The organism is Lentzea kristufekii, assembly GCF_033949925.1.
Lineage (GTDB): Bacteria > Actinomycetota > Actinomycetes > Mycobacteriales > Pseudonocardiaceae > Lentzea > Lentzea kristufekii.
This window is the reverse complement of the sequence record NZ_JAXAVV010000015.1, coordinates 1-55,898: the sequence shown is the minus strand read 5'-3', so window position 1 is coordinate 55,898 and position 55,898 is coordinate 1. Positions and strand designations below refer to the sequence as shown.

General features: G+C 69.1%; 56 protein-coding genes, 5 tRNA genes and 1 pseudogene (1 of these 62 running past the window's edge). 36 read left to right on the top strand and 26 right to left on the bottom strand.

The window, feature by feature from the left end; translation table 11 throughout:
* The 3 genes in view from SK571_RS28390 to tkt are tightly spaced (at most 25 nt apart) and all read right to left on the bottom strand, a layout consistent with a single transcriptional unit that may run on beyond the window.
* Positions 1-907, bottom strand: partial view of a glucose-6-phosphate isomerase gene (locus SK571_RS28390; protein ID WP_319987137.1) — the 5' portion only. It extends 680 nt beyond the left edge of the window; the window shows 907 of its 1,587 coding nt (coding positions 1-907); the start codon lies at positions 905-907; the stop codon falls past the left edge of the window.
* A gap of 25 nt (positions 908-932) precedes the next feature.
* On the bottom strand, positions 933-2,060 hold the full coding sequence (gene tal / locus SK571_RS28385; RefSeq protein WP_319987136.1) for a transaldolase: 1,128 nt from the start codon (positions 2,058-2,060) through the stop codon (positions 933-935).
* 5 nt (positions 2,061-2,065) lie between these two features.
* Positions 2,066-4,147: a transketolase gene (gene tkt, locus SK571_RS28380; RefSeq protein ID WP_319987135.1), complete on the bottom strand. Its 2,082-nt coding sequence runs from the start codon at positions 4,145-4,147 to the stop codon at positions 2,066-2,068.
* A gap of 252 nt (positions 4,148-4,399) precedes the next feature.
* On the opposite strand from tkt, the gene SK571_RS28375 reads away from it, so the two are divergent.
* The 3 genes from SK571_RS28375 to SK571_RS28365 are packed head-to-tail and all read left to right on the top strand — an operon-like array spanning position 4,400 to position 7,603.
* Positions 4,400-5,320: a heme o synthase gene (locus SK571_RS28375; protein ID WP_319987134.1), complete on the top strand. Its 921-nt coding sequence runs from the start codon at positions 4,400-4,402 to the stop codon at positions 5,318-5,320.
* A 22-nt stretch (positions 5,321-5,342) separates the two neighbouring features.
* Positions 5,343-7,322: a hypothetical protein gene (locus SK571_RS28370; RefSeq protein WP_319987133.1), complete on the top strand. Its 1,980-nt coding sequence runs from the start codon at positions 5,343-5,345 to the stop codon at positions 7,320-7,322.
* Positions 7,323-7,354: 32 nt separating this feature from the next.
* Positions 7,355-7,603, top strand: coding sequence for a three-helix bundle dimerization domain-containing protein (locus tag SK571_RS28365; RefSeq protein WP_319987132.1), 249 nt, complete (start codon positions 7,355-7,357; stop codon positions 7,601-7,603).
* 15 nt (positions 7,604-7,618) lie between these two features.
* Here the strand turns inward: SK571_RS28365 and SK571_RS28360 are convergent, their stop codons facing one another.
* From SK571_RS28360 to SK571_RS28350, 3 genes are all read right to left on the bottom strand, one after another.
* Entirely contained in the window at positions 7,619-8,269 is a 651-nt protein-coding gene (locus tag SK571_RS28360; protein WP_406602049.1) for an HD domain-containing protein, read from the bottom strand.
* 61 nt (positions 8,270-8,330) lie between these two features.
* On the bottom strand, positions 8,331-8,978 hold the full coding sequence (locus tag SK571_RS28355; protein ID WP_319987130.1) for a hypothetical protein: 648 nt from the start codon (positions 8,976-8,978) through the stop codon (positions 8,331-8,333).
* 6 nt (positions 8,979-8,984) lie between these two features.
* The gene (locus SK571_RS28350; RefSeq protein ID WP_319987129.1) at positions 8,985-9,989 is read right to left on the bottom strand and encodes a hypothetical protein; all 1,005 of its coding nucleotides are present in this window, start codon (positions 9,987-9,989) and stop codon (positions 8,985-8,987) included.
* 330 nt (positions 9,990-10,319) lie between these two features.
* Between SK571_RS28350 and SK571_RS28345 the strand changes: the two genes are divergently transcribed.
* On the top strand, positions 10,320-10,850 hold the full coding sequence (locus SK571_RS28345; protein WP_319987128.1) for an FKBP-type peptidyl-prolyl cis-trans isomerase: 531 nt from the start codon (positions 10,320-10,322) through the stop codon (positions 10,848-10,850).
* Positions 10,851-10,954: 104 nt separating this feature from the next.
* Here SK571_RS28345 and SK571_RS28340 read toward each other — a convergent pair whose 3' ends face one another.
* Entirely contained in the window at positions 10,955-11,194 is a 240-nt protein-coding gene (locus SK571_RS28340) for a cold-shock protein (protein ID WP_319987127.1), read from the bottom strand.
* Positions 11,195-11,241: 47 nt separating this feature from the next.
* Entirely contained in the window at positions 11,242-12,183 is a 942-nt protein-coding gene (locus SK571_RS28335) for a quinone oxidoreductase family protein (protein WP_319987126.1), read from the bottom strand.
* Between the two features lie 177 nt (positions 12,184-12,360).
* Between SK571_RS28335 and SK571_RS28330 the strand changes: the two genes are divergently transcribed.
* Positions 12,361-13,149: a glycoside hydrolase family protein gene (locus SK571_RS28330; RefSeq protein ID WP_319987125.1), complete on the top strand. Its 789-nt coding sequence runs from the start codon at positions 12,361-12,363 to the stop codon at positions 13,147-13,149.
* Here SK571_RS28330 and SK571_RS28325 read toward each other — a convergent pair.
* Positions 13,146-14,732, bottom strand: a complete 1,587-nt coding sequence (locus SK571_RS28325; RefSeq protein ID WP_319987124.1) for a DUF885 domain-containing protein — start codon at positions 14,730-14,732, stop codon at positions 13,146-13,148. The two genes, SK571_RS28330 and SK571_RS28325, sit on opposite strands and share 4 nt — an antisense overlap.
* Before the next feature lie 36 nt (positions 14,733-14,768).
* Here SK571_RS28325 and SK571_RS28320 point away from each other — a divergent pair, with 36 nt between their 5' ends.
* Genes SK571_RS28320 through SK571_RS28310 form a run of 3 tightly spaced genes read left to right on the top strand, consistent with a single transcriptional unit; the run spans position 14,769 to position 16,709 of the window.
* Positions 14,769-15,059, top strand: coding sequence for a hypothetical protein (locus SK571_RS28320; RefSeq protein ID WP_319987123.1), 291 nt, complete (start codon positions 14,769-14,771; stop codon positions 15,057-15,059).
* Positions 15,056-15,904: an ATP-grasp domain-containing protein gene (locus tag SK571_RS28315; RefSeq protein ID WP_319987122.1), complete on the top strand. Its 849-nt coding sequence runs from the start codon at positions 15,056-15,058 to the stop codon at positions 15,902-15,904. Before SK571_RS28320 ends, SK571_RS28315 begins: the two co-directional genes overlap by 4 nt.
* Positions 15,905-15,923: 19 nt before the next feature.
* Positions 15,924-16,709: an alpha/beta fold hydrolase gene (locus SK571_RS28310; protein WP_319987121.1), complete on the top strand. Its 786-nt coding sequence runs from the start codon at positions 15,924-15,926 to the stop codon at positions 16,707-16,709.
* Here SK571_RS28310 and SK571_RS28305 read toward each other — a convergent pair.
* Positions 16,695-18,272 carry a solute symporter family protein gene (locus SK571_RS28305; RefSeq protein ID WP_319987120.1) on the bottom strand — a complete coding sequence of 526 codons (1,578 nt, stop codon included), beginning with the start codon at positions 18,270-18,272 and terminating at the stop codon, positions 16,695-16,697. The two genes, SK571_RS28310 and SK571_RS28305, sit on opposite strands and share 15 nt — an antisense overlap.
* Positions 18,269-18,679, bottom strand: coding sequence for a DUF485 domain-containing protein (locus SK571_RS28300; protein WP_319987119.1), 411 nt, complete (start codon positions 18,677-18,679; stop codon positions 18,269-18,271). The genes SK571_RS28305 and SK571_RS28300 overlap by 4 nt, the downstream gene beginning before the upstream one ends.
* A gap of 334 nt (positions 18,680-19,013) precedes the next feature.
* On the opposite strand from SK571_RS28300, the gene SK571_RS28295 reads away from it, so the two are divergent.
* From SK571_RS28295 to SK571_RS28275, 5 genes are read left to right on the top strand one after another with little or no spacing between them, the layout of a single operon-like run.
* Positions 19,014-21,635, top strand: coding sequence for a sensor histidine kinase (locus tag SK571_RS28295; protein ID WP_319987118.1), 2,622 nt, complete (start codon positions 19,014-19,016; stop codon positions 21,633-21,635).
* Entirely contained in the window at positions 21,632-22,051 is a 420-nt protein-coding gene (locus SK571_RS28290) for a roadblock/LC7 domain-containing protein (RefSeq protein WP_319987117.1), read from the top strand. Before SK571_RS28295 ends, SK571_RS28290 begins: the two co-directional genes overlap by 4 nt.
* Before the next feature lie 3 nt (positions 22,052-22,054).
* On the top strand, positions 22,055-22,600 hold the full coding sequence (locus SK571_RS28285; protein ID WP_319987116.1) for a DUF742 domain-containing protein: 546 nt from the start codon (positions 22,055-22,057) through the stop codon (positions 22,598-22,600).
* A complete protein-coding gene (locus SK571_RS28280) occupies positions 22,581-23,198 on the top strand; it encodes a GTP-binding protein (protein WP_170176395.1) in 618 nt (205 codons plus the stop codon). The genes SK571_RS28285 and SK571_RS28280 overlap by 20 nt, the downstream gene beginning before the upstream one ends.
* A 44-nt stretch (positions 23,199-23,242) precedes the next feature.
* Positions 23,243-23,881 (top strand): Uma2 family endonuclease, encoded by a 639-nt coding sequence (locus tag SK571_RS28275; RefSeq protein ID WP_319987115.1) that lies wholly within the window; start codon positions 23,243-23,245, stop codon positions 23,879-23,881.
* Here SK571_RS28275 and SK571_RS28270 read toward each other — a convergent pair.
* Positions 23,862-24,353: a hypothetical protein gene (locus SK571_RS28270; protein WP_319987114.1), complete on the bottom strand. Its 492-nt coding sequence runs from the start codon at positions 24,351-24,353 to the stop codon at positions 23,862-23,864. The genes SK571_RS28275 and SK571_RS28270 overlap by 20 nt on opposite strands.
* A gap of 141 nt (positions 24,354-24,494) precedes the next feature.
* Here SK571_RS28270 and SK571_RS28265 point away from each other — a divergent pair, with 141 nt between their 5' ends.
* The gene (locus SK571_RS28265) at positions 24,495-24,959 is read left to right on the top strand and encodes a GbsR/MarR family transcriptional regulator (RefSeq protein WP_319987113.1); all 465 of its coding nucleotides are present in this window, start codon (positions 24,495-24,497) and stop codon (positions 24,957-24,959) included.
* 9 nt (positions 24,960-24,968) lie between these two features.
* On the top strand, positions 24,969-26,072 hold the full coding sequence (locus SK571_RS28260; protein WP_319987112.1) for an ankyrin repeat domain-containing protein: 1,104 nt from the start codon (positions 24,969-24,971) through the stop codon (positions 26,070-26,072).
* Here the strand turns inward: SK571_RS28260 and SK571_RS28255 are convergent.
* The 3 genes from SK571_RS28255 to SK571_RS28245 are packed head-to-tail and all read right to left on the bottom strand — an operon-like array spanning position 26,051 to position 28,649.
* Positions 26,051-26,968 (bottom strand): COX15/CtaA family protein, encoded by a 918-nt coding sequence (locus SK571_RS28255; RefSeq protein ID WP_319987111.1) that lies wholly within the window; start codon positions 26,966-26,968, stop codon positions 26,051-26,053. The genes SK571_RS28260 and SK571_RS28255 overlap by 22 nt on opposite strands.
* A gap of 20 nt (positions 26,969-26,988) precedes the next feature.
* Positions 26,989-27,747 (bottom strand): ABC transporter permease, encoded by a 759-nt coding sequence (locus SK571_RS28250; RefSeq protein ID WP_319987110.1) that lies wholly within the window; start codon positions 27,745-27,747, stop codon positions 26,989-26,991.
* Positions 27,744-28,649 carry an ABC transporter ATP-binding protein gene (locus SK571_RS28245; RefSeq protein WP_319987287.1) on the bottom strand — a complete coding sequence of 302 codons (906 nt, stop codon included), beginning with the start codon at positions 28,647-28,649 and terminating at the stop codon, positions 27,744-27,746. The genes SK571_RS28250 and SK571_RS28245 overlap by 4 nt, the downstream gene beginning before the upstream one ends.
* Positions 28,650-28,851: 202 nt before the next feature.
* Here SK571_RS28245 and SK571_RS28240 point away from each other — a divergent pair, with 202 nt between their 5' ends.
* Together SK571_RS28240 and SK571_RS28235 are read left to right on the top strand one after the other, a co-directional pair.
* On the top strand, positions 28,852-29,427 hold the full coding sequence (locus SK571_RS28240; RefSeq protein WP_319987109.1) for a DUF998 domain-containing protein: 576 nt from the start codon (positions 28,852-28,854) through the stop codon (positions 29,425-29,427).
* Positions 29,424-31,409, top strand: coding sequence for a glycosyltransferase (locus SK571_RS28235; RefSeq protein ID WP_319987108.1), 1,986 nt, complete (start codon positions 29,424-29,426; stop codon positions 31,407-31,409). Before SK571_RS28240 ends, SK571_RS28235 begins: the two co-directional genes overlap by 4 nt.
* Here SK571_RS28235 and SK571_RS28230 read toward each other — a convergent pair.
* From SK571_RS28230 to mptB, 5 genes and pseudogenes are all read right to left on the bottom strand, one after another.
* A complete protein-coding gene (locus tag SK571_RS28230; protein WP_319987107.1) occupies positions 31,376-31,750 on the bottom strand; it encodes a Rossmann-fold NAD(P)-binding domain-containing protein in 375 nt (124 codons plus the stop codon). The genes SK571_RS28235 and SK571_RS28230 overlap by 34 nt on opposite strands.
* The gene (locus SK571_RS46425; protein ID WP_406602043.1) at positions 31,636-32,037 is read right to left on the bottom strand and encodes an SDR family NAD(P)-dependent oxidoreductase; all 402 of its coding nucleotides are present in this window, start codon (positions 32,035-32,037) and stop codon (positions 31,636-31,638) included. Before SK571_RS46425 ends, SK571_RS28230 begins: the two co-directional genes overlap by 115 nt.
* A gap of 287 nt (positions 32,038-32,324) precedes the next feature.
* Positions 32,325-32,462, bottom strand: a pseudogene (locus SK571_RS28225) (TetR family transcriptional regulator); the annotation flags it as partial.
* On the bottom strand, positions 32,459-36,106 hold the full coding sequence (locus tag SK571_RS28220; RefSeq protein WP_319987106.1) for a patatin-like protein: 3,648 nt from the start codon (positions 36,104-36,106) through the stop codon (positions 32,459-32,461). The pseudogene SK571_RS28225 and the gene SK571_RS28220, both read right to left, overlap by 4 nt.
* Positions 36,107-36,188: 82 nt before the next feature.
* Positions 36,189-37,736 (bottom strand): polyprenol phosphomannose-dependent alpha 1,6 mannosyltransferase MptB, encoded by a 1,548-nt coding sequence (mptB, locus tag SK571_RS28215; protein ID WP_319987105.1) that lies wholly within the window; start codon positions 37,734-37,736, stop codon positions 36,189-36,191.
* Between the two features lie 76 nt (positions 37,737-37,812).
* Here mptB and SK571_RS28210 point away from each other — a divergent pair, with 76 nt between their 5' ends.
* The 8 genes from SK571_RS28210 to SK571_RS28175 are packed head-to-tail and all read left to right on the top strand — an operon-like array spanning position 37,813 to position 44,431.
* Positions 37,813-38,532: a helix-turn-helix transcriptional regulator gene (locus SK571_RS28210; RefSeq protein ID WP_406602048.1), complete on the top strand. Its 720-nt coding sequence runs from the start codon at positions 37,813-37,815 to the stop codon at positions 38,530-38,532.
* Entirely contained in the window at positions 38,529-39,983 is a 1,455-nt protein-coding gene (sufB, locus tag SK571_RS28205) for a Fe-S cluster assembly protein SufB (RefSeq protein ID WP_319987103.1), read from the top strand. The genes SK571_RS28210 and sufB overlap by 4 nt, the downstream gene beginning before the upstream one ends.
* A 1-nt stretch (position 39,984) precedes the next feature.
* The gene (gene sufD, locus SK571_RS28200) at positions 39,985-41,166 is read left to right on the top strand and encodes a Fe-S cluster assembly protein SufD (protein ID WP_319987102.1); all 1,182 of its coding nucleotides are present in this window, start codon (positions 39,985-39,987) and stop codon (positions 41,164-41,166) included.
* Positions 41,163-41,477, top strand: a complete 315-nt coding sequence (locus SK571_RS28195; protein ID WP_319987101.1) for a non-heme iron oxygenase ferredoxin subunit — start codon at positions 41,163-41,165, stop codon at positions 41,475-41,477. Before sufD ends, SK571_RS28195 begins: the two co-directional genes overlap by 4 nt.
* A gap of 37 nt (positions 41,478-41,514) precedes the next feature.
* Positions 41,515-42,288, top strand: coding sequence for a Fe-S cluster assembly ATPase SufC (gene sufC / locus SK571_RS28190; protein WP_065917622.1), 774 nt, complete (start codon positions 41,515-41,517; stop codon positions 42,286-42,288).
* A gap of 42 nt (positions 42,289-42,330) precedes the next feature.
* Positions 42,331-43,608 (top strand): cysteine desulfurase, encoded by a 1,278-nt coding sequence (locus SK571_RS28185; protein ID WP_319987100.1) that lies wholly within the window; start codon positions 42,331-42,333, stop codon positions 43,606-43,608.
* Entirely contained in the window at positions 43,608-44,048 is a 441-nt protein-coding gene (gene sufU / locus SK571_RS28180) for a Fe-S cluster assembly sulfur transfer protein SufU (RefSeq protein ID WP_319987099.1), read from the top strand. Before SK571_RS28185 ends, sufU begins: the two co-directional genes overlap by 1 nt.
* Positions 44,045-44,431: a metal-sulfur cluster assembly factor gene (locus SK571_RS28175; RefSeq protein WP_266041285.1), complete on the top strand. Its 387-nt coding sequence runs from the start codon at positions 44,045-44,047 to the stop codon at positions 44,429-44,431. The genes sufU and SK571_RS28175 overlap by 4 nt, the downstream gene beginning before the upstream one ends.
* A gap of 83 nt (positions 44,432-44,514) precedes the next feature.
* On the opposite strand, the gene SK571_RS28170 is transcribed toward SK571_RS28175, so the two are convergent.
* Complete coding sequence (locus tag SK571_RS28170) at positions 44,515-45,033, bottom strand: hypothetical protein (protein ID WP_319987098.1); 519 nt, start codon at positions 45,031-45,033, stop codon at positions 44,515-44,517.
* A gap of 518 nt (positions 45,034-45,551) precedes the next feature.
* Between SK571_RS28170 and SK571_RS28165 the strand changes: the two genes are divergently transcribed.
* From SK571_RS28165 to SK571_RS28140, 6 genes are all read left to right on the top strand, one after another.
* Positions 45,552-45,624: transfer RNA gene (locus tag SK571_RS28165), tRNA-Gly, on the top strand.
* Positions 45,625-45,634: 10 nt separating this feature from the next.
* Positions 45,635-45,708 (top strand) — tRNA-Leu (locus tag SK571_RS28160).
* A 1-nt stretch (position 45,709) separates the two neighbouring features.
* Positions 45,710-45,782, top strand: a tRNA-Leu gene (locus SK571_RS28155).
* An 86-nt stretch (positions 45,783-45,868) separates the two neighbouring features.
* Positions 45,869-45,946: transfer RNA gene (locus SK571_RS28150), tRNA-Ile, on the top strand.
* A gap of 1 nt (position 45,947) precedes the next feature.
* A tRNA-Val gene (locus tag SK571_RS28145) sits at positions 45,948-46,022 on the top strand.
* A gap of 15 nt (positions 46,023-46,037) precedes the next feature.
* Positions 46,038-46,487 (top strand): NUDIX hydrolase, encoded by a 450-nt coding sequence (locus tag SK571_RS28140; RefSeq protein WP_319987097.1) that lies wholly within the window; start codon positions 46,038-46,040, stop codon positions 46,485-46,487.
* On the opposite strand, the gene SK571_RS28135 is transcribed toward SK571_RS28140, so the two are convergent.
* Positions 46,478-46,888 (bottom strand): CBS domain-containing protein, encoded by a 411-nt coding sequence (locus tag SK571_RS28135; RefSeq protein ID WP_319987096.1) that lies wholly within the window; start codon positions 46,886-46,888, stop codon positions 46,478-46,480. The two genes, SK571_RS28140 and SK571_RS28135, sit on opposite strands and share 10 nt — an antisense overlap.
* Before the next feature lie 155 nt (positions 46,889-47,043).
* On the opposite strand from SK571_RS28135, the gene SK571_RS28130 reads away from it, so the two are divergent.
* Genes SK571_RS28130 through SK571_RS28120 form a run of 3 tightly spaced genes read left to right on the top strand, consistent with a single transcriptional unit; the run spans position 47,044 to position 50,227 of the window.
* Entirely contained in the window at positions 47,044-48,321 is a 1,278-nt protein-coding gene (locus tag SK571_RS28130; RefSeq protein ID WP_319987095.1) for a prenyltransferase/squalene oxidase repeat-containing protein, read from the top strand.
* Positions 48,318-49,409, top strand: a complete 1,092-nt coding sequence (locus tag SK571_RS28125) for a cytochrome P450 (RefSeq protein ID WP_319987094.1) — start codon at positions 48,318-48,320, stop codon at positions 49,407-49,409. Before SK571_RS28130 ends, SK571_RS28125 begins: the two co-directional genes overlap by 4 nt.
* Entirely contained in the window at positions 49,397-50,227 is an 831-nt protein-coding gene (locus SK571_RS28120) for a UbiA prenyltransferase family protein (RefSeq protein ID WP_319987093.1), read from the top strand. Before SK571_RS28125 ends, SK571_RS28120 begins: the two co-directional genes overlap by 13 nt.
* Before the next feature lie 152 nt (positions 50,228-50,379).
* On the opposite strand, the gene SK571_RS28115 is transcribed toward SK571_RS28120, so the two are convergent.
* Positions 50,380-51,180: an SAM-dependent methyltransferase gene (locus SK571_RS28115; RefSeq protein ID WP_319987092.1), complete on the bottom strand. Its 801-nt coding sequence runs from the start codon at positions 51,178-51,180 to the stop codon at positions 50,380-50,382.
* A gap of 75 nt (positions 51,181-51,255) precedes the next feature.
* Positions 51,256-52,278, bottom strand: a complete 1,023-nt coding sequence (locus SK571_RS28110) for a carboxylate-amine ligase (RefSeq protein ID WP_319987091.1) — start codon at positions 52,276-52,278, stop codon at positions 51,256-51,258.
* On the opposite strand from SK571_RS28110, the gene SK571_RS28105 reads away from it, so the two are divergent.
* On the top strand, positions 52,279-52,413 hold the full coding sequence (locus SK571_RS28105; RefSeq protein WP_319987090.1) for a hypothetical protein: 135 nt from the start codon (positions 52,279-52,281) through the stop codon (positions 52,411-52,413).
* Between the two features lie 61 nt (positions 52,414-52,474).
* Here SK571_RS28105 and SK571_RS28100 read toward each other — a convergent pair whose 3' ends face one another.
* Positions 52,475-54,151 carry a GGDEF domain-containing protein gene (locus SK571_RS28100; protein ID WP_319987089.1) on the bottom strand — a complete coding sequence of 559 codons (1,677 nt, stop codon included), beginning with the start codon at positions 54,149-54,151 and terminating at the stop codon, positions 52,475-52,477.
* A 119-nt stretch (positions 54,152-54,270) separates the two neighbouring features.
* Positions 54,271-55,236, bottom strand: a complete 966-nt coding sequence (locus SK571_RS28095) for a lycopene cyclase family protein (protein WP_319987088.1) — start codon at positions 55,234-55,236, stop codon at positions 54,271-54,273.
* 10 nt (positions 55,237-55,246) lie between these two features.
* Here SK571_RS28095 and SK571_RS28090 point away from each other — a divergent pair, with 10 nt between their 5' ends.
* The gene (locus SK571_RS28090; protein WP_319987087.1) at positions 55,247-55,705 is read left to right on the top strand and encodes a nitroreductase family deazaflavin-dependent oxidoreductase; all 459 of its coding nucleotides are present in this window, start codon (positions 55,247-55,249) and stop codon (positions 55,703-55,705) included.
* Positions 55,706-55,898 lie beyond the last annotated feature (193 nt).

Below are 55,898 nucleotides of genomic sequence, written 5' to 3'. Positions count from 1 at the left end.
CGGTGGTGGCGTCCGTGCGCGCGTCCACGAAACCGGGAGCGCCGGGGCCCTCGACGACGACCGGCAGCAGGCCGGTGCCGTTCTTGCCGGTCGACTCGGCGATGAGCTGCTCGGCCCAGTCGCCGAACCCGGCGATGCCGGACCCGGTGTCGGCGAAGATGATCTTCTCGGCACCGTGGGCGTGTGCGGCGCCGAAGACGCCGGCCAGGATCACGGCCGGGTTGTCGACGGAGTCCTGCGACACGACCTTCGCGACCTCGGCGGCGTCGTCCAGCAGCTCCTCGACGTCGGCGCCTGCCAGGTAGGACGGCACCAGGCCGAACGCCGTCAGCGCCGAGTAGCGGCCACCGACGTTCGGGTCGGCCAGGAACACCTTGCGGTAGCCCGCTTCCTCGGACGCCTTCTGCAGGGGCGAGCCGGGGTCGGTGACGACCACGATGCGCGACGCGGCGTCGATGCCGGCGTCGGTGAAAGCCTTCTCGAAGATCCGGCGGTGGCTGTCGGTCTCGACCGTTCCACCGGACTTGGACGACACCACGATCACCGTGCGCTCGAGATCACCGGCGAGAGCATCGGCGACCTGGGCGGGATCGGTGGTGTCCAGCACGACCAGCGGGACGCCCGCGGTCCGCGTGATCACCTCGGGGGCCAGCGACGAGCCGCCCATCCCGGCGAGGACGACGCGGTCGACACCCTCGGCGTGCAGTGCGGCGCGCAGTGCCACGAGTTCGGGGAGCAGTGCACGGGACGACTCGTGCAACGTCGTCCAGGAGAGGCGGATGCTCGCCTCGGACTCGGCTTCCGGCCCCCACAGGGTCGGGTCCTGCGCGGTCAGCTTGCTCGGCACCGAATCCGCGACCAGGTCAGCAGCGATAGTGCTGACCTGGTCGGCGTTCGGTGACCTCACGATTTCGACGGAGGTCACTTGGTAGTCAGCCCTTCAGTTGAGCCAGTTGGTTCGTCACCGTCTCGAGCAACTCTTCCCAGGACTTCTCGAACTTCTCGACGCCCTCGGTCTCCAGGACCACGAACACGTCCTGCAGGTCGATTCCCACGGCGGCGAGCTTGTCGAACACCTCCTGGCCCTCCGCGGCGCGTCCGGTGACCGTGTCACCGTCGATCTTGCCCGCGTCGGCGACGGCGTGCAGCGTCTTCTCCGGCATCGTGTTGACGACGTCGGCGACGACGAGCTGGTCGACGTAGAGGGTGGGGGAGTAGCTCGGGTCCTTCACGCCGGTCGACGCCCACAGTGGACGCTGCGCGTGCGCGCCGTCCGCCTTGAGGGCCTCCCAGCGCTCGCCCTGGAACGTCTTCTCGAACGCTCCGTAGGCGATCCACGCGTTGGCGAGAGCGGCCTTGCCCTTCAGCGCGTTCGCCTCGTCCGTGCCGATCGCGCCCAGGCGCTTGTCGATCTCGGTGTCCACACGGGACACGAAGAACGACGCCACCGAGTGGATCGAACGCAGGTCGTGGCCGTTCGCCTTGGCCTGCTCGAGGCCCGCGACGTAGGCCTCCATGACCTTCTCGTACCGCTCGACGGAGAAGATCAGCGTCACGTTGACGGAGATGCCCTCGGCGATCACCTTGGTGATGGCCGGGATGCCCGCCTCGGTGGCCGGGATCTTCACCAGCAGGTTCGGCCGGTCCACGGTCTTCCACAGGTCCTGCGCCTCGGCCACGGTCTTGTCCGTGTCGAACGCCAGGCGCGGGTCGACCTCGATGGAGACGCGGCCGTCCACACCACCGGTCGAGTTGTAGATGTCGCGGAACTTGTCGCACGCGTTGCGCACGTCGGTCGTGGTGACCTCGCGGATGGTCGCCTCGGTGTCGGCGCCGCGCGACGACAGCTCACGCATCTGCTCGTCGTAGGACTCGCCCTTCGACAGGGCGCCCGCGAAGATCGTCGGGTTCGTCGTCACGCCGACGACGTTCCAGTCGCGGATCAGCTCGTCCAGGTTGCCGCTGGTGAGCCGTTCACGGGACAGGTCGTCGAGCCAGATCGACACGCCGGCACCGGACAGTCGAACCAAATTTTCTTTGGCGAGATTCGGCTTGCTCACGGAAACTAACCCCTCACTCGGTCAAGGGAACGGCGGGCGGCGGCGACGACGTTCTCCGTCGTGAAGCCGAACTCCTTGAACAGGACCTGGTAGTCGGCCGAGGCACCGAAGTGCTCGATCGAGACGATCTCGCCGTTGTCGCCGACGTAGCGGTACCACGGCTGCGCGATGCCGGCTTCGACCGCGACGCGCGCCTTGACCGACGAGGGGATGACCGACTCGCGGTACTCGGCGTCCTGCTTCTCGAACCAGTCGATGGACGGCATGGAGACCACACGCACTGCAACGCCCTCGCCCTGCAGGACCTTCCCGGCCTCGGCGGCGACCTGCAGCTCAGAGCCTGTGCCGATGATCACGATCTCCGGGTTCTCGTCACCGAAGAGCACGTAACCGCCGCGCTTCACGCCCTCGGCGGAGGTGCCCTCGAGCGTCGGGACGTTCTGGCGGCTGAGCGCGAGGCCCACCGGGCCGAGCTGCTCGATGACGGCCTTCCAGGCGAACGCGGTCTCGTTGGCGTCGCCGGGACGGACCACGGCGAAGTCCGGGATCGCGCGCAGGGCGGCGAGGTGCTCGATCGGCTGGTGCGTCGGGCCGTCCTCGCCCAGGCCGATGGAGTCGTGCGTCCACACGTACGTGACGGCGGCCTGCATGATCGCCGCGAGGCGCACCGCGGGACGCATGTAGTCGGAGAACACGAGGAACGTGCCACCGAACGGGCGGGTCGGGCCGTGCAGCGCGATGCCGTTGAGGATCATGCCCATGGCGTTCTCGCGAACACCGAAGTGCAGCACGCGGCCGTACGGGTCGGCGCTCCACATGCCCGTGGAGATCGACTCCGGGCCGAACGACTTGGCGCCCTTGATGGTCGTCAGGTTCGACTCGGCCAGGTCGGCCGAACCGCCCCAGAGCTCGGGCAGGTGCTTGGCCAGCGCGTTGATGACCTCACCGGAGGCCTTGCGGGTCGGCACGCCCTTGGCGTCCACCGGGTAGACCGGCAGGTCGGCGGCCCAGCCCTCGGGCAGCTCGCGCGCGACCAGGCGGTCCAGCAGCTGCTTGGCCTCGGGGTTGGCCGACGCCCACGCGTCGAACGACTTCTGCCACTCGGCCTTGGCGTGCTCGCCGCGCTTCACGACCTCGCGGGAGTGCGCCAGGACCTCGTCGGCGACCTCGAAGGTCTGCTCGGGGTCGAAGCCGAGGATCTCCTTCGTGGCCTTGACCTCGTCGACGCCCAGCGCGGCACCGTGCGCGGCACCGGTGTTCTGCTTGTTCGGCGCCGGGTAGCCGATGATCGTGCGCAGCAGGATGAACGACGGCTTGTCGGTGACGGCCTTGGCCTTCTCGACCGCCTCGAGGATGCCCTTGACGTTCTCGCCGGACTCCACGACCTGGACGTGCCAGCCGTAGGCCTCGTAGCGCTTCGCGGTGTCCTCGGACAGCGCGATCGTCGTGTCGTCCTCGATGGAGATCTTGTTGTCGTCGTAGAAGACGACCAGGTTGCCCAGCTGCTGCGTACCCGCGAGGGACGAGGCCTCGGAGGTGACGCCCTCCTCGATGTCCCCGTCGGAGGCGATCACGTAGACGTGGTGGTCGAACGGGCTCTGGCCCGGCGCGGCCGACGGGTCGAACAGGCCGCGCTCGCGGCGGGCGGCCATGGCCATGCCCACGGCGGCGGCGAGGCCCGAGCCCAGCGGGCCGGTGGTGATCTCGACGCCCCTGGTGTGGCCGTGCTCCGGGTGACCCGGCGTCTTCGAGCCCCACTTGCGCAGGGTCTTGAGGTCATCGAGCTCCAGGCCGTAGCCGGACAGGAACAGCTGGACGTACAGCGTCAGGCTGGAGTGCCCGGCGGAGAGCACGAACCGGTCGCGGCCGATCCAGTCCGCGTCCGCGGGGTCGTGCCGCATGATGCGCTGGAACAACGTGTACGCGAGCGGTGCGAGACTCATCGCCGTGCCGGGATGGCCGTTGCCGACGTTCTGCACGGCGTCCGCCGCGAGCACGCGCGCGGTGTCCACGGCGCGCTTGTCGAGGTCGGTCCAGTCGTCAGGCAGATCGGCCTTGGTGAGCCGGGCGATGTCGGTGACGGTCACGGACTTACAGCTCCAAACTTGTCGCTAGGGCGGGTGCCCGGCTCGTTCGGAATCGATCCCGAAGAGCCTCACCCGCGTCTCTCCCACGTCCTCCGGCCAGCCTAGTCCTGAGAGATTCAGATGTTGCTCTGAAAGGTCCCAGGCACGTGTGTGCCGGGGCACACCAGCACCCGAACGGGCTGTGAATTCTTTACGCGGTTACCATCAGTCGCTGGATTTCACACCTGTCTCAACACGAGGAGCGTTCCCGCGATGAGTGCCGTCCTCGAGGCCCCCAGGTCGCCTCGCCAGGTTGTTGGCGCTTACGTGGCGCTCACCAAACCGCGGGTCATCGAGCTCCTGCTGATCACCACGATCCCCGCGATGCTCCTGGCCCAGCACGGCCTGCCGCCCCTGTGGCTCATCGCCTGCACCCTCACCGGCGGCACCCTCGCCGCGGGGTCGGCAAATGCCCTCAACTGCTTCGTCGACGCCGACATCGACTCGGTCATGAAGCGGACGGCGGCCCGCCCGCTCGCGCACAACGCCATTCCACCGCGCAACGCCCTGATCTTCGGCGTGGTCCTCGGAATCGTCTCGTTCGCGTTCCTCTGGATCTTCGTCAACCTGATGTCGGCCGCGTTCGCGGTGGCGACCATCCTCTTCTACATCTTCGTCTACACGCTGGTGCTCAAGCGCCGCACCTCCCAGAACATCATCTGGGGCGGCATGGCGGGCTGCATGCCGGTGATCATCGGCTGGTCGGCGGTGACGGGCACCGTCGAGTGGCCGGCCCTGGTCATGTTCGGCGTCATCTTCTTCTGGACCCCGCCGCACACCTGGGCCCTCGCGATGAAGTTCAAGGAGGACTACGCCCGAGCAGGCGTGCCCATGCTGCCCGTGGTGGCGACAGCTCAGCAGGTGACGCGGCAGATCGTGATCTACAGCTGGATCACCGTCGTCTGCACGCTCGCCCTCGCGCCCGTCACCTCCTGGATCTACGTGGCGGTCGCGGCGCTGTCCGGCGTGTGGTTCGCCGTCTTCGCGCACAAGCTGCACAACGTCGTCCGCCGCGGCGGGTCCACGAACACCATGAAGTTCTTCCACATGTCGAACCTCTACCTGATGCTGGTGTTCTGCGGTCTCGCCGTGGACGCCGTGGTCGGGTTGCCGGTGCTGGGCTGGCCGTTCTAGCTGCACCTCCAGTCGTACGGCTGTGGCGCCCGTTGAGTTCACCGTCACCGGTGGTGAAGGTTCACCACTGGACTTCGTCGCGGTGCTGACGCCCGCCACCTCGCTCGTCGTGATCACCGATCCGGCCGGATGGGCGCAGGTCAGCCGGGGGCTGGCCGTCGGATCGGCCGCGTCCACCGCGGTCGCGACCCAGGTGCGGGTGCTGAGGTTCGCCGTGCTCGACCTCCGGCACTTCTCGTCGGCCTCGTCGCTGCCGTCGCTCTCGGACGTGCCCGGCGACGTGGTGGCGCTGCACGACACGCGCTCGTGGGACTCGGCTCCGGTGGTCGCGTCGCTGCGCGCGCTCGGCCGGCCGGTCGTGCTCTTCACCGCCGTGCACACCTGGGTGTCCGGTGTGGACACCGCGTCGGTGGTCATGGGGTGGAGCGCGCCGCACGTCGTCCTCGCCGCGCCGCTCGGTTGCGGCGAGGCACGGGTCGAGGACGTCCTCTGGCAGTTCCGCGAGCTGGAACGGCGGGGGCGGATGACCTACACGTCCCTGCCCGCGCCGCCCGTGGTCGCGGACCGCGCGGTGACGGTCATGGTCGCGCTGCCGGGAGCCACCGAGGGCATCGCCGGGGCGTTGCGGCCGGGCGCGGACTACGAGGTGTGGGCGCGCGTCGGGGCTCACCCCGTCGTCCTGCCGGCCGACCTGGAGCTGCGCGCCGTGCTCGGCATGTCCGGCCGGCCGGGGCAGTCCGAGTCGTTCGTGCTGCCGGCCGAGGGGCCCAGTTCGTGGGTGAGCTTCGAGGTCACGACGCCGTACGCCGCCGTGCCCTGGACCGGTGAGCTGGTCGTCTACCACGGTGTGGTGCCGGTGCACGTCCAGCAGGTCGTGCTGCCCGTCGGCGCGGGTGAACCGCGTTCGGTGCCGCGTCTCAAGCTCTCCCGCACGTTCGCGGATCTGCCGGCCCCGCGCGCGGTGTCGGTCCTGGAGCTCGGCGACCGGGCGCTGGTCGCGGCGGGAGGCGTACCGTCGTGGATCAGCCTGGCCGGCCCCGCGCTGTCGCTGCCCGAGTCGTCGGGGCTGGATCCCTGGTACGGCAAGGACTTCCCGGCCTACTGCGCGGATCTCGCCTTCCTGGCCCGGCAGGGCGCGGCGGCGTACACGCGGCTGTTCGGTGAGATCGGACCGGCCGACGCCGTCCGGCACGCGGCACGGGTGACGGGCCGTCCGGCCGGGGTGATGGTGGCGTCCGCGGCGTCCGGTCCGGTGCGGTGGCCGATGATCTACGACCTGCCGTTCGCCGACGGGCCGCACCGGTTGTGCCCCTCGGTCGGGCAGTTCGGGCCGTTCGGGGCCGGGGGAGACGTGCCCGCGCACTGCCCGGTGCCCGACCACAGCGGGAACGTGTTGTGCCCCTTCGGGTTCTGGGGTCTGTCGAGCGTGCTGGAGCACCCCGTCGGGCCGCTCGTGACGCGGATCCTGCCGCGCTCGTGGCCGTTCGAGGTGGTGATGGCGGTCGACGCAGGGATGGACCGGTCGCTGACCGAGCGGCACGTGACGGAGCTGATGTCGCAGGTTCCGCCGGAGTCGGTGACGTCGGCGTACGTCAGCCCGGCCGAGCTGGGGCGGGCGCTGGCGGACGAAGTCATGGACGTCGTGCACCTGCACTTCCGCGAGGGTTTCCTCGACGCCGAGGAGATCGCACGGTGGGACAGCGAGGGCGTGTGGCCGCAGCCGCACTGGCCCGTGCGCAAGCCGTTGGTGGTGGGCACGACACCGATGAACGGCCTGGTGCGCTCGTTCGTCGAGCACGGCGCGTCGGGCGTCATCAGTCCCGAGGTCGCCGTACCGCAGGACATGGCCGGCTGGGTGACGGGCATGCTGCTCTCCCGTCTGGCCGCCGGGATCGGCGCCGGCGAGGCGTTGCGGCAGGTCCGGTGGGAGATGCTCAGCCGTGGCAACGTCCTGGGGCTCGCGTACGCGCTGCACGGAAGTGCCGATCTCCGGGCTCGCTGAACCGCGGGCGGCGGCTGGGCGTTTACCAGGGCATGTTGAACTCGGAAGCCCAGCTGCGGCAAGCGGTCGACGAACTGGTCCGCCGCTTCGGTGATCGCGTGCCGGGTGACCAGATCGTCGACGCCGCTGTCGAGGCGTACCTCGACCTGCGGCGCGCTTCGACCGTGCACTCCTACCTCGGCGTGCTCACCGTCCGCCGCGCGGCTCGCGAACTCGCGTTCACCGCTGTCGGCGTGACGATGCCCCTGCAGCAGACCGTGGGCCTCACGCCTGCTCGCTGAGTTCCAGACAGACGCTCAGGACGCCACCTTGGTCAGCAGGTCCTCGACGCACGGGTCGTCGAGGGACTCGACGATGCACTTCCACAGCAGGAGGTTCGTCTCGGCCCACTTCGTGTAGGTCGCGGCGGCCTCCGAGTCGTAGAAGTAGTAGCCCTCCTCGGCTTTGCCCACCTGCTCGCCCACGATCTTGTACGCGAGTTCGCGCAGGGTGATGCCGTTCTCCTGCAGGTACTTGTGCGCCAGGACGACCGGCGTGACCGGCAGCGCCTTGAACAGCGTGTCCGCGTCGGACAGCGCCTGCGCCTCCAGCGAGATGTCGCGGGAGCGGGTGCGCATCTCGGCCTCGACGACGATCCGCTCGATCCACTCGATGTCGCCCTGCGAGACACCGGCGACGAAGAGGACCTTCCGGCGCAGCGCGGCGCCGTCCGTGGGCAGCGAGTTGCGCCGGACCATGTAGTTCAGGTCGTGCACCAGCGCGGCGACCTCCACGACGTCCCGTGCGGCGCCGTTGCGTTCGGCGAAGTGCACGGACTTGTCGCGGACGAAGCTCACGTGGTGCCACCCGTGGAACTGCAGCTTCGCGGCCAGGTCCTCGCACAGCCGCCTCACGCGCTGCTCCACGTCCGCTATGACAGACCTCGGGATCATCGTGCGCGTACGCATCATCAGCCCTCCTGACAAGGTGGGCTGATGGTAGGCGTGTCGCGGCGGCCTCGGCGGGGCTTCAGAGGTGGTTCGTCAGATCCTCCAGTCGGTCCTCCACCGGCACGTGGCGGTGGCTGATTCCGGTGTCAGGGTCGTAGCTGAGGCTCCACGGGTTCACGGCACGTGACTTGACCAGGAACGTCATGGTCCCGTCCGCTGCTCGCGGGATGCGGTGGAACTCGTGCGCCAGCATCGTTCCGGTGGCGCCCTCGGTGCACTGGGTGCGGTTCGTGAGCTCTGTGCCGACGATGGTGCGGCCGCCGATGCCGAGCCGGGCGTCGAAACGTTCGTGCAGGTAGGCGCCGCTCAGGATCGTGGTGCAGAAGTGGTAGCGGTGGTTGTGCACCGAGTCGGCGTACCCGGCGCGCCAGTCGGCCAGCGGCTTGTACTCGTGCAGCCAGAACGTGAAGGGTTCGTCCGCCTCGTCGCGGAGGCACCACGCGAAGTGAGTCGTCGTCTCGCGTGAGTGCGCGATCACCCAGGTCGCCTGCTGGGGCGTGAGCCCGTCGATGTACGCACGCAGCTCTTTGCGCAGCTCGGGCCGGGCCGCCCATTCGGTGAACCAGGTGCCGACATCGGCCCAATGGTCCTCGACGGGGAATTCGGCGCGCTTCACCCGGGCGGCGAGCTCCTCGAGCGCGGACAACCCGGTGAACTCGGCTAGCAAGATCGATCAGCTCCTCAACTGAGCAGATGCGGAGAATTCGCGACGGAATGCGTGGAACTTGCCTTCGAGTTCCGTGAAGCCGTCTTGGGTGAGTGTCTCGCCGGTGATCTTCTCGAACAACGCCATGAAGTCGTTTCGCGTCGTCCCCGGCGTGATGGCGAAGTGGTAGCCGGCCTTGGAATTGCTGATGCGCAGGAACTCCGCGCGTTCCATCGCGTAGAGGAACGAACTCTCGGTGAACCTGAGCGTGCGCGGATACGGCCTGAGCACTCCCGCGGTGTTGCTGTAGAGCGTGAGCCACGCGGAGTCGTCGAACAGCTCGAGCCGGTCGAGCGGCGGATCCGAAACGATCGTGACGTCGATTCTCGTGCACCGGCTGCGAGCCGCGTAGAGCCCGACGAGCCCGATCCCGATCTGCTCCTTGAGCCGTTCCTGGATCTCGTCGTAGTCGCCGTCCGCGCCCTCGTTGCGCAGCAGGTACCGCGCGCGCCCGCTGATCGCGTTGTCGTCGCGCGGGTCGGCCAGCACGGCCCTGAGCTCGCACTCCGTCTGGCTGAGCAGCACCCTGCCCGCCGCGTACCGGCCGGCGAACCCGCGGAAGCAGTACAGCCGCGTCCGTTCCAGGTCCTGCATCATGAGCTGGTTGAACACCGGGTCCGGCCTGGCCGTCGGCTCGAACACGTGACTGGGGAAGAACTCCCGGTCGAGTGCCCGGTACTCCTCGGTGAGCTCTTTGAGCGCCTTGCGGCTCTCCTCGACGACGGGAGCCAGCAGTGCCTTCTGCGCCGCTTTCGACGTGATCAACGTCTGCGTGAAGCTCACCACCGCCGAAATGAGCGTGCCCGTGCCCAGTGCCGTCAGCAGGTTTCTCGCTGCCCCGGAATCCATTTGACTGGAAATGGCCAGCGACGCACCCGACGTCACCACGAGTATGAGGAGGAGCAACCCGGTCCGAGTCCAGAACAACTCCTGGATCAGGTTGCTGCGGATGCCTCCGGCCTCCGCGGACACGTGTGCCACCTCCTGGATCACCAGATTGGCCGCTACCCGAACGGACGAATGCGCTGGGTGTCCGATCAAGTGCGAGGAGTTACTGTACGCGTCGGTCAAAAGATAAGGAAGCTGCTATTCGTGCGACATTCCGGACCGGAATAAGCGCCCTTGAGCGCAGTCGGCGACCCGTACTCGTGCACTTCGGTGACGCGCCGTCGCCGCCGCCCCCGAACGTGTCGGATGAGGGTGACCACCCCACCCACATGCACCCATGCCGGGTGTCGTGCTCCGAAGGGCCGCGTGGGTTGCTACACGCCGCTCACACCCGTCGGAATACGCTCACCCACCATGCGTAACGTCCTGCTCATCGCTTCTGTGGCGCTCGCGGCCACCGGCCTCGCCGGGTGCGCCGGGTCGGCCCAGCCCTCGGCCGGCGGATCGTCGCCGGCCGCCGCCGCGCCCACGAACCCCTGCAAGGCCGACGACTTCAAGGTCACCGGCGACTTCGGTGCGGCGCCCAAGGTCGAGATCCCGAGCTGCAAGCCCACAGGTGAACTCATCATCAAGGACCTGGTGGTGGGCACCGGCGCCGAGGTGAAGGCGGGCACGACGGCCACCGTTGACTACCAGCTCACGACCTTCTCCGACAAGAAGGTGCTGGACAGCTCCTTCCAGCGCGGCAAGCCGTTCGACGTCGAGAACGTCGGCCAGGCCCAGGTCATCGACGGCTGGAACGAGGGCATCGTCGGGCTCAAGGAGAAGGGCCGCCGCCTGCTGATCGTGCCGCCGGAGAAGGGCTACGGCCAGGGCGGTCAGGGCATCAAGGCGAACGAGACGCTCGTGTTCGTCATCGACGGCGTGAAGGTCACCGGTCCGTAATCGGGAATGGGGACCAGCCTTCCCCTGAACTTGCACGACGGTCCGGGGTGCAAGTCGCACCCCGGACCGCGAGAAGGAGATCGTGGCTCAGGCCGATTCCCGGATCACGGTTGGTCGTGTCCCTCCAGGCGACGTACCGATGTTGCTCGCCAGCGGTATCCGTCCTGGTCAGCGCGCTCGGCGAGAAATTCGACGGAGTTGTTCGCGTGGAGACTCCGGTATCCGCCCGGTGAGGCAGTCCGATCGGACCGCTCGATGGCCGAGAAGTGCACCCAGATCGGATCGGCGAAGTCGTCCGAGGTGATCTCGCCCCAGCCTTCGCCGTCGTTCCATCGAGCTACCACGCCGTGATGGTTCCGGTCGTGTGGCATTTCTCGCGTCTCTCCCGGGCTCAGGGCAGGAGCAGCAGCTTGCCGGTCGTCCTGCGCGACTGCAGGTCGATGTGCGCCTGCGCCGCCTCCTCCAGCTTGTACCGGCCACCGATCCGGATGTTCAGCTCGCCCGACGTGATGGCGGAGAACAGGTCGGACGCCCGCCAGTCGAGCTCGGCGCGGTCGAGCAGGTACGCCCCGGTCGACGGCCGCGTCAGGTACACCGACCCGGCCGCGTTGAGCCGCTGCGGGTCCACCGGTGGCACTGGCCCGGACGAGGCGCCGAACAGCGCCAGCATGCCGCGCGGCTTCAGCGACGCCAGCGACTGGTCGAACGTGTCGGCACCGACCCCGTCGTAGACGACGTCGACCTTCTCGATCTGCGAGGCGAAGTCCCCGTACCGCAGCACCTGGTCGGCCCCGGCCTCACGGGCCAGCGCCTCCTTCTCGTCGGTCGACACCGTCGCGATCACGGTGGCCCCCTTCGACTTCACCCACTGCGTCAGCAGCAGGCCGACGCCGCCGGCCGCCGCGTGCACCAGCACCCGGTCGCCTTCCTTCACCACGTACGTCGAGTGGACCAGGTAGTGCGCGGTGATGCCCTGCAACAGCGAGGCCGCGGCCAGTTCGACGTCCAGCCCGTCCGGCACCCGCACCGCCGACGCGGCCGGCACCACGACCTCGGAGGCGTAACTGCCCAGCACGCCCATCCACGCGACCTTGTCACCGGCGGCGAAGTCCGGGGAGTTGCTCGTCACGACCTCGCCGGCGCCTTCGAGTCCCAGGGCGGTGGGCAACGGCAGCGGGTACTGGCCGCTGCGCTGGTAGGTGTCGATGTAGTTGACGCCCGCGGCGCTCACCTTCACCAGCAGCTCGCCGTCACCGGGCACGGGCGACGGCACGTCCGTGTGCTCCAGCACCTCGGGGCCACCGGCCGAACGCACCACCACTGCCTTGGGCATCTGTCCTCCTTGATCGACTCAACCCGGTCAACCCAGGCCACGACCCCGATGTTCCCGCTCCCACCGAATGGGAACCCGCCGCGTCCCTCCAGCATGAGGGCATCGGTCTCGCTTCGCCCGGCTGCTTGCGGTGCTACCACGGCGACAGGCAGCACCGGGCATGGGTATGACCGGTCCATGCGAAAAACCTCCCTGCTGCTGATCGCATTGCTGCTACTGGTGGGAGCGCTTCCATCCCACGCCGCCTCCGCCAAGAAGGGCGTGAACGCCGCCGACGACCCCGGCCCGGCCGGCGCCGCCATGGCCGCGCTCGACGCCCGCTGGTACTACACGTGGGCCTCGGACCGGCGCGGGATCCAGAGCAACGCCGAGTTCGTCCCCATGATCTGGGGCGCGGCCAATGTCACCGACGCCGAGCTCGACAACGCGAAGGCCAACGGACGGCAGTTGCTGGGGTTCAACGAACCCGACATGGCCGGCCAGGCGAACATGACCGTCGAACGGGCGCTGGACCTGTGGCCACGCCTGCAGAGCACCGGCCTGAGGCTCGGCGCGCCGGGGGTCGCGTTCGGCGGTGACGTCGCGGGCGGCTGGCTCGACCGGTTCATGGCGGGGGCGAAGGCGCGCAACCTCCGCGTCGACTTCATCCCGATCCACTGGTACGGCCAGGACTTCTCCGACAAGGCGACCGGACACCTGGAGTCGTACCTGCGCAACGTCCACAACCGCTACCAGAAGCCGATCTGGCTCACCGAGTACGCGCTGATCGACTGGCGCTCCGGCCGCGCGGTCTACCCCACCCAGCAACAGCAGACCGCGTTCATCACCGCGTCGACCAGGATGCTCGACGGACTGTCCTTCGTGGAGCGGTACGCGTGGTTCACGCTGTCCACCAGGACCAGCCCGACCGGTCTGTCCACCGGCACGGCGCTGACGGCGGCGGGCCGCGCCTACGCGCCCGCCTAGTCCTCACCGAGAGCGACCCGGCGCGCCAGCCCCAGCGGCAGCGCGCCGGACCCCGCGATCCGGTCGTGGAAGTCGCGCAACGACCCGAGCCCCGCGGCCAGGTACTCGTCGCGGATCAGGTCGATCTCCAACGCGCCGGTCAGGTACGACGGCGCCTGCGTAGGCCACGCGCAGTACCGCTTCACCTCGCCGGCCGCCGTGCCCGGAGTCAGGGCCGTGCGCGCCACCATGAACGACTCGGCTTCGCCGGGAGTCATGTCGCCGCAGTGCAACGCCGTGTCGACGATCATCCGCGCCGCCCGGAACAGCCGCGCCTCGACGTGGCTCATCAGAGCGCCCTGAGACGTGTAGTAGCCGACCGAGCGCAGCAGCTTCTCCGAGTACAGCGCCCAGCCCTCGGAGAAGTACGACGTCCGGAACACCTTGCGCAGCGGGTGCGCCGGGCCCTGCGCCGCCAGCCACGCCGAGTGCCAGTGGTGGCCGGGATACGCCTCGTGCACCGAGATCGTCGGCAGTTGCGACCGCGAGTTGGTGCGCAGGCGTTGCGTGATCTGCTCGTCCGACGCGCCGTCCGGCGTGAACGGCACGAAGAAGAAGCCGGTCCGCTTCGAGGTCAGCGCCGGCGGCCCGAGGTAGCTCGCGACCGCCATGAGCGCCCGCTGGAACGGCGGCGCCCCGACCACCCGGCACTCCTCGCCCTCGGGCATCGTCACCAGCGAGTGCTCGACCAACGCGGCGCGTGCCCGTGAGGTCTCCGCCTCGTACTCGGCGCGCATCGCCTCCAGGGTCGGCGGGTGGTCGTCCTGCAGCGAGCTCATCACCGCACGCCAGTCCGGCGACCCCGCCAGCTCGACCAGCTCGGCCTCCAGCGCCGCGTAGGCGTCCTGCCCGCGCTGGTGCAGCTCCGGTGCGCCGTAGCCCAGCAACTCCTTGTCCTGCAACAAGACCGAGTAGAGCTTCTCGCCCATCCGCCAGTCGCCGGACGCCCGCACGGCGAGGTCCTCCAGGAACACCGCGTACCGGTCGAACGCGTCGGCCGCGGGGCCGGCGGCCTCGGCCAGCGTCGCGCGCAGCTCGGGTGACGACACCTGCTGTGGGAGCTGGTCCAGCAGGAACGCCCGCCCCGTCCGCACCTGGCCGAGCGTGCGCAGCACGACCAGTGACGACGCCAGCGACGCGTCGAGGTTCGCCTCGGCGGCGGCGAGCACCGACGGCACCTCGCGCAGCTTGGCGACGGTCGACGTGACCAGCTCGGCCTCGGGCAGCAACCCGTGCAGGAACGGCCCGAGCAGTCCGAAGAAGATCATCCCGGTGTACTCGTGCGGGTCCCGCCGCCAGCCCGGCCACGCGTCCATCGCCGACGCCCCGCGCAGCACCGACACGGCGAGATCGCGGTCCACCGACCTCGGCGACGCCTCCAGCCGCGTCAGCCAGGTCTCCCTCTCCCTGGCCCGCTGCTCGAACGCCGCCGCGGAGAAGTCCCCGAACGTCGAGCAGTGCTCCAGCGAGCCGACTCCCGCGGCGTGCGAGGGGTGGTGGTCGAAGTACCACGAGAGGAACGACGTGAGCGTGTCGGTGGTCACCCGACCGAAACTACCCGCTGGTTTTACAGTGTGGGGATGTCTGATCACACCACTCAGAAGCGCATCGCCGAGTTCGTGAAGGCCCACGGCAAGGCGGACACGCCGGTCAGGGCCGTCGTCGAACCGATCGGCCGGGCAGGCGCGCGGATCGTGCTGGTCGGCGCGGACGGCGCCATGGGCGACGTGATGGTGAAGGACGTCGAGTCCGCCACCAAGGCCGTCGAGGCCGCGGACAACGTCGAGCAGGCCGAATGGGACCGCGAGACCACCGCCGCCACCAAGATCGGGCCCGCCCACCGCCGCAAGATGGCCACGATGCAGTCATGAAGGTCGTGCTCGCCTCGTGCGACCGGCTGCCCCGGGGAGACGGTGACGAGGAGTCGCTCGTCGCCGCCCTCCAGCGCGACGGCGTCGACGTCGAGTGGCGGCCGTGGGGCAGCGAGGTCGAGGCGGACCTCGTCGTCCTGCGCACGACCTGGGACTACCCGGACCACCTGGACGAGTTCCTGGCGTGGTGCTCCAGCGTGCCCACCCTCGCGAACCCGCTGCCGGTGGTCCGCTGGAACATCGACAAGTCGTACATGGCCGAGCTCGCCGCGCGCGGCGTCCCCGTCGTGCCCACCGCGGTCGTGCGGCCGGGGGAGGAGCCGGTCTTCCCGGACGGCGAGTTCGTGGTGAAGCCGGCGGTCGGCGCGGGGTCGCGCGGTGCCGGCCGGTTCACCGACCACGCCGCGGCCCGCGCACACCTCGAATCCCTCGGTGTCACCGCGCTGGTGCAGCCGTACCAGTCCAGTGTGGATGCCCACGGCGAGACGGCGCTGGTGTTCTTCGCGGGCGAGTACTCCCACTCGTTCCACAAAGGACCGATGCTGGCCCAGGGCCTCGCCGAGGCCGAGTCGGGGCTCTACGTCGAGGAGCGGCTGGGCAGCATCGAGCCCTCGCCGCGTCAGATCGCGCTCGCCGAACAGGTGCTCGACGTCGCCGCGGACCTGCTCTCGTTGCGGCGCGGCGACTTCCTCTACGCCCGCGTGGACGTGGTCGAGGGTCCCGGCGGGGAACCGCTGCTGCTCGAACTGGAGCTGACCGAGCCGTCGCTGGGCTTCAAGCTCACGACCGACGAGGCCGCGTCCCGGTTCAGCAAGGTGATCCAGGAAGCGGCCTCCCGTTCGTAGTTCGCGCTACGGTCGGATCATGACCACCGCGAGCGTGAACGGCATCACGATCGGCTACGACGACGAAGGCACCGGCGACGACGTGCTGGTGCTGGTGCACGGCCATCCCTTCGACCGCACGATGTGGCGGCCGCAGGTCGAGCACTTCAGCACCAGCGGCCGGCGCGTGATCGCAGCGGACCTGCGCGGGTACGGCGAGACCACCGTCGTGCCCGGCATCACGCCGCTGGACGTCTTCGCGGCCGACATCGCAGGACTGCTCGACCACCTCGGCGTCGAGCGGGTCGTGCTCGGCGGCCTCTCGATGGGCGGGCAGATCGTCATGGAGTTCGCGCGCACGTTCCCCGAGCGCCTGCGCGGCCTGATCCTCGCCGACACGTTCGCGCAGGCCGAGACCGAGGAAGGCCGCCGCCACCGCAACGAGATGGCCGACCGGCTGCTGCGCGAGGGCATGTCCGGCTACGCCACCGAGGTGAAGTGGAAGATGGTGGCGCCGCACAACCCCGAAGCCGGCGAGTTCGTCGCGGGGCTGATGCACAACGCGCCACCGGAAGGCGCGGCCGCGGCGTTGCGAGGCCGCGCGGAACGGCCCGACTACACGGAGACGCTCACCGCGATCACCGTGCCGACGCTGGTGGTCGTCGGCAGCGACGACGAGTACACCCCGGTCAGCGCGGCCGAGTACATGAGCGAGCGCGTTCCGGGTTCGACACTGGTCGTGGTCGACGGCGCCGCCCACATGCCGAACCTGGAACGCCCCGAGGTCTTCAACAAGGCCGTGGAGGACCTGCTAGCGCAGACCTGAGCCGATGCCGGTCAGGCCGCGCACCTCCATCTCCGCCTGCTTGGCCGCGTCCGCCTTCTCGCCGCCGAGGACCGTGCCCAGGAACCCGGCCAGGAACGACAGCGGGATCGACACGATGCCGGGGTTCGACAGCGGGAAGAACGCGAAGTCGGCGTCCGGGAACACCGACGACTTGGAGCCGGAGATCGCGGGCGAGAACACGATGAGCAGCACGCACGACGTGAGGCCGCCGTAGATGCTCCACAGCGTGCCGCGCGTGTTGAAACGCTTCCAGAACAACGAGTACAGCAGCGTCGGCAGGTTCGCGGACGCGGCCAGGGCGAACGCCAGGGCGACCAGGAAGGCGACGTTCTGGCCGTTGGCCGCGATGCCGCCGACGATCGCCAGCACACCCACGCACACGGCGGTGATGCGGGCGACGCGGACCTCGTCGCGCGGGTCGGCCTCGCCTCGCTTGATCACGTTCGCGTAGACGTCGTGCGCGAACGAGGCCGACGCCGTCAGCGTCAGACCCGCGACCACGGCGAGGATCGTGGCGAACGCCACCGCGCAGACGACGCCCAGCAGGACCGTGCCGCCGACCTGGAACGCCAGCAGCGGCGCGGCCGAGTTCTCGCCGCCGGGGGCGTTGGTGATCTTGTCGGTGCCGACCAGCGCCATCGCGCCGAAGCCGATGATCAGCGTGCACGAGTAGAAGATCGCCATCATCCACGTCGCCCACACGACGGACTTTCGCGCCTCACGGGCGTTCGGCACCGTGTAGAAGCGCATCAGCACGTGGGGAAGAGACGCGGTGCCGAGGACGAGCGCCAGGGCCAGCGAGATGAAGTCGATTTTCGACAGGTCCGTCGCGCCGTACTTCACACCCGGCGAGAGCACGGCCTCGCCCAGCGGCGAACGCTGCGACGCGCGGTCGAGCATCGAGGAGATGTCGAAGCCGAACTTGCCGATCAGGAAGATCGTCAGCAGCGACACCGTCAGGAGCAGCAGCACGGCCTTGATGATCTGCACCCACGTGGTGCCCTTCATGCCGCCGACCAGCACGTACAGCACCATGACGATGCCGACGACCGCGATGATGATGGCCTGGCCGATCTTGCTGTGCACGTCCAGCAGCAACGCCATCAGGCCGCCGGCGCCCGCCATCTGCGCGATCATGTAGAAGAGCGAGATGACCAGGGTCGAGTTCGCCGCCGCCGCGCGCACGGGGCGCTGGCGCATGCGGAACGCCATGACGTCGCCCATGGTGAAACGGCCGGTGTTGCGCAGCCGTTCCGAGATCAGCATCAAACCGATCAGCCAGGCGACGACCCATCCGATCGAGTACATGAAGCCGTCGTAGCCGTTCACGGCGATCGCGCCGGAGATGCCCAGGAACGATGCCGCGGACAGGAAGTCGCCCGAGAGCGCGATGCCGTTCTGAGTGCCCGTGAAACTGCTGCCCGCCGCGTAGTAGTCCGACGCGCTCACGTTCCGGGTCGAGGCCCGGTACACGATGTAGAGCGTCAGCAGCACGAAGATGCCGAAAACGGACAGGTTGATCGCGGTGTTCGCCCCGGTCACGCGAGCTCCTCATCGGTTTCCACGAGCGCGCGCACCTTGTCGACCTGGGGGTCGAGCTTCCGCTTGGAGTAACGCGAGTACGCCATTGTGATGATGACCGTCGTCACGATCTGGAGAAATCCCATCGTCAAGCCGACGTTCACCGTTCCGAACAGCGGGGTGCTCATGAAGTCGGCGGCGTAGGCCGAAAGCAATACGAACGTCACATACCACGCGAGGAACAGCAGCGTCGCCGGGAGAATAAAACGCTTCACCCGGCGCTTCAGGGCGAGGAAATCCTCACTCGTTTGGAGGGCATCGAAATCAGGCTCACCGTCACCATCGATGAGCAATGAGTGATGTGGCTCGTCAAAGGTCGCGAAACCGGGGGTGGCCGGGCGTGACACGGAGGGCAGCGCCTTCGTCATCAACCGCTCGCATTCGTTACGGGGAGTGCCCGGCGAGGCTCCGCGCGCACAGCGCGTCCGATCCGGGGTTGGGAGGCGCAAGCGTAACCACGCGTGGCGTTGAGTCAATCCCCAGAACCGGCAGGACCACTCCACAAGGGCCAGTGTCACCCTGGGTGATCGATCGTGCACGCCCGAGGTCGTTGTCGCGTCACGCTCTCTGGCCTACTATCCGCTCACACCCGATACGGCTGATGGAGATATCGAGCTGCGGGGGACATCGACTCGCGGGGATTCACCAGGCCAGGAGGTAGCCGATAGTGGGGCACTTCGAACGCGCCTTGGGGATCATTTCGTGAATGTCGAGTGGAGAAAGATCAGCGACTGGCGCAACTGGCGCCTGCCCGTCAAGCTCGGCGTCGTGCTGCTCGTCCCGGTGGCGGTGGCCGTCGGCGCGGGCACTCTGCAGATCTCCGGTTACGTCGACCGGTCCAACAACTACGTGCAGATGCAGGGCCTGGTGCGGCTGAGGGCGGATCTCGCGCCTTTGATCTCCAGCGTCCAGCAGGAGCGCACGCTCGCCGCGCAGAGCACGACCAGCGGTTCGGGCGTCGGCGCCTACCAGAACCAGATCAGCGCCACCGACAACGCCGCCTCGACGGTGCGCCGCCGGATCGACCGCACCGACGGCGTCAGCGACGTCTCCCGCCAGCGCTTCGCCGAGGTCGGCGGCCAGCTGGAGACGCTCAAGAACCTGCGGGAGAAGGTCGCGCAGGGCGGCGACGGCGGTGACCCGTCCGGCGGCACCTACGGCTACACCGCGATCATCAAGTCGCTGCTGGACTTCGAGCAGGCGCTCGTCGGCCAGTTCAACGACAACGCCATCTCGGGCACCGCGACAGCACTGCACAACATGGTCATCGCGCAGGAGCAGGTCTCGCTGCAGCACGCGTTCGTGCTGGCCGGCATCGGCCGCGGCAAGCTCCTCGGCCCCGAGGTCCGCGCGCTGGAGCAGTCCGACATCCGCCTGCAGGACCGCCTGAACGACTTCCAGGCCATCGGTACCACCGAACAGCGCCGCATCTACGACCAGACCGTGACCGGTGCCGCCGTCGCGATCCGCTCCGCGCTGGTGGAACGCGCGCTCACCCAGCCGGAAGGCACCCCGCCGCCCCCGACGCGTCCCGGCCAGCCCAAGCCGCCGCAGGAGTTCGGCATCGCCGTCGACGACTGGAACAAGTCGTCCGGCACCACCGCGCGCCTGATGGAACAGGTCGTCCGCGAACTGCAGGACGAGCTCGCGAACACCGCCGGCGCCCTGCAGGACGACACGTCCAACAAGGCGGGCGCCGCCGCGGTCATCCTGCTCGCGATGCTGCTCATCGCCGGCACGCTCGGCTTCGTCATCGGCCGCTACCTGCTGCGCTCGCTGTCCGAGCTGCGCCGCTCCGCCCTCGACGTGGCGCACCACCACCTCCCCGAGGTCGTCGCCGCCATCCGCGCCGACCGCAAGCCCGACACCGAGATCGAACCGGTGCCCGTGCACACCAGCGAGGAGTTCGGCCAGCTGGCCCGCGCGTTCGACGCCGTGCACGAGCAGGCCATCCGGGGCGCGGTCGAGCAGTCGTCGCTGCGGTCGGGGATGAGGAACATCTTCGTCAACCTGTCGCGCCGCTCGCAGGGCCTCGTCGAGCGCCAGCTCAAGCTCATGGAGGAGCTCGAGCGCCACGAGGAGAACCCCGAGCAGCTCGCGAACCTGTTCAAGCTCGACCACCTCGCGACGCGCATGCGGCGCAACAACGAGAACCTGATGGTGCTGTCCGGCAGCGACGTCGCCCGCCGGTTCCACCAGCCCGTCCCGCTCGCGGACGTGCTGCGCGCCGCCGCGTCGGAGATCGAGCACTACCAGCGGGTCGTCGTGAAGTCGACGCCGTCGGTCGAGATCGTCGGCTACGCGGCCAGCGACCTCGTGCGTCTCGTCGCGGAGCTGCTGGACAACGCCACCGCGTTCTCCGCGCCGACGACCCAGGTCGTGATCGGCTCGCGGATCGACCAGCAGGGCGCCGTGCTCGTCGAGGTCGCCGACCAGGGCATCGGCATGGGCCCGGCCGAGCTCACCGAAGCCAACGAGCGGCTCTCGACCGGCACCGAGGAGGACGTGCCCGTCTCGCGCCAGATGGGCCTGTTCGTCGTCGGCAGGCTCGCGGGCCGCCACGGCATCACCGTCCGGCTGCGCGGCGCGGGAGAGGGCCGTGAGGGCCTGCGCGCGTTCGTGCTCGTGCCCGCGGAGCTCGTGCGCTCGCACGAGGAGGCCCCGGCGCCGTCCCAGCCGCGGCACGCCGCGCTGCCCCAGCCGAAGCCCGCCCTCCCCAGGCAGCCGCACGTCGTCGTGAAGACGCCGAACCTGGCGCCGCCACCCGCACCCGCGCCGGTCATCGACAGCCCGCGCGAGTCCGCCGAGTGGTCGTCGTTCCGCGGCGCCGCGATCGACGAGTCGCTGCCCCAGCGCGCACCGCGACCCGCGTCGGCTCAGCACAACGGTGTGCCGCACGAGTCGCCAAACGAGACGACCTCCTCCTGGTTCAGGGGTGCGATCTCGGGCGAACCGGTCAACGGTGATCATTCGCCGGCACGATCCCATCCCGGACCCTCACCCGCGTCGTCACCGTCGGTAGTGGCATCCTGGTTCGGCAAGAAGCCCGGGGGTACGGTCTGGGAACAGGCCGGAGACCCCGTCACGGACGCGGGGGAGACTGATGCCGGGTTGCCGAAACGGGCGCCGCGCAAGAACCTGCTCCCCGACCTCGTGGAACATTCCGAGAACAATGCGCGTCCCGCTGTGAGCCAGAAGCGCGATCCGGAACGAGCGCGAGGCTTTCTCGCCAGCTACCAGACGGGCCTGCGCCAGGCGCCGCTCGGCGGCAACGGGAACAGAAGCGGCCAGGGGAACGGCCAGTACAACGGGGAGAAGGCATGAGCACGCCTCAGTCGCGCCAGGTCGACCAGTTCGGCTGGTTGATCACGAACTTCACCGATCGCGTGGCCGGTGTCGCCCACGCGATCGTGATCTCGGTGGACGGCTTGCTGCTCACCAAGTCGACGGGTCTGCCGCCGGAGCGCGCAGACCAGTTGTCCGCCATCGCGTCGGGAGTCACGGCCCTCACGGCGGCCGCCTCGCGATGCTTCGAAGGTGGCGGAGTGTTGCGCACCGTGATCGAGATGGACTACGGGATCATGCTTCTCATGTCCATTCGCGACGGCTCTTGTCTGGCGGTACTCGCCGCCCCCGACAGCGACGTCGGCCAGGTCGCCTACGAGATGACCGTGGTCGTCGACCAGGTGGGCCAGATCCTCACCCCCGAACTGCGAGCGCAGCTGCACAGCGTGAGGTGATTCATGAGTTCCTCCCCAGACGCGCACCGACGGCGAAAGCGGGCTGAAACGCCCGCCGAGCAGACGTTCGCCGACCTGATGAACGGGTTCTCCCTGAATTCGGGCCGGAAGCGGGCGCCCACGCCGGACCAGGTGCCCGTGCGGGAAGCGACTCCCGTTGTACCGCAGGAAGATGTCCGGGTGTTCGAGCCCTCCGCACAGGAGGCTCACGACGCCTCGATCGTTCGTGCATATGCCTGGACGGGTGGGCGCACTCGGTCGAACATCGACCTCGAGATCGAGACACTTGTCTCCGCCAATGATCAGAGTCGGCAGTCTGCAGGTATCTTGCAGGCTGAGCACCAACGCGTTGTCGAGCTGTGCCACTCCCCGCGATCCGTCGCGGAGGTGGCCGCACTGATGCGCCTCCCGCTGGGAGTCGTGAAGGTGCTGCTCGGCGACATGGCGGAACGAGGCCTGGTGGACGTGCACCAGACCGCTTCCGCAGGCGGTGACACGCCAGACCTCGGGTTGATGGAGAGAGTGCTTAGTGGACTACGTCGGCTCTAGATTTCCCGAATTCGGCCCTCCCGGGCCGCCCGGTCGGGAGCTGACCTCGGCCAAGATCGTCGTCGCCGGCGGCTTCGGCGTGGGCAAGAGCACCTTCATCAGGTCCATCGTGGAGAACGATCTCCTGACGATGAACGCACTCCCGCCGGAACGCGCGGGTGCCGTGACAGAGCTGGTGCGCATCCAGTTCGGCCGCGTGTGGCTCGATCCGGGCCTCGCACTGCACCTCTTCGTGGCCCCGCAGTGGCAGGACCCGCGCGCGGGCTGGGGCGACGTGGTGCGCGGCGCCGTCGGTGCCGTGGTGCTGTTCGACGTGATGCGCCCTGCGGACTCCGTGGACGCGATGCGGTACTTCGAGGACCACCGGATTCCCTACGTGCTCGCTCTGAACAACGTGCACTCCTCGGTCCGGTCGGACGTGAAGGCCATCATCCGCGGGATGGGCATCTCGCCCGACGTTCCCGTGGTGAACTGCGACCCGCGCGTGCGGCTTTCCGTGCGGGAGACGCTGATCTCGCTGACCGAGCACGCGAAGCTGGACCGGTGGCGCCGGCGGGCCGGGCCGGACGAGACCACTCCGCTCGCGCCTGTCTGCTGACTTGGAGCTTCTCCGAGCGCTCACACGTTCTGGTTGACGTACGCATGAATTCAGGCTGGAAGGCATTCGCCTTCCAGCCTGAATTCATGTTGGGCTCGTACGCAGAAGGCGATGAAGTGACCACCGCGCGGCGTCTGGACGGCTACACGCTGGACGACTGGGAGAGTCTTGACCCCCAAGAGGGCCGGCGCATCGAGCTGGTCGACGGGCGGTTCGTCGTGAACGCCGCGCCCGCCATGAGGCATCAGCGGGTAACTGGCCGGCTCCAGACCCTCCTCGACGCGGCTGTCGCGCGCGAGGGCATGGAAGCGCTGACTGCGATCGCCGCCCGCGTCGACAGAACTCCCGGTTACATCCCTGATGTCGTCGTGACCTCGGAGTTCATCGATGCGGGTTCGGTCGATGTCCGAGATGTGACACTGGTCGTTGAGGTGGTCAGCCCGTCCACGAAGAAGAACGACAGGCTGGAGAAGCCTGCGGCGTTCGCAGCTGCGGGCGTGGAACGCTACTGGCGCGTGGAGATGGTCGGCGTCGTTGATCCGACCATCTACTGCTACGAGCTGGACGAAGGCGTCTACTCGTTGGTGGCGACGTTGACCTCCGGTGCGGCGGGGACAGTGGCGATCACCAGCACGGTGTCGGTGACGTTCGACCCGGCTGACCTCACTCGGGGCCGTCGCTGAGCGAAGCCTGAGGCCGCAGGTCGGCCAGCTGCCGGGTGTGCACCGGTACGTGGTTCCCGGCGAGACCGTTGACCAGATCGGCGAGTGCGACCGGCTGGTCCAGCACGACCTCGTCGTCGGACATCAGGAACGACGGCACCAGAACCGCGGCGGCCTGCTCGCTGAGCTGATCGGCGATGTCGCAGAGCACGGCCGCCTGGTGGCGGACGTGGCTGATCAGGCCGGCTCTGCCGGAGTGCTCGGCGATGATCCGGTCGAGGTTCCAGCGGTCGAGGCAGATCCGGTTGTCGAAGGTGGGGCGTGCGCCGGACGCGACGCCGAGTGCGACGGCGGCGGTCGCCGCGTCGACGCTGAGGACGTGCGCCAGCACCTGGTCGGCGTTCCAGTCTCCGTCCGCGGCCTCACCGAGGTCGGGTGCCGCGGCCACGTCGAGGAACTTCTTGTAGGCGCTGCGCAGTGCGGTCGTGTCCATCGGGTACGTCCCTGTCGATGTCAGAGGTGATGTGCAACCGATGGTTGCACTTCCTGCCGTGTATCGCAACCGTCTGGTTGCACATGCCGGTTGACAAGATCGCTACGATAGTTTCAGTGTCGACCGAAAGGGATCACTGAGATGAGCGTCGGACGCGAGACCCGTCTGTCGGCCTGGATCGAGCGGTTCGCGGCCCACTTCGCCGAGGAGGGCATTCCGCTGATCGGCGGCCGCATCCTCGGCTACCTGCTGGTGTGCCAGCCGGTCGAGCGCACCGCGGCCGAGCTCTCGCAGGAGCTGGAGGCCAGCAGCGGGTCGATCAGCACGAACCTGAAGTACCTGGTCAACGTCGGCCTGGTGACCAAGCGGACTCGGCGCGGGCGGCAGGCGGCCGAGTACCGGATCAACGAGAAGGCCTGGACGGACTTCATCCAGCGCAAGCTCAACGCGATCGCCAGCGTCCAGACGCTCACCGAGGACGGCATGCGCCTGCTCAGCGGCGACCCCGAGCGTTCGATGCGGCTGAGGACCGTCGACCACATCTACGGTTGGCTCTCAGAGGAACTGCCCGCTTTGTGGGAGCGCAGGCCCGCCGCACCGAAGTAGCGTGGTGCCATGTGGCACCCGTTTCGCGATGACATCGAGTACTACGAGGAGCGGGCCCGGGGTCTGCTCGCCTCCGCGTGGGACGGCGTGCCGGGTGCGCTGGAAGTCTTCGACGACGTGCCGCTGACGGACGAGGGCGCGCACATGGTGCTCGCCAGGGCCCACGGCTGCGAGGACTGGAAGGCGCTCAGGGCCAACATCCGCAAGCCGCGCCCGTTCGCCCGCGCCTACCAGGCCATCGAGATGCAGAACCCCGGTGAGCTCAAGGCGATCATCACGCGCGACCCGTGGCTCGTGAAGGCCAGTGGCACCAACGGGAACGACCTGCTGGGGCTCGCGACGGCGAAGTGCGACGAACGCCTCGTCGAGGTGTTGCTCAACGACGGCGCGGACATCGACCACCAGAACGTCCACGGCTGGACGGCGTTGCACCAGGCGGCCTACGCGAACCTCCCGGGCCTGGCCGAGCTGCTGCTCGCCAAGGGGGCCCGCACCGACCTGGACGCACGGGGCGAGGGCGGCACACCGCTCACGGTCGCGTTGTTCTGGGGCAACGTCACAACAGCCGAACTCCTGGCGCGGCACGGAGTTCACCCGCCCAACCTGCGCACCGCGGCCGGCCTGGGCGACCTCGAACTGGCCACCGAACCGGAGGCCAGGCGCGGCTACTACCGGCCGCACAGCGGTTTTCCGCGCTGGTGGCCGACGAACGACCCGCAGGAAGTGCTCGACGAGGCGTTGTCGTGGGCCGCCCGCAACGACCGCACCGAGATCCTGGGCGACCTGCTCAAGCGCGGCGCCAGGATCGACGCGGACGTCTACCGCGGTACGGCGCTCGCGTGGGCGGCCTGGTGCGGGCTGGAGAACGCCACCCGCACGTTGCTCGACCTGGGTGCTAATCCCAACCAGCGCACGACTTTCGGTGGTCCGATGCACGGCGAGGGCGTGACGGCGCTGCACCTCGCGGCCGAACGCGGCCACCTGCGGGTCATCCGCGTCCTGCTCGACGCGGGCGCCGACCGCACCATCACCGACGTGAACTTCGAGGCCACGCCCGCGAACTGGGCAGGCCACAACGACCAGGGTGAGGCTCAGGCCTTGCTGAGCGCCTGATCGTCCGAAGCGGGCAGCTCGACCTCGTGCGTGCGCTCACGCGACGACGTCCACAGTGCCGCCGTGGCAACGACGACCGCGCCGGCGCCGAGCACGTGGATCGACACGAGCACCTCGGGCACACCCGTCCAGTACTGGACCATGCCCAGAACGCCCTGAGCGAGCACGACGCCGACGAGCGTCCAGTACGAGCGGGTGCGGGTGAAGAACCCGACCGCGATCAGCAGGCCCAGGAACAGGAACAGCAGGTCCGCGTGGATCTGCGCGAGCGTCTCCACCTCGACGCCCAGGCGCGGCGTCGACGCGTCACCGGCGTGCGGCCCGGCGGCCGTCACCCAGGTGCCGGCGAGCAGCAAAGCGCCCAGCACGACGGCCATGACGACCTGAAGCCTCATCAACGGCGCCGGCACCTTCAGCCGGACCGGGCCGTCGCCCTCGGACAGCGAGCTCACGAGGAGCACGGCCATCCACACCAGGCCCATCGAGATCATGAAGTGGATGGACACGGTGTACCAGGCGAGGCCCGTCAGCACCGTGATGCCGCCGACGACGGCCTGCACGGCCACGCCGACGAGCTGGACGAGCGAGAGCACGAGCACCCGCCTGCGTCGCGGCAGGTGGAACCACGCCGCCAGCACGCACAGACCCGCGATGATGCCGACGACACCGGTCAGCGTGCGGTTGCCGAACTCGACCCACTGGTGCAGGGCCGCGACCTCGGGGTGCTCCACCGGGACGACGCTGCCGTCGACGCACTCGGGCCACGTCGGGCAGCCGAGCCCGGAGCCGGTCACGCGGACGATCGACCCGGTGACCGCGATTCCGGCCTGCGCGATGACGACGGCAATCGCGAACGCGCGCTGCCAGGACACGAGGAAGGCGGTCAGCTTCGACACGCCACTGATGGTAGGTCTCGCTAGGTGAGTCGGGTCGTCCGGGTAGCCACAGCGCCCGCGACAACACCCCAGGCCACGAGCACTGCGACGGGGCCCACACCCGGAGCCGTGCCGTGCACCACAGAGGTTTCCAGGGCCTGGGCCAACGCCGCGGACGGCAGCAGGTGCACGAACCCGACGGGCACCGACAGCGCCACACCGCCGACCATCAGCAGCACGAACCAGATGATGTTCGCCAGCGCCAGCACGACGTCGGCCCGCAGCGAACCACCCAGCAACACACCCAGCGCGCCGAACGTCAGCGTGCCCAGGACGATCAGCAGCACCACCCACGGCAGGCCGCTCAACGGGAAGCGCCAGCCCAGGAACAACGCCGTGACGGCCAGCAACGCGATCTGGAGCGCGACCACGACCAGCGCGCCGCAGACCCGTCCGGCGACGAGCAGCCAGCGGGGCAGCGCCGAGGCCGAAAGCCGCTTCAGCACGCCGTAACGCCGGTCGAAGCCCAGCGCGATGGCCTGTCCGGTGAAGGCGGACGAGATGATCGCCAGCGCGAAGATCCGCGCGGTGGCGGAACCGACCCGCGGCTCCGGCATCGGGATCACCGACATCAGTGACAACGCCACCAGCAGCGCCAGCGGGATGATCACGGTGAGCAGGATCTGCTCGCCGTTGCGCAACGTCAGCATCGCCTCGGTGCGCGCGTGCACGAACAGCATGCGAGGCAGCGACCCGCGGCCGGGCGAGGGTGTGAAGGTGCCGGGAGCGAAGGTGGTCATGAGCGCAGCTCCCTGCCGGTCAGCTCCAGGAAAACGTCTTCGAGGCTGCGCTTGGCCACCGTCAGCTCCTCGGCCAGCACGCCCTGCTGCGCGCACCACGAGGTGACGGTCGAGACGACCTGCGGGTCGATCAGACCCTCCACGACGTACGCGCCCCGCGTCACCTCGCGCACCTTCAGCCCCTCGGGCAGTGCGGCGGACAGCAACGTGGTGTCGAGACCGGGCCGGGCGCGGAACCGCAGCTGCTGGTCGTCCGGCCGGTTCGCGGTCAGTTCGGCGGGCGAGCCCTGCGCGACCACGCGGCCCTCGTCGATGATCACGACGTCGTCGGCCAGAGACTCGGCCTCGTCCATGAGGTGGGTCGTCAGGAGCACGGTCACGCCGTCGTCCTTGAGAGCGGCCACCAGGTCCCACACCAGACGGCGTGCCTGCGGGTCCATGCCCGCGGTCGGCTCGTCCAGGAACACGAGCTCGGGACGGCCGATCAACGCGCACGCGAGCGACAACCGCTGCTGCTGGCCGCCGGAGAGCCTCTTGTACGGGGTGCGCACCGCGCCACCGAGCCCGAGGACGTCGATCAGCCACTTCGGGTCGTGCGGGTTCTTCGCGCACGCGGCCACGAGGTTCAGCATCTCCTCGGCGCGGATGCCGGGATACCCGCCACCGCCCTGCGGCATCACGCCGATGCGGGGCCGCAGCGCCTCGGCGCCGGCCGGGAGGCCCAGCACGCGCACCGAGCCGTCGTCGGCAGAGCGGAAGCCCTCGCAGATCTCGACGGTCGTCGTCTTGCCCGCGCCGTTGGGCCCGAGCAGGGCGAGAACGGTGCCGGGCTGCTGAACGAGATCGAGGCCGTCGACGGCGGTCTTCGAGCCGTATCTCTTGACCAGCCCCGACACTTCCACCGCAGGCTGGGGATTCGGGCTCACGAGCACGCAGCCTAGGCGGTCGGGACGATCCTCACGCAGCTGGGTCATTCGGCCCATTCGGAGAAGCACAGCTGAAAAAGGTGGGGCTAGCCCTACCCCGGTGACTCAGGGACACCTCAGGGTTCGCTCGGGGGAGTTCCCCATTGGTTGATCACGGCTTTCACAAGAGACTTTTCCCGTGATCCAAGCGGGGGAGAAAAGACGGGGACTGGTGGTCGGGGGACTGGTGTTCTCACTGGTCCCGATTTTCTACCTGCATGTGATGTCGGCAGGGCAGCTCAACCCGGTCACGGACGTGATCAGCGACTACGTGTTCGTGGACAACGGCACGGGCTGGCTCGCGGCGACGGCTCTTAGCCTCGCGGCCGTCTCGGCGTTGCTCGCCGTCAACCTGCGCGGTGTAGGCAGGTCAGCGCAGTGGCTGATCGGCATCTGGTCGGCAGGTCTGACCGTGTCGACGATCTTCCCGACCGATCCGACGGGGGCGCCGACGTCCATGTCGGGCTACATCCACCGGTACGCCGGCGCGGTCATGTTCATGGCGTTGCCGGCGGCGGGCGTGCTCATCGCCCGCAAATTTCCGGCCCTGCTCGGTGTCGCAATAACGGCGAGTGTCTCCAGCGCGGCTTTTCTGGTCAGTCACGTCTCCTTCGCCGGTTTCGAGGCACGCGGACTTACGGAACGCGTTTTGTTCGCATCGCTTTACGGACTCCTTTTCGCCATCGCGGCACTACAGGTGAGGCGCACCTCATGACCATGCTCGCCATCACGCTCGCCGTGTTCGGTGCCGTGTGCTTCGCCCTCGCGGCCCGCCTGCAGCACGACGCGATCGCCTCGACCGGAGCCCGTGCCAGTGTCCTGAGGCAGCCCCGGTGGCTCGGCGGGCTCGCGCTGCTCATCGCCGGTGCCGGGGTGCACGCCGCCGCGCTGGGCATGGCGCCGTTGACGGTCGTGCAGCCGATCGGTGTGCTCGCGATCGGCATGACCGCGTTGATGGAGCGCCGTTTCCGCGAGTTGCCGGCGATCCTGCTCACGACGGTGGGCGTGGGTGCGTTCGTGTTGCTCGCCTCGGGCAGTGCGACCGCGACCAAGGTCGTGCCGGACATCGAACTCACCGCCGGACTCGTGGCTCTCGGCCTGATCGCGGTGCCGGGCGTGATCGCAGCCCTTACATCGAACGCACGCGTTCGCGCTGTGGCGTTCGCATCAGCCGGTGGCGTCGCATACGGCTACGTGTCGGTGCTGATGCGCGCCGTCTCCCAGTCCGTGCAGCAAGGCGGTTTCGGGCTCTCGCACCTCGCGTCCGTGCTTGGCATCGCCCTCTCACTCGCCGTCGGAGGCTGGCTGGTCCAGCACGCCTACGCCGGCGGACCCCCTCATCTCGCCGTCGCCTGCCTGACCGTGGTGGACCCGCTGGTCGCCGTCGGCCTCGGCGCGTTCCTGCTCGGCGAAGCCGCGCATCTGTCTCCTGTGACCGGTGTCGCGCTGTTCGCCTGCGCTCTCGCCGCCGTTTGCGGCGTGTTCGCACTTGCTCGTCAACCTCGTGAAAACATCCGAACGGAGCTTCTCGTGAACACCTCCAGTGCGCTTCGCGTCGTCATCGCCGCCGACACGTTCCCGCCGGACGTCAACGGTGCCGCGCGATTCGCGCAGCGCCTGGCGGTCGGCCTCGCCGAGAAGGGGCACGACGTCCACGTCATCGCCCCGGACTCGCCCAGGGCCACGGAGATCCCCGGTGTGACGGTCCACCGGCTCCGGTCGCACCGGCTGCCGTTCTACCCGGACTTCCGCTTCTGCCTGCCGTGGCAGGCCTCCGAGGAAGCCGACGCGCTGGTCAAGTCGCTGAAGCCGGACGTCGTGCACGTGCAGGCGCACTTCGTGGTGGGCCGGTTCGTCCTGAACTCCGCCGTCGCCCAGGGCATCCCGACGCTCGCCACGAACCACTTCATGCCGGAGAACCTGTTCAGCCACGCCCACGTGCCGGCGTTCCTGCAGGGCATGGCCCGCAAGTTCGCCTACCGCGACCTGGCCCGCGTCTTCGGCCGCGCCGACGTGGTGACCGCGCCGACCCCGCGCGCCGTGCAGCTGTTGCACGACAGCGGTTTCCCGGCGGTGGCGGTGCCCGTGTCGTGCGGCATCGACATCGCCCGCTACCAGCGTTCCGTGACGCACAACGACCGGCCGACCGCGTTGTTCGTGGGCCGCCTGGACGAGGAGAAGCGCGTCGACGAGTTCCTGCGCGCCCTGGCCCGCGTGCCCGGCGCGTTCGGCGAGATCGTCGGCGACGGCACCTGCAAGGCGGAGTGGGAGCTCCTGGCCCGCGACCTGGAGATCACGGACCGCGTGCGCTTCCACGGCTTCATCTCCGAGGACGACCTGCTCGACGCCTACGCCCGCTGCGACCTGTTCGTCATGCCCGGCGTCGCGGAGCTGCAGAGCCTCGCCACGATGGAGGCGATGGCGGCGGGCAAGCCGGTGATCGCCGCGAACGCCATGGCGCTGCCGCACCTCGTGCACTCCGGCCGCAACGGCTGGCTGTTCGAGCCGGGTGATGTGAACCAGCTGGCCCAGCGCCTGCACACGCTCGTGCACGACGCGCCGATGCGGGCGCGGATGGGCGCGGCCAGCAGCGAGATCATCTCGCACCACGCGCTGGCCACGACGCTGGAGCGCTTCGAGGCGCTGTACGCGCGGGCGATGGGTCAGACGGCGCCGGTCATCGCACTGGCGGCCTGACCGCTCAGGGGGTTCACCTGCCCGGCCGCGTCACGCGGCCGGGCAGGTGGTCTTGTCGCGCGGCACGTCAGCCCTCGTCGGCGGGGAAGTCGGCGGACGCGCTGACCGCGGCCCACCTTCTCGGTCTCGGCGCTGCGCCGGGCCTCCGCCGCCAGCACCGTCTCGACCGCGGCGGCACCCAGCACGAGGCGGCGCGGCGGCTCGTCCGAGGCGACGACGTCGAGGATCACCTTCGCCGCGCGGGCGGGGTCGCCGGGCTGCCTGCCGTCGGTCTCGTCGCGGAAGCGGTTGATCGCCCCGAGGGTCTCCTCGTAGTCGGGGCCGACCTGGTGGCGGACCATCGACGAGCCCTGCCAGTCGGTGCGGAACGCCCCGGTTCGACGATCACGACCCGCACGCCGAAGGGCGCCACCTCGTTCGCCAGCACCTCGGAGAAGCCCTCCACCGCGAACTTCGCGGTCTGGTAGGCGCCCATCCCCGGCGTGCCACCCGCGCGGCCGCCGACGGACGAGAACTGCAGGAAGGTGCCGGACCGCTGCCGGCGCAGCACCGGCAGCGCCGCGCGGGTCACGTTCACGACGCCGAACAGGTTCGCCTCCACCTGGGCGCGGAAGTCGGCCTCGGACATCTCCTCGATGGGCGCGCTGTTGGCGTGGCCGGCGTTGTTGACGACCACACGGTCGCGCAGGAGATGCCCGCGCTGCAGCCCGGTCCTGCCGCCGCGCTCGTGGTCGAGACGTTCCTGCACGGCGTCGGCGCCTGAACCCCCTGTGACGAGGGTTGTGCCCGTCCCGGGCATTCCGCGCTGCCTCCAGCGTCATAAGTGTCATAGAAAGTGACCGCACCGTGGCCGACCCGGCGATCCGGCAGCGGCGTGAGGAGCTGGACGCGCGGATGGACGACGTCGCGCGAGTCGAAGCGCCGGTAGACGGTCCGCTTGTCCACCCCCGCCGCTTCGGCGACGTCGGCGATGCGCGCGAGGGGGTCCGCCGCGAACACCCGTGCCGCCGCGCGCAACACCGCCTGGATGTTGCGCGTCGCGTCGGCCCTCATTTGAGCTTCGCCTCGATCCGCTGCGCCACGGCCAGTCCGGCCGGGGAGAGCGTGAGCTCCGAGGGGTGTTCACCCTCGCCCTGGATGAGGAACCGGTACAGCGACGCGTGGCCCTCCAGCCGTTCGCGCAACGTCGCCGCGACGTCGCAGCCGGGCGGGTAGATCGCCGGAACGGCCTCGTCGACGAGCTGCTCGCGCAGCCGGCGGCGTTCGATGCGGGGCACGTACCAGGGCGTGATCAGCAGCAGTGTCAGGCCGAACGCCAGCGCCGTGCCGATGACCGCCTGCCAGCCCCAGCCGCGCGGCCCGATGACCAGCAGCGCGTCGGCGATCACGAGGTAGCCGATGCCGTAGACCACGGCCCACCCGGCGGTCGCGGCGGCGGGAGGCTCGGCGCGTTCCGTGCCCCACACGCCCTCGACGCGGCGCCAGCGCTGCAGCGACTTGCCGCCCGTCAGCGCCATGCGGACGCCGAACGCTCCACAAAGGATCGATACGGGAATCACCAGCCACGGCTTGGTGTGCAGCTCGAACTGCCACACCGACCAGACCATCCCGGCCACCACCAGTGTCACCGCCGCCTGCTTCCAGCGCCGCTGGATGATCCGCCACGGCCGGAAGTCGGCCAGCACGGCGAGCGGGGTGCGGATCGGGGACGGCAGTGAGCCGAGGACGAGCAGCGCCGCCACGACGAACGCGACACCGGCCACCGTGATCGTGCCGGTCGTGATCTCCGCCGTGTCGTCGGGCAGCCTGTCGACGGCTATGGCCGCCAACGGGATCACCGGTGACAGCAGCACCAGGCCGTGCAGCATCGTGCCGCTGCGCAGTGCCGCGTAACCGAAGGCGCCGAGCAGACTGGCCGCGCCGAGCGCCGCGCCGGGACCGGCGGCCCACGGCGGCAGCATGCCGAACAACGCCATGACGACCAGCGCGCCACCGATCGCGAGACCCAGCAGTCCCAGGAACTGCGCGAGCCTGCCGCCGCGGGTCAGGCCGGTGATCGTCCAGTAGGGGAGCAGGGCGGCACCCCGCAGCACCCGCGTCACGGGCCTCACCGCGGCGAGCCCGGACCGTTCGGAGTCGGCGACCGTGACCGCCACCGCGGCCGCGGTCGCGGCCGTGCGGATCATCTGGTCCGACGCCGCCTCCTGGGTCAGCGGCTCCCGGCCGATGCCCGCGCGGTCGAACGCGTTCAGCGCCGACATGCCCAGCGTGACCGTGTGCTCCTGCGGATACTCCAGGCGCCGCAACAGGTCCGCGTGCTCCTCCAGGAACAGCTCGCCCCGCGAACGCTTGTCCGCGCCGTCACCGCGGTCGGCGATGATCGCGGCCCGCAGCCGGGGGAGCTCCTCGCAGATGATCCGCCAGTGCAGGCCCCACGCGGCGAGTTCGGCGAGCTTCATCGACGACGGCGACAGCTCGTTCTCGGTCTCGTAGATGCCCGCGAGCTCCTTCTTGGCCTCCTCGGCGCACACGGCGACCTGCACCGGCAGCTCCAGGCCGAACATCGCCGTGACGACCTGGTCGACGACGGCCTGCGCGCGTTCCTCAGCGGTGCGCCGGTCGCCCGCCGGCCGGCCCAGCAGGTCCATGCGCCGCAACCGCCGCGGGTCGAACAGCACGCGGCACAGCATCGTGGCGCCGTCCAGCCGGCCCCAGATCCAGTCGTTGACCCGCCACGACCGCTTGAGGAACCCGGAGAACCGCGACAGCGAGGCGCCGCCCGCCTTGTCGTCGGCCGTGATCGACTGCTTCGCGAACGCGTTGCGCGTCTGCAACGACACCTGCACCAGCTCGACCGGCGTGTCCATCCCGGCCGAGGCGTCGTCGGACAGGCACGTGCCGGCGATCTCCAGCGCCAGCAGGCGGCTCAGCCACCTCTCGCTGTCACCGAGCCCGGCCTCGGACGCCACCGCCGGGGCGTCGAGCAGCGCGTGCCAGCAGACCAGCCCGCCGAGCTTCAGCCGGTGCTCGTCGAGCGCGGTGATCACCTGCTGCGCCGCTCCGGCGATCCTGCCGATCTCGGCCACCTGCGCCCTGACCTCCAGACCGAGATGCCCGTCGATCATGTGCTCGTGGTAGCTCGCGAGCCTGCCGGTCCAGTAGGTCTCGCCGACCGAGTCGGACGGCTTCCAGTCGAACAGCTCGTCCCGCAGCCTGCGCAGTTCCGCGCGGACCCTGTGCAGCTCGCGGCGGGCCGCGGTGACCTCGCCGGCCTGGGCCTCCGGCACCACCCACACGATCCGCTTGAGCAGGTCGAGCACCGACGCCCCGAGGCGTTCGGCCATCGTGATGCCCCACTCCCAGCCCACGTCCTCGCGGCACACCACGCCCGGCAGCCGCACGCCCGGCACGTACGGCAGGACGCCGTGCAGCTTCTTCCACTTGCGCTGCGCGGTCTCGGCGGCCCGGCGCGCCCGTTCGAACGACCAGTTCGCCGGATTCCCTCCTGCCAGCGCGAACTGCTGCGCCGTCACCTGCCGTGCCGCGAGCCGGATCTCGACGTCCTCGTAGTGGCCGAAGAGCTTGTCCGCCAGGGAGTACACCTCGCCGACGACGTCCTCGCCGCCCGCGTGCAACCGCTCCAGCAACGCCATCCGGCCGCCCCTGCTGCCGGCGGCACGCCGGTTGTGCTCCTCGATCTTCTCGACGTAGGTCCGGCCCGCCTGGCTGGACATCGCGCCCAGCAGCCTGCCGCCGGACCCGACCGTCGTCGGTCCCTTGCCGGAGGTGTCGGCCACCGGCTCGGAACCCAGTGGCTCGGCGTGCGGGAAGACCAGCAGCATCACCCGCCGCACCGGCCCGTCCGCCGGCATCCGGTCGATGGCTTCGAGGGCCTCCTTCGTCGGCGTGTTCACGAGAACACCGCCGTCGACCGCGAACCTGCTGCGGTCGCCGCCGCCGGCCCAGCTGGCGACGTCCGCCATGTCCGGGCGGTCCGGCGTGGCCTGGCCGCCGACCGGGATGAAGCTCGGCTCGAACGCGAACGGGAAGCTGGCGCTCGACCGCGCGGCCAGCGCGAGCTGCCGCACGCGGTCGTCGAGCGTCGCGGCCGCGAAGTCGTCCCTGGTCTCCTCGGTGACCCAGTTGTAGGGGTCGCGGCGGAACGAGAACGAGCCCTGGTGCACCGACTGGGTCAGCGGCTGCCCCAGGTCGTCGTAGGTCACCGCCGGAACGCCGCCGAGCAGCGTGGTGGTGATCCGCAGGTCGATCGGGCGTTCGTCGGGCTCGGTCGGCTCGAAGTCCGCGGTGAGCCGGGCCAGCGCCTCCTGCAGCCGGGGCAGGAAGAACTCGTCGCCCTTGAGCAGCGATCCCGGCTGGCCGCGGAACGGCGTCCGCAGCAGCTGTTCCATCCGGCCCTGCTCGGCCCAGAGGTCACGCAGCCTCGTCAGGTCGGCCTGCTTGTTGACCTGCGACAACGCCAGCGCGGCGCCGTTGATGCCGCCCGCGGACGTGCCCGCGATGACGTCGGCCCTCGCCGTGCAGCCGACCAGGTCCAGCAGTGGCTGGTACACCGATCCAGGCCTGGTCAGGCGGTCGAGCTCCAGCACGACGCCGCCCATCCAGACGGCGAGGCTCACACCACCGTTGAGCACGACGGCGAACCGGACCTCTTCCCGCGACATGGGTTGCTCGGACATGCCACGTCACCCCCTCCGGCGACGATCTTCCCCCTGCTGGTCTCTCGTTCGCCGGAGGTTCGGGGTTACCGCCCGGTGGACGTCAGACCTGCCCGCCCCCGGCGGGGTCGGACCTCAGGAACGGCCCGACCCGCTTGCGCGCGATCAGCACGCAGATCGCGAACGTGATCACGGCACCGGCGACCGCCTGCGGCACGGTGTAGGCACGCCCGTCGAACGCGGAGCCGGTCGGCGGCAGGATGATCGCGATGATCGCCGACGTCACCATGGCGAACATCCGGAACTTCGGCCCGACCACGGCCGTGGCCAGCGGGATCGCCGCCCACAGCACGTACCAGGGCTGCAGCACCGGCCCGAGCACCAGGATCGCGCCGAGCGCCGCGCCCAGGCCGTTCATCGCCTTGATCCGGCCCTTGAAGCTGCGCCACAGCAGCCCGACCGTGATCACCACGGACACGGCCTGCCCGAGCAGCCGGGTCAGCGAGATCATCGCCTCGGTGTGGTTGCCGAGGCCGAGCAGGATGCCGGTGCCTGCACCCAGGAACCCGAGCGCGGTCGGCGGCGACATCCACGACTTCACGGTCGACGCGACGTTCAGCGTCTCGACCCAGCCGAAGCCGAACCCGGTGCCGAGGCAGATCACCACCACCCCGACGGCGGCTATGACGGCCATGATCCCGGCCACGATCGCCAGGTGCTTGAGCTGCCCGCCCAGCTTGCGCGCCACCAGCACACCGAGGAACCCGAGCGCGGCCATCGCGGGGATCTTCACCATCGCCCCGCACACGATGACCCCGGCGCCCAGCGTGATCCAGGTCCACTTCAACGGTTCCAGCCCGCGCATCGCGAGCTCCAGGCCGACCAGCATCAGGCCGAGGGCCAGGCCGTCGTTGTGCACGCCGATGACGATGTGGAAGAGCACCAGCGGGTTCAGCGCGCCCAGCCACAGCGCGCCGACCGGCGGCACCCCGAACCGGGTCGCGAGCCGGGGCAGCGCCCACACGATCATCCCCAGGCCGACCAGCACGAGCAGCCGGTGCACGAACACACCGGACACCACGTGGTCGCCGGTCAGCATCGCGGTCAACCGGCCGAACGCGAGGAACAGCGGCCCGTACGGCGCGGGCGTCTCCCGCCAGATGTTCGGCACACCGCGCGTTAGCACGTGGTCGACGCCCAGCGCGTTGGCCGGCCCCAGCTCGTACGGGTCGAGCCCGCGCGCCGCGATCTCGCTCTGCGCCAGGTACGAGTACACGTCCCGGGAGAACATCGGCACGCAGAAGACCAGCGGAACGGTCCACATCAGCAGCGTGCGGTCCATCTGGCCGCGCGAGATCAGCCTCGGCCGGCCGGGCTTCACGAACCGGCCCAGCGCCAGCCAGGCCGACACGATCATGAAGATGCCGGTCCAGACGACCCCCATCGCGACACTGGGCATCCTCGAGAAAAGTCCGAGAACGGGCACGCCGTAGAGCGGCGAGTAGATGGGTGCGGCGCCGCCACCGAGCGATCCGACGGTCAGCAGCAACGCGCCGATGGTGCCCCAGCGGCGGACGATGTCCAGCTGGCGACGCTCCCGACCGTTCAAGAGGTCGCTCTCCGGAGTTACAGCTCCGCCGTTCGTGGACATGCCAGGAGGGTATCGAGCCACGTTCAGCCGTGAGTCAGGTCACCCTGTGACCGCGATCTTTGCGACCTCCGGCTAAATACGCAACACTGGTGTTGTGAAAAACGCCGAGAGCCACCTTGACGCCGTGCATCAGCACGACGGCAAGACTCGGCGTGCTGTCGCCAGGCTCCTTCTGGAGCAGGGCCCGGTCACCGCGGCGAGCATCGCCGAGGAACTGGGCATCAGCCCCACGGCCGTGCGTCGTCACATTGACGCGCTGCTCGCGGACGGTGAGGCGACGACGAGGGACGCACCTCGGCAGACCCAACGCGGTCGTGGCCGTCCCGCGAAGTTCTTCCTGCTGACGGACGCCGGACGAGCCCGGTTCGGCCACGCCTACGACGACCTCGCGGTCGCCGCTGTCAGGTTCCTCGCCCAAACAGGCGGGGAAGAGGCTGTGCGCGCTTTCGCGCAGAGCCGTGTCGACGCGCTCGTGGACCGGCACCGTTCAGCGATCGTGGCCCAGGTCACGCCCGCCGAACGGGCGAAGGCCCTTGCGACCGCGCTGACCAGGGAGGGCTACGCTGCGTCGGCGCGAAACGTCGGGGTGGGTGAGCAGTTGTGCCAGCACCACTGCCCAGTCGCCCACGTTGCCGCCGAGTTCCCTCAGCTGTGCGAGACCGAGACGGAGACGTTCGCGAACCTCCTCGGTACCCACGTGCAGCGCCTCGCGACGATCGCCCGCGGCCACGCCGTGTGCACGACGCACATCCCGAACGTTCCACGGATCCCAGATGATGGAGGGGAGCCCGCATGACTACCGCTGCCGAGCAGCGCACGCCCACCACGGTGCAGTCTCCGCTCACGCAGGAAGAGACCATTGCGTCTCTCGGCAACTACGAGTTCGGCTGGGCCGACTCGGACACTGCCGGCGCGAGCGCTCGCCGAGGCCTCAGCGAGGATGTCGTCCGCGACATCTCGGCGAAGAAGAGCGAGCCCGAGTGGATGCTCGAGTACCGGTTGAAGGCGCTGAAGCTCTTCGACCTCAAGCCGATGCCGAGCTGGGGCGCTGACCTCTCTGGGATCGACTTCGACTCGATCAAGTACTTCGTGCGGTCCACCGAGAAGCAGGCCACCAGCTGGGAGGACCTGCCCGAGGACATCAAGAACACCTACGACCGCCTGGGCATCCCCGAGGCCGAGAAGCAGCGCCTCGTCGCCGGCGTCGCGGCCCAGTACGAGTCCGAGGTCGTCTACCACCAGATCCGCGAGGACCTGGAGCAGCAGGGCGTCCTCTTCCTCGACACCGACACGGCGCTGAAGGAGCAGCCGGAGCTCTTCCGGGAGTACTTCGGCTCCGTCATCCCCGCGGGTGACAACAAGTTCTCGGCGCTCAACGCCGCGACGTGGTCCGGTGGCTCGTTCATCTACGTGCCGAAGGGCGTGCACGTGGACATCCCGCTGCAGGCCTACTTCCGGATCAACACCGAGAACATGGGTCAGTTCGAGCGCACGCTGATCATCGTCGACGAGGGTGCCTACGTGCACTACGTCGAGGGTTGCACCGCGCCGATCTACTCCTCGGACTCGCTGCACTCGGCCGTGGTCGAGATCATCGTGAAGAAGGGCGGCCGCTGCCGCTACACGACGATCCAGAACTGGTCGAACAACGTCTACAACCTGGTCACCAAGCGCGCCAAGGCCGAAGAGGGCGCGACCATGGAGTGGGTCGACGGCAACATCGGCTCCAAGGTGACCATGAAGTACCCGGCCGTCTTCCTGATGGGCGAGCACGCCAAGGGCGAGGTCCTCTCGATCGCGTTCGCGGGCGAGGGCCAGCACCAGGACGCCGGCGCCAAGATGGTCCACATGGCCCCGCACACCTCCTCGACCATCGTGTCGAAGTCGGTGGCGCGTGGCGGTGGCCGCACGTCGTACCGCGGCCTGGTCCAGGTCAACAAGCGGGCGCACCACTCGAAGTCCACGGTGAAGTGCGACGCGCTGCTGGTCGACACCATCAGCCGCTCGGACACCTACCCGTACGTCGACGTCCGCGAGGACGACGTGCAGATGGGTCACGAGGCCACGGTCTCGAAGGTCTCCGAGGACCAGCTGTTCTACCTGATGTCGCGCGGCCTGAACGAGGACGAGGCCATGGCGATGATCGTGCGCGGGTTCGTCGAGCCCATCGCGCGCGAGCTCCCCATGGAGTACGCCCTCGAGCTGAACCGCCTGATCGAACTGCAGATGGAAGGGGCCGTCGGCTGACATGGCCGCCCTGTCGACTCAACCTCACTCCCACGGAGCTCGCCAAAAAGATGGGCACAGTCCCGTCAGTCCCGTCTCCTCGCGCGCTGCGCACTTCACGTCCTACGACGTGGACGCGTTCGAGGTGCCGGGCGGCCGTGAGGAGATCTGGCGCTTCACGCCTCTCAAGCGTCTTGCCGGTCTGCACTCCGGCGCTGCGGCAACGGGTACCGCTGCCGTCGAGGTGAACGCCGCCTCCGGTGTCACCGTCGAGACGGTCGGTCGTGACGACGACCGCCTCGGCAAGGCCGGCGTTCCCGGTGACCGCGTCGCGGCGCAGGCCTACTCCTCGTTCGAGCAGGCCACGATCGTGACGCTGCCCGGTGACGCGAAGACCGAGCCGACCACCGTCACGGTGACCGGCGCGGGCACCGGAACCGTCGCCTACGGCCACATCCAGATCAAGGCCTCGCAGTTCGCCGAGGGCACCGTGATCCTGGACTTCCGCGGCTCCGGCGCGTACGCGGACAACGTCGAGTTCCTCGTCGCGGACGGCGCTCACCTCACCGTGATCACCATCCACGACTGGGCCGACGACGCCGTGCACGTCTCGCAGCACCACGTGAAGCTCGGCCGCGACGCGACCATCAAGCACACCGTGGTCACGCTCGGCGGCAACGTCGTGCGCGTGACGCCGGTCGTGCAGTACGCGGGTCGCGGTGGCGACGCGGAGCTGTTCGGTCTGTACTTCGCGGACGCGGGCCAGCACCAGGAGCACCGGCCGTTCATCGACCACGGGCAGCCCAACTGCCGCAGCAACGTCGTCTACAAGGGCGCGCTGCAGGGCGAGGGCGCGCACGCGGTGTGGATCGGCGACGTGCTCATCCGTGCCGCTGCCGAGGGCACCGAGACGTTCGAGCTGAACCGGAACCTGATCCTGACCGACGGCGCGCGTGCCGACTCGGTGCCGAACCTGGAGATCGAGACCGGCGAGATCGAGGGCGCGGGCCACGCCAGCGCCACCGGCCGGTTCGACGACGAGCAGCTGTTCTACCTGCAGGCGCGCGGCATCCCGGAGGACCAGGCACGGCGTCTCGTCGTGCGCGGCTTCTTCCAGGAGCTGATCGCGAAGATCCACGTCCCCGAGGTGCGCGAGCGCCTCGAGGCCGCCATCGAGGCAGAGCTCGAGGCGGTCGGCACGTGATCAAGGTGTGTGCACTGTCCGAACTGGACGACCGCAAGCCGTTCGCCGCCAGTGTCGACGACGTCGACGTCGTGCTGGTGCGCGACGGCGAGCGGGTGCACGCCCTCGCGGATCTGTGCTCGCACGCCGCGGTGTCGCTGAGCGAGGGCGAGGTCTCCCGCAAGGGGATCGAGTGCTGGTTGCACGGGTCGTGCTTCGACCTCGAGACCGGCCGGCCCTCCTCGCCGCCCGCCAGCGAACCGGTCGACGTCTACGCCGTCGACATCCGTGACGGAGACGTGTTCGTCGACGTCACCGTCACCACGAACTGACTGACTTCTAGCTACACCACCAGGAGAACGGCAAGTCATGGCCACCCTTGAGATCAAGGACCTGCACGTCTCGGTCGTCAGCGAGGACGCTCCCAAGGAGATCCTCAAGGGCGTCGACCTGACGATCAAGGCCGGCGAGACGCACGCCATCATGGGCCCCAACGGCTCCGGCAAGTCCACGCTGTCCTACGCGATCGCCGGTCACCCGAAGTACACGATCACCTCGGGCACCGTCACGCTCGACGGTGAGGACGTCCTCGAGATGTCCGTCGACGAGCGCGCCCGCGCCGGCCTGTTCCTCGCCATGCAGTACCCGGTCGAGGTCCCCGGCGTCTCGATGTCGAACTTCCTGCGCACCGCCGCCACCGCCGTCCGCGGCGAGGCCCCGAACCTCCGCCACTGGGTGAAGGAGGTCAAGGGCGCGATGGCCGACCTCGACATCGACCCGGCGTTCGCCGAGCGTTCGGTGAACGAGGGCTTCTCCGGCGGTGAGAAGAAGCGCCACGAGATCCTGCAGCTGGGCCTGCTCCAGCCGAAGGTCGCGATCCTCGACGAGACCGACTCCGGTCTCGACGTCGACGCCCTGCGCGTCGTGTCCGAGGGCGTCAACCGCTACAAGGCCTCCGGTGAGGTCGGCGTCATGCTGATCACGCACTACACCCGGATCCTCAAGTACATCCAGCCGGACTTCGTGCACGTCTTCGCGAACGGCCGGATCGTCGAGTCCGGTGGCCGCGAGCTGGCCGACGTGCTCGAGTCCGAGGGTTACGTGAAGTACACCGGATCCAAGGAAGCCGCAGCACTGTCCTGACGTAACTGTGTTGGATTTTTGCGGTAGTTGAGAGGAGGCGCTGTGACCACCACCGCAGCACCACTGGACGTAACCGCCCTCAGGGCGGACTTCCCCATCCTGTCTCGCACCGTTCGTGACGGGAAGCGCCTGGTCTACCTGGACTCCGGCGCCACCTCGCAACGCCCGACGCAGGTACTGGACGCTGAAAAAGCTTTCCTGCAGCAGCACAACGCCGCTGTGCACAGGGGAGCCCACCAGCTCGCGGAGGAAGCGACCGACGCGTACGAGGGTGCGCGTCAGCGCATCGCGGACTTCGTCGGCGCCGACTTCGGCGAGCTGGTGTTCACCAAGAACGCCACCGAGGGGTTCAACCTCGTGGCGTACGCGATGGGCAACGCCGCGACCTCGGGTCCCGAGGCCGCGCGCTTCGTCGTGGGTCCCGGCGACGAGATCGTCGTGACCGAGATGGAGCACCACGCGAACCTCGTTCCGTGGCAGCAGCTCGCTTCCCGCACGGGTGCGACGCTGAAGTGGTTCACGCTGACCCAGGACGGTCGTCTCGACCTGTCCGATGTGGACAGCGTGATCACGCCGCGCACCAAGGTCGTCGCGTTCACGCACCAGTCGAACGTGACCGGCGTGATCAACCCGGTCGACGTGCTCGTCGCGGCCGCGCGGAAGGTCGGCGCGCTGACGGTGCTGGACGCGTGCCAGTCCGTGCCGCACAGCCCGGTCGACTTCCGCAGGCTCGGCGTCGACTTCGCGTCGTTCTCCGGCCACAAGATGCTCGGCCCGTCCGGCATCGGTGTCCTCTACGGACGTCGTGAGCTGCTGGAGGCGTTGCCCCCCTTCATCACCGGCGGCTCGATGATCGAGCTGGTCAAGATGGAGGGCTCGACGTTCGCCCCGCCGCCGCAGCGCTTCGAGGCCGGTTCGCCGATGACGTCCCAGGCCGTCGGTCTGGGTGCCGCGGTGGACTACCTCAGCGTCGTCGGCATGGAGCGGATCAACGCTCACGAGCACGCGCTGACCGTCGCCGCGCTGGAAGGTCTTTCGGGCGTCAAGGGTGTTCGCCTGATCGGCCCGCAGGACGCGGTCGCCAGGGGTGGCGCCGTGCCGTTCGAGATCGAGGGCGTCCACCCGCACGACGCCGGCCAGGTGCTCGACAGCCTGGGCATCGCCGTGCGCGTCGGCCACCACTGCGCGTGGCCGCTGCACCGCTGCCTGAACGCCCAGTCGTCGGTGCGCGCGTCGTTCTACCTGTACAACACGCTGGACGAGGTCGACGCACTGGTCGACGGCGTCCGCGAGGCGCAGAAGTTCTTCGGGGTGGCCTGATGCAGCTCCAGCAGATGTACCAGGAGATCATCCTGGACCACTACAAGAACCCGCACGGCCGAGGCCTGCGCGACCCGTTCGACGCGGAGTCGTTCCAGGTCAACCCGACCTGCGGCGACGAGGTGACCCTCCGGGTCCACCTGGTCGACGACGTGGTGATGGACGTTTCCTACGACGGCCAGGGCTGCTCGATCAGCCAGGCCTCGACGTCGGTGTTGACCGACCTCGTCGTGGGTAAGCCGGTGGGCGAGGCTTTCAAGAAGCTGGACGCGTTCGTCGAGCTGATGCAGGGCCGCGGCAAGGTGGAGCCGGACGAGGACGTCCTCGAGGACGGCATCGCCTTCGCCGGTGTCGCGAAGTACCCGGCGCGCGTGAAGTGCGCGCTGCTGGGCTGGATGGCCTTCAAAGACGCAGTAGCACGAAGCCAGGGAGCAGCATGAGCACCGAAGAAGTCGTCCGGGGAGCCGAAGGCATGCCGGTCTTCGAGCCCAAAGCTGACGTCGCCGCGCTGGACGACCTCGAAGAGGCGATGCGCGACGTCGTGGACCCGGAGCTCGGCATCAACGTCGTCGACCTCGGGCTCGTCTACGACATCCACGTCGACGAGAAGAACGTCGCCACCATCGACATGACGCTGACGTCCGCGGCCTGCCCGCTGACCGACGTCATCGAGGACCAGACCCGCGCGGCCCTCACCGGTGGCGCAGGCGGCGGCCTCGTGTCGGACTTCCGCATCAACTGGGTGTGGATGCCGCCGTGGGGCCCGGAGAAGATCACCGATGACGGCCGCGAGCAGCTGCGCGCGCTGGGCTTCACCGTCTGACGTTCCCCCGGAGTTGGAACGGCGCGCATCCATCGGGTGCGCGCCGTTGCCGTTTCAGGCCAGGCCGAGTTCGGTGCCAACGTCTACGGCTCTTGGTAGGGCGGTTTTCCGTTGGGCACGTCGTCCGGGAACACGGGACACGTGACGGCCCCGGACACGAATCCGCTGACGAAGTCGAAGAGTCCGCCGCCGAACTCCCACCAGTCGACCAAGTCGGTGATCACGATGGTCCACCGGTCAGGTTCGCCGTCGGCCAGCCAGAAGCAGTGATCGCCGTTCACGGTGTTCCCCCACGGAAGCAACCCGGGTGTTTCCGGGTACAGGCCGTGCGGGAACTTGATGTTGCCGTTTCTCCTGGTCTCCCGGAGCCGGTCCAGCACAGCGGGAGCGACGTGCGTCCAGTTGCTGTGGTCGTGCTTCCCTGTCGGGTGCGTGATGCGGAGAAACTGTTCCAGCGCGAGCGCCGGGTAGGTCTCCACCAGCACGCGGTAGTCCGAGGGCAGGTCGGTGCCCAGCAGCGATCGCACCCTGTTCCAGTCGGTGGGCTCCGGCGGGCGTTCCGGAGCGCCGATCAGCCGGATCCAGTCATCAGTACCGGTCAACGTGAATCACCGTCCCAGAAGGATGTTCACCAGGACTTCGTGAAGGCAGTGATCCCGGTTTCCTCTGCATGCAGAGGGATCATGGACGGTATCAGCTCGTCCCGTGGTGGACCGGCGTGGAGACGCGTACTTCAGCCGACCGGCCCGCCGAGCGATCACCGACGACGGCCTGAGCAGCGTTCCGCTCGACCAGAATTAAATGCGTTGCAAGCGTGCGAGAAGGTCGCATAGCTTGATCCCATCACGAACAACAGAGATCAACCGGAGGAAGACATGCTTGCCAACGCACAGCTCGCGGGATGGCGAATTCTCGCCCTCGTCGCCGGCGGTCTGCTGGCGGTGGCGTGGGGCTCCACGCCATGACCTGATCCCCAGGTCATGACCTCGGAGCCGCCCACGGAGAACGTGGGCGGTTTTCTTTTTGCCACCCCCATGCCGATGAGCTTTGGAAGCGGAACGGATTCCAAACCCGTTACCCGAGGGTTCGATTCCTTCCATCGGTGCTGCTCGAAAACAATGCGGTCGTGGTGAACTCGGCGGACACGTCGGTCTTCCAAACCGAAGCAGAGGGTTCGATGCCCTCCGGCCGCTCGCTCTGAAAGTGGATCTAGCCCAACTGGCAGAGGCACATGGTCGAGGGCCATGACAGTCGGGGTTCGACTCCCCGGATCCGCACGCCCCGGTAGCCCAACGGAAGAGGCAACGCGCTCAGAACGCGTCCAGTGCAGGTTCGAATCCTGCCCGCGGCACTGCACAACTGAATCAGGGGGACGCGCCGGCGCGCAGGTGATCCTTGCAAGATCGCCCTGGAGGGTTCGACACCCTCGTCTTCCACCGTCCCGTAGCTCAGTCCGGTGAGAGCGTCCGTCTGATACGCGGTAGGTCCCAGGTTCAACTCCTGGCGGGACGACCACCGTCCGGTAGCTCAGCGGAAGAGCGTCTGCCTTACAAGCAGAGGGTCCCAGGTTCGAACCCTGGCCGGACGACCACCGTACAAAGGAACTGTGGATCACAGCAGCAGAGCGCTCTCGGGCGCGGGCGCCCTCTTCTTCGACGAAGCAGGGCGCCTCCTGCTCGTGGAGCCCACCTACAAGCCGCACTGGGAGATCCCGGGCGGGGTGATCGAGCACGGCGAGACGCCGAGCGAGGCCTGCCGCCGCGAGATCGAGGAGGAACTGGGCCTGGTCAGGGAACCCGGCCGCCTGCTCGTGGCCGACTGGGCACCGCGCGACGGCGAGGACCGCGTCCTGTTCGTCTTCGAAGGCGGCCTGCTCACCGCGGACGACGACATCCGCCTGCAGGCCGAGGAGCTCAGGTCGTACGAGTTCGTGCGCCCGTCCCAGGTCGGGGAACGCCTGATCCCCAGGCTCGCCCGCAGGGTCGCGGAAGCGTTGCGAGCAAGGGAATCAGGCGAGACCCGGTACCTGGAGCACGGCAGGTCGCGTCAGGCGTAGACCCGTTCGACGAACGCCGCCAGCTTGTCCTCCGGCAGGTGCCTCGCGAGGTCCGCCTCGGACACCATGCCGACCAGCCGGTGGTTCTCGATCACCGGCAGTCGCCGGATCTGGTGCTCTCCCATGGTCTCGAGCACGTGGTCCAGCGGGTCCTCCGCGTCGACCCAGTGGACGTGGCCGCCGAACTCGCCGGCGCGGGTCGTCGCGAGGTCCAGCCCGTCCGCCACGGCCCTGATCACGATGTCGCGGTCGGTGATGATCCCGTGCAGCCGGTCGTCCTTGCCGCAGATCGGCAGGGAACCGACGTCGAGGTCCCGCATCATGCGGGCGGCCTCGACGAGGCTCGCGTCCTCGGCCACGCACTGCACTCCGGGGTGCATGATGTCGCGCGCTGTCGTCACAACCTCCTCCTTCCGGCCTTTCCCTCAGCATCCGCCCACCTCGACGACCCCGCAGTTCAGTACTCTGAACGGCGTAAGGCCTTGCCCTGCAAACGGCCCATAGTGCTACTCTCTGTGTTCCTAGGGTTACGCAGTTGCCATCTCCGGGGGCCGTGATGAGGCTGTTGGCGCGACTGACCGACGATCCCTGGGGCGGCATTTCACCGTCCGTGTACGAGACGGGCCGGCTCGTCGCGCTCGCGCCGTGGCTCGCCGGCCACGACGCCAGGATCCGGTACCTCCTCGACACCCAGCACGCCGACGGCACTTGGGGCGGTCCCGGTGAGTACGCGCTGGTCCCGACGCTGAGCGCGGTCGACGCACTCGGGCGGCACCCCTCGGCGCGCCGAGGCCTCGAAGCACTGCGCAAGCTGCTCAGTCCGCCGGTGAAGCTGCCGGACACGGTCGCCGTCGAGCTCATCGTGCCCGCGCTCGCGGAGAGGCTCGGGCTGCGCACGCCGCTCGACCCGCGCCTGGTGCACGCGCTGAGGCGACGCCCGCTGCCGGCCAAGCTCTGGCACACCCTGGAGATCTTCGGTCCCCGTCCCGAGGTCACCGCGGTCGGCGGCATCGTCGCCGCCAGCCCCGCCGCCACCGCGGTCCAGCTCCAAGGCCCCGTGCCGGGAGCGAGCCTCGACTACCTGGAAGCCGTCCAGGACCGACACGGTGGTCCCGTCCCCGCCGGGGTCCCGGTCCCGCTGTTCGAACGCTCCTGGATCGTCGTCGCCCTCAAGTCCGCGGGCCTGGACGTCCCCGAAGGTGTGGACGGCCAGATCGAAGCCGCGATCGGCCCTCACGGAGCGTCGGGCGGACCAGGACTCCCGGCTGACGCCGACGACACGGCCACCGCACTGCACGCCCTCGCGTTGTGCGACAGCCCCGGCCCCGTGGAGATCCTCGACCGGTACCGGGAAGCCCGCCACTTCGCCTGTTTCCTGGACGAGCGCACACCGTCGACCAGCACGAACGCCCACGCGCTGCAGGCCCTCGGCCACGACCGCGAACTGGAGGAGTGGCTGCGGGACATGCAGGAACCGGCGGGCAACTGGCGTGACAAGTGGCACGCCTCGCCCTACTACGCCACCGCCTGCGTCACGAACGCCCTGCAGGGCAACGAGAAAGCCGTCGACTGGGTGCTCGGCACGCAACACGACGACGGTTCGTGGGGCCGGTGGGAAGGCACCTACGAGGAGACCGCCTACGCCCTCCGCATCTTGGCGCACTCGGCACGGGACGTCACGAGGGCCATGAGCCGTGGCGCGAAGTTCATGCACGAGTGGGGAGACCGCGAGCACCCGCCGCTGTGGCACGACAAGGACCTTTACACCCCAACGAGAATCGTGCGGGCGGAAGGCGCGGCCGCGCTCCACCTCGCCTGCGCGGTGCGCCGGTGAACCGCACCGAGCTCGGCTTCAGGCTGCGCCTGATCCCGTTCCTCGACTCGGTGGAGAGCGTCGAGGACGGCATGGTCAGGCTCCGGGACCGGCGCTGGCTCGTCTGGCACCCGGACGTCATGTCCGCCCTGTTCCGCACCGACCGCGACCTGCGGCACCCGCCGAGCCGCACGCTGAGTCCGTTGCTGGGCAACCGATCCGTGCTGTGGCTCGACGGTGCCGAGCACACCGCGTACCGGCGCACGCTCGCTCCGATGCTGCGCGGGAACCGCTATCAGGCGTTGATCGAGGAGATGGTCGAACGCTCGATCGCCGCACTGCCGAGCGGCCCGACCAGTCTCCCGGAGTGGACCAGGAAGCTCACGCTCCGGATCATCGGCCGCATCGTCTTCGGCGTGGACGACGACGAGCTGCTGACCGCGTTCACCCGCTGGCTGGACCACCGGCTCGGCAGCCGCGTCCGCACCCTCGCGCACCGCTACCTGACTCCGGGCGGCACCAGGTCCGACCCGCACCTCGACGCGATGCTGCTGCACCGGGCACGCACCGCCGAACCTCCCGCCCTCGCGGCCTTCCTGCCACCCGAGGACCTGCGCGACCAGGTCGTCTCACTCCTGTTCGCGGGTCACGAGACCACGGCGAGCGCCGCCGCGTGGACGTTGTACTGGATCAGCCGGACGCCGGGTCTGGCCGAGAGACTCGACGACGACCTGCTCGACGCCACGATCAGGGAGTCGCTCAGGCTGTCCCCGCCCGCGACGCTGGCCGGGAACCGGATGAGCGCCGACGGCATGGTGATCACCCCGAGCATCTACCTCGCGCACCGCCGCGCCGCGACCTACGAGAACCCGCACGTCTTCGACCCCGATCGCCGGCCACCGCCACCCGGCGCGTTCTTCCCGTTCGGCGGGGGAGTGCGGCTCTGCCCCGGCAGGGACCTGGCGCTGCTGGAGATCCGCCTGATCGTCACGGCGTTGCTGCGGCACAAGCGCATCGAGATCGGTTCCCCGACCAGCACACCCCAGTTGCGCGGCGCCGCGATGGCGCCGCCGCCGAGCCTCGCGATGGTGGCCACTTGCCGGCGCTGACCTACCTCCACCGCCTGGAACACCCGTTCGGCGTGCACTACGCGTGCGCCGCCTCGTGGGGTGCCTGTTACGCGACGAGATTCGACCTCGCCGTGGTGATCGCGGTGCTCGCGAACTTCGTCGCGATCATCTCCGGCAACCCCCTCAACGCCTACGCCGACGTCCGCAACGACATCCACACCACGGACAAACGTCATCTGGCGCAGGCGGTCGGGGAGATCGGCGCCCGGAAGGTCCTTGCGCTGGCGATCTTCGAGATGATCTTCGCGCTCGCGCTGGCCGTCGCCGTGTCCTGGAGGGTCGCGATCGGGGTCGGGCTGATCCTGGTGCTGTACCTGGCCTACAACCTCGAACCGATCAGGCTGAAGCGGCGCGGGTACGCCGGTCCGGTGGTGCTGGCGATAGCCGCCGGACTGCTGCCGAGCGTGACGGCCTACGCGGCGGCCGGGGGACAGGCCGACCCGGCGGTGTGGCTGGTGTTCTCCGGGGTCGCCGCCCTCGCCACGGGCCGGGCGCTCTGGTGGGCCGTCCCCGACCGGGCCGGCGACGCCCGCGTCGGGTCGCACACCCCGGCCGTCCTGTACGGCACGCGGCACGCCGTCAACGCGACCACCCAGCTGACCGTCGGAGGACTGCTGCTGGTCGGCGGCGGACTGTGGTTCCGGTTCGGCCCGTTCTGGGCGGCCGTCGGCGTCGTGGCGTGCTCGGCGTTCCTGCTCGCCCGTGACCTGCCGACGGCCGGGCAGCAACTGCGCTACGGCATGACCACGGCGGTCGCGTCGACGGTCGTGCTGGCCGCGATCCCGTTGCTGGCCTAGGCCTGTCCTGTAGGTCCGTTCGATGAGAGTCGCGGTCGAGAGTCCCGGAGGCGGTGTCGCCGCAATGCCCTCATACCGGGCGTATTCGGGCTTTGCGGCGGTGCCGTCTCCGGGGCCTTCGGCCGCGACTATCGCCGACGAGACCTACAGGCCTAGAGCTTGCGTGCGAGACCGCCGGACCCCTGGAAGTTCTCCGGGTTGCGGTCCTGGACCTCGCCGGGATCCGGTTCCCACAAGGGGATCGGCACCACGCCCGGCGCGAGGACCTCCATGCCGTCGAAGAACCGCACGACCTGGTCCGGGTACCGGAACGTGAACGCCGGCAACGGCTGATCCCCGTACATGGCACCGAAAAGCCCGACCGCGGCGAGCATGAACGGGTCGCGGCACGTGTGCGAGAGCCCGAGGTAGCTGCCGGGTGCCAGCGCGTCGAGGTACCGGGCGAGGACCTCGTGCGGTTCCGCCTCGTCCGGGACGAAGTGCAGCACGTCCAGCACCAGCAGCGCGACCGGCTGCGACAGGTCCAGCGTCGAGCGAACCTCCTGCGACTCCAGCACCTTCTCCGGATCGCACAGGTCCGCGCACAGGTACGAGACGCGCGGCTCGTCCGCGACGATGGCCTGGCCCTCGGCCGCCACCGCCGGGTCGATGTCCACGTACACCACGCTCGCGCCCGGCGCGACGAGGTGCACGTTGTCCGCGGTCGGCAGGCCGGAGCCGAGGTCGAGGAACTGCCGCACGCCGAGGGCGGTCAGTCTCCTGACCACCCTGCCCAGGTACGCGCGGTGCGTGCGGCACAGGTACGGCAGGTGCGGTGCCGCGGACACGAGGTGGACCGCCAGCTCCTGGTCGGCCTCGCTGTTGTGCGTGCCGCCGAGCCAGTAGTCCCTGACCCGTGCGGTGTTGGGAAGCTCCGGACCGTTCACTCCCGGTGCCCAGATGGGGGTGGCCACGGGGGACTGACTACCGGATCGCAGCATGGAGGCACACCAAGCCTGCGCCACATCTACCCGATCGAGTGAACGGGCTCAGGCCGGTGAGGTCTGCGCCACCAGGAACCGCACCACGTCGTCCAGCCTGCCGCGCCGCGCGAACGCCCGGCGCTGCCGCACCGCCCCCGTGCCGTCGAGCAGCAACCGGTCGATCGCGGTGGTCACCATCTCGTGGTCACCGGAGAACTCCAGCGCCGGCCTGATCCACCGCAGCAGTGACGCGACGATCGACGACGCGGGTGTGGGCGCGCCCGTCACCGGGTCGATGCCGAAGCCCTCCAGGCCGTCACGCGCGGCCCGCCACATCGCGACCTTCAGCAGGTGCGGCGGCACGTTCACCGGCGCGGTACCCGAAGTCAGTGCGGTGGCGGCGATCCCGCGCACCAGAGCGGCCATCAGCACCGCCTCCTCGACCGTCGGCGCGACGTCGGAGACCCGCAACTCCAGCGTGGGGTGGCGGGCGGAGAGCCGGACGTCCCAGTAGAGCATCCCGGCATCCATCGCCGCGCCGCTCGCGACGATCTCCTCCCGTGCCGCGTAGTACTCGGCCGCGGAGTCGAAGTGCGGCGGCGCACCCGAAGTGGGCCAACGGTTCCAGACCACGTACCGCCAGCTCGCGTACCCCGTGTCGCCGTAGAGCCAGTACGGCGAGTTCGCGCCCAGCGCCAGCAACGTGGGCAGCCACGGCCGCAGGTGGTTGCTCACGAAGATCTTCGACTCGTCGTCGGGCAGGCCGACGTGCACGTGACAGCCGCAGATCGCGAGGTCGTTGGTGAGCGCGCCCATCTCCTGCGCCATCCGGTGGTAGCGCGGGGAGTTCGTCAGCGGCGTCGGCATCGTGAGGCCCAGCACGGGCGTTCCGGTCGCGGCCAGCCTCGCGTCGTGACGTGCGGCCCGTTCGATCAACGCCCGGCGCGCCACGACCAGCTGCTCGCGCAGCACGGCCATGTCCGTGCAGATGCCGCTGGCCGATTCCACCTGGTATTGCGCGATTTCCGGCTGCAGGTCCACCTCGAACCGGTCCGCGCCCGCCAGCACTTCGTTGGCACGGTTGGCCAAATGGCCCGAGGAGGCTTCGACGAGAACGAATTCTTCTTCCACGCCAACGGTGAGGAGGCCGTCAGTGCTTCTGCGCTGCGCGGGTACCGCTTGAGTTCTGCTGCCGACCTGCACGCCGAACCTCCTGTGCACTGAGTAGCACTCTCGATGCTATGAGTGATCAGCGCGCCGCACAGGAGGCGTTCGGTTGTACTTGTTAACTCACCGCGCGTTGCGCGACACCACGCAGCACGTCGCGTCGTTCGGTGCCCGGCCGGCCCATGACCCAGCTGGACCCGGCGAGCGACTTCGCGTGCTCCTTGACTGGCGCCAACAACCGCGACACCTCGCGATACGACCCCACTGATCCCGGGGCACAGATAAGGGTCGCAAGAGAGAGGGTGACGTGTCGTCCCTCTGCCGTGTACGGCTTGTCGAGCAGACGAGCACTTAGCGGCACCGTCTCGTCGAGTCCCGCCAGGAGGAGGAAGTCGTCACCACCGACGTGCCCGACCTGCGTGCCGGGGAACGCGTGCGCGAGATCCGCCAGTGCTTGCCCGATCTCGCGGATCAGGTCGTCCCCCGCCGCGAACCCGACCGTGTCGTTGACCAGCTTGAAGCTGTCGACGTCCAGCCAGGAGATCGCGAAGATCTCGCCGAGCTCGATGCGCCTGTCCACCTCCTTCGCGACCGCGTCACTACCGGGAAGGCGCGTCAGCGGACTCAGTGCGGCGGCCTGCTCCACCTTGAGCTCGGCGACACCGCGCACAACGTCGGCCACGCGCACAACACCCATGCACCGCTCGTTGTGGTCCACGACGATGAGGTCGTCGTTCGTGCGCTCACGGTTCGCACCCGTCACCACGTCCAGAAGGTCGAGCGCCGACGACTCGGTGCCGATGACGTGTGGCTTGTCCGCGAGACGCGCGGCCTCTCTCTTGGCGTGCAGGGCGTGCCCGTACGGACCGGTCACCGCGAGCAGGAACCGGTTGCGGTCCACCGACCACTTCGGGCGGCCCTCGTCGTCCACGAGAACGACACCCGTGACCGAAGGCTGCGAGGCCAGGACCTCCCGCACTTCTTCGCTCGTGGCGTGCTCGGGCAGCACCGTGGCGGGGTGCAGGAAGGCCGTGATGCGGGGACCCGTGTTGCTGCGCCGGATCTCGCCGGTCTCCGTGACCGCCTCGGGCGCGATGCGGGCGTTCACCGCCGGCCGCCGCTGCGGGGGCGCGAGAAGCCTGCCCTGCGCGTACCCCACCCCCAGCTTGCGCAGATAGGTCAGCTCCGCCTCGGTCTCCACGCCCTCGGCCACGACCTGGCCGCCCGTGTACTCGCCGAGGTGCACCAGCGACTTCACCAGCGCGCCCCGCGCGGCGTCGTCGGGCAGCGAGCGGACGATCTCGCGGTCGAGCTTGACGTAGTCCGGCGAGGCGCTGGTCAGCAGACCGAGCGGCACGTCGCCCTCGCCCACGCAGTCGAGCGCGATGCGGAAACCGTTGTTCCGCAGCGTCTGCATCCCACGGGCCAGACGGCCGCGGTTGGCGCGTGAGTACGGCTCGCCGATCTCGATGACGATGCTGTCCGGCGACCGTCCCGCGTCCCGGAGAGCACCGTAGAGAGGGCTCATGACCTCGGGCTTGTCCGCGATCGTGATCGCGAGCAGGTTCACGTGCAACGGCAGCAACAGGTCGAAGTCGGCCGCGGACCGGATCGCGCGGCAGGCGAGTCCGACGTCGGCGTTGGCCAGCAGGCCCGCCCGGAAGGCGGCCTGGAGCAGATCCTGCACGCTGCCGTCGTGCGGCCGGGCCAGAGCCTCGATCGCGACGACGCCCCCGGTGTTCAGGTTGAACAGCGGCTGGAAGGCGAACCTGACGTCATCCAGCAATGCGGGCACGTACCGATCGTGCCGGTGCGAACGAGCGGCTCCAAGCGGGTTCACCAGCTGTTCACGATGTTGGCGACCATTTGCCACGCCGGGACTGCGTTCGGTGACACGACGTTCACGCTGGGAGTTCAGCGCGGGAGTTTCCACCTGAGGTGGCCTGGAGCCGTGCGGAACAACGCGAGCATGGCGGCTGCTGTTCCTTTGACGTCCTCACGGCCGGACAGGTACGCACGCTGATGCTCCGGCTCAAGTCGGAAGAACACCTCGAAGAAGTCCAGCGTCTCGTCCGGGCTGAGTCGGAGAAGCGCTTCAAGGCCCCTCATGCGCATCGCCTGCACGATGCGCGCCTTCATCGGCCAGATGACGTGCCGGGGATCCTCGTTCGCCTTGATCGCCCCGGCGACCCGCGGCGCGAGCTGCAGTGAGGTGGCGACGCTGTAGCCGGTGGCGGGGTGGATGAAGCCGGCCGCGGCGCCGAACGCGGTGCCCGCGGCCCTCGGTGCGTCGAGGGGGAAGCGCACTCGTTCCTCTTCCTGGCCCGGGGCGAGGCGCGCGTGCAGGCGTTCACGGAGTTCCTGCAGAGGCATGCCCGGCCGGCGTGCCAGGCAGGTTTCCTCCACCAGGACACGGTTGGCACCTAGAGGGACCGTGTAGAGGAACGTGTCGCCGTTGCCGCGCCAGTCCATCAACGTGGTCTCGGTGCTGTCCGACTCGATGACCGTGCCTACAGCTGTTTGCTCAGCACGGCCCTTGCGCGCACCTGTCGCGTTGAACGTGTAGCGCGCCGGCTCCGGCCGTTGGAGCACCTCGACCGTGTCGGGCAGTTCGTGGAGCTTCGCGTTGTCCAACACGACGTAGGTGCGCTGGATCTGGTGCTCCTCGCGCGCGTACGCGCGAACAGTGGTGCTCACGGCCCTGGTCGGTGTGTTGGGCGGGAGCTCGTCGGCCCACGCGCCGTACGTCGCCGTCCAGGGACGATGTGGACGGCGGTCGACTATCGCTGTGTGGAGTCCTTCGTGCGCACACGCCCGTGCGAGCGCACGGCCAGCCGGACCTCCACCAATCACCACCACGTCGAACGTCACGAGGTCCATGATTGACCTTGTGGCCAAGACCTACCGTCAGCACCTCGTCCGTCGTGTCGGCAACGTCGTCATCAGCCGCGCCATTGCGCTCGGCATCGCGCCCTCCTACTACGTGCTGCTGACCATCCGTGGCCGGCGCAGCGGTGCTGAGCGGACGATTCCCATTCGCCTGATGTCCTATGACGACCAGGAGTGGCTCGTCGCGCCGTACGGCGTTCGCGACTGGGTGCACAACGCACGGGCAGCCGGTTCGGCGGTCCTGCGAAGGGGACGCAGGTCACGTCAAGTCGTTTTGAACGAGGTTTCCGCGGCCGTTGCGGCGCCCGTGCTGGCCGCTTATGTGCGCAAAGAGCCTGTGACGAGGCCTTTCTTCGACGCTCGGGTCGGAGACCCCGTCTCGGCGTTCGAGGCGGAGGCAGACCGCCATCCGGTGTTCTCGGTGACGAACGCGCAGGTCACCGATGGTGCAGGCGCTTAGGTGACCCCCCGATTTGGAGATCGAAAGTGCCCCGTGTAATGTTCTCCAAGTCAGAGCGACACGGGCCGGGAAACAAGCCGGAACGGGCTTGACCACAAAGCCGGAAGACAAGAGTCTCTAAGAGGCCGATTTGACACCGGCGAGCAACACCAAATAAGCTTTGCAACACAAGCCCCGGAAGTAAGTCAGCGTG

What these genes read in the sequence shown, in the direction of transcription:
- SK571_RS28375 (WP_319987134.1), top strand. Translation starts at nt 4,400, where the DNA reads ATGAGTGCCGTCCTCGAGGCCCCCAGGTCGCCTCGCCAGGTTGTTGGC.
- SK571_RS28365 (WP_319987132.1), top strand. Translation starts at nt 7,355, where the DNA reads ATGTTGAACTCGGAAGCCCAGCTGCGGCAAGCGGTCGACGAACTGGTC.
- SK571_RS28360 (WP_406602049.1), bottom strand. Translation starts at nt 8,269, where the DNA reads ATGCGTACGCGCACGATGATCCCGAGGTCTGTCATAGCGGACGTGGAG.
- SK571_RS28345 (WP_319987128.1), top strand. Translation starts at nt 10,320, where the DNA reads ATGCGTAACGTCCTGCTCATCGCTTCTGTGGCGCTCGCGGCCACCGGC.
- SK571_RS28335 (WP_319987126.1), bottom strand. Translation starts at nt 12,183, where the DNA reads ATGCCCAAGGCAGTGGTGGTGCGTTCGGCCGGTGGCCCCGAGGTGCTG.
- SK571_RS28330 (WP_319987125.1), top strand. Translation starts at nt 12,361, where the DNA reads ATGCGAAAAACCTCCCTGCTGCTGATCGCATTGCTGCTACTGGTGGGA.
- SK571_RS28320 (WP_319987123.1), top strand. Translation starts at nt 14,769, where the DNA reads ATGTCTGATCACACCACTCAGAAGCGCATCGCCGAGTTCGTGAAGGCC.
- SK571_RS28315 (WP_319987122.1), top strand. Translation starts at nt 15,056, where the DNA reads ATGAAGGTCGTGCTCGCCTCGTGCGACCGGCTGCCCCGGGGAGACGGT.
- SK571_RS28310 (WP_319987121.1), top strand. Translation starts at nt 15,924, where the DNA reads ATGACCACCGCGAGCGTGAACGGCATCACGATCGGCTACGACGACGAA.
- SK571_RS28300 (WP_319987119.1), bottom strand. Translation starts at nt 18,679, where the DNA reads ATGACGAAGGCGCTGCCCTCCGTGTCACGCCCGGCCACCCCCGGTTTC.
- SK571_RS28290 (WP_319987117.1), top strand. Translation starts at nt 21,632, where the DNA reads ATGAGCACGCCTCAGTCGCGCCAGGTCGACCAGTTCGGCTGGTTGATC.
- SK571_RS28285 (WP_319987116.1), top strand. Translation starts at nt 22,055, where the DNA reads ATGAGTTCCTCCCCAGACGCGCACCGACGGCGAAAGCGGGCTGAAACG.
- SK571_RS28275 (WP_319987115.1), top strand. Translation starts at nt 23,243, where the DNA reads ATGAATTCAGGCTGGAAGGCATTCGCCTTCCAGCCTGAATTCATGTTG.
- SK571_RS28270 (WP_319987114.1), bottom strand. Translation starts at nt 24,353, where the DNA reads ATGGACACGACCGCACTGCGCAGCGCCTACAAGAAGTTCCTCGACGTG.
- SK571_RS28265 (WP_319987113.1), top strand. Translation starts at nt 24,495, where the DNA reads ATGAGCGTCGGACGCGAGACCCGTCTGTCGGCCTGGATCGAGCGGTTC.
- SK571_RS28260 (WP_319987112.1), top strand. Translation starts at nt 24,969, where the DNA reads ATGTGGCACCCGTTTCGCGATGACATCGAGTACTACGAGGAGCGGGCC.
- SK571_RS28250 (WP_319987110.1), bottom strand. Translation starts at nt 27,747, where the DNA reads ATGACCACCTTCGCTCCCGGCACCTTCACACCCTCGCCCGGCCGCGGG.
- SK571_RS28235 (WP_319987108.1), top strand. Translation starts at nt 29,424, where the DNA reads ATGACCATGCTCGCCATCACGCTCGCCGTGTTCGGTGCCGTGTGCTTC.
- SK571_RS28230 (WP_319987107.1), bottom strand. Translation starts at nt 31,750, where the DNA reads ATGGTCCGCCACCAGGTCGGCCCCGACTACGAGGAGACCCTCGGGGCG.
- SK571_RS46425 (WP_406602043.1), bottom strand. Translation starts at nt 32,037, where the DNA reads ATGTCCGAGGCCGACTTCCGCGCCCAGGTGGAGGCGAACCTGTTCGGC.
- SK571_RS28220 (WP_319987106.1), bottom strand. Translation starts at nt 36,106, where the DNA reads ATGTCCGAGCAACCCATGTCGCGGGAAGAGGTCCGGTTCGCCGTCGTG.
- mptB (WP_319987105.1), bottom strand. Translation starts at nt 37,736, where the DNA reads ATGTCCACGAACGGCGGAGCTGTAACTCCGGAGAGCGACCTCTTGAAC.
- sufB (WP_319987103.1), top strand. Translation starts at nt 38,529, where the DNA reads ATGACTACCGCTGCCGAGCAGCGCACGCCCACCACGGTGCAGTCTCCG.
- sufD (WP_319987102.1), top strand. Translation starts at nt 39,985, where the DNA reads ATGGCCGCCCTGTCGACTCAACCTCACTCCCACGGAGCTCGCCAAAAA.
- sufC (WP_065917622.1), top strand. Translation starts at nt 41,515, where the DNA reads ATGGCCACCCTTGAGATCAAGGACCTGCACGTCTCGGTCGTCAGCGAG.
- sufU (WP_319987099.1), top strand. Translation starts at nt 43,608, where the DNA reads ATGCAGCTCCAGCAGATGTACCAGGAGATCATCCTGGACCACTACAAG.
- SK571_RS28175 (WP_266041285.1), top strand. Translation starts at nt 44,045, where the DNA reads ATGAGCACCGAAGAAGTCGTCCGGGGAGCCGAAGGCATGCCGGTCTTC.
- SK571_RS28130 (WP_319987095.1), top strand. Translation starts at nt 47,044, where the DNA reads ATGAGGCTGTTGGCGCGACTGACCGACGATCCCTGGGGCGGCATTTCA.
- SK571_RS28105 (WP_319987090.1), top strand. Translation starts at nt 52,279, where the DNA reads ATGGCCCGAGGAGGCTTCGACGAGAACGAATTCTTCTTCCACGCCAAC.
- SK571_RS28095 (WP_319987088.1), bottom strand. Translation starts at nt 55,236, where the DNA reads ATGGACCTCGTGACGTTCGACGTGGTGGTGATTGGTGGAGGTCCGGCT.